Source organism: Acinetobacter sp. YH12106 (assembly GCF_013418995.1).
Lineage (GTDB): Bacteria > Pseudomonadota > Gammaproteobacteria > Pseudomonadales > Moraxellaceae > Acinetobacter > Acinetobacter pseudolwoffii.
This window is the reverse complement of record NZ_VPAV01000002.1, coordinates 288,357-340,709: the sequence shown is the minus strand read 5'-3', so window position 1 is coordinate 340,709 and position 52,353 is coordinate 288,357. Positions and strand designations below refer to the sequence as shown.

Sequence of the window (52,353 nt, the reverse complement as noted above, 5' to 3'; positions counted from 1 at the left end):
TAACTGGTGCGATCGCGCTTAAAGAAGGCGTGGAAATGGTTATGCCTGGTGACAACGTTGAGATGTCAGTAGAGCTAATCCACCCAATCGCAATGGACCCAGGTCTACGTTTTGCGATCCGTGAAGGCGGTCGTACAGTGGGTGCTGGTGTAGTTGCTAAAGTAACTGCATAATCATAGAATAAGATAAACGGGTTGGGGTTTCGGCTCCAACTTGTTATTTTGCAGGTCAGTAGTTCAATTGGTAGAGCGTCGGTCTCCAAAACCGAATGTTGGGGGTTCGAGTCCCTCCTGACCTGCCAAGTTTTGAAAAAGACGCTTGATGTCGGCAAAATTGGTCATATAATAAGTCGCGAAACCTACGACGAGTACAAAAATGTCGAATGAAAAATCACGCGACGCATTAGGCGAAGCGGCAATTCCTCAAAGAAATAATCCTGCAGTAGATGTAAGTTCTGGTTCTCCATTAGACATGGTTCTATGGGTTATCGCCTTGATTTTATTGGTTGGTGCAATGATGGTAAACCAATATTTACCAGCATACTGGGCCCCTGCGAATGATATTTGGGTGCGTGTTGGGGTGATTTTGGCTTGTATCGTTGCAGCATTCGGTTTATTATACGCCACCCATCAAGGCAAAGGCTTTATTCGTCTGCTGAAAGATGCACGAATCGAGCTCCGTCGAGTGACCTGGCCTACCAAGCAAGAGACTGTGTCCACATCTTGGCAAGTTCTTGTTGTAGTCGTAATTACCTCCATTGTTTTATGGTGTTTCGATTATATTTTAGGCTGGTTAATCAAGTTTATTATCGGGTAAGAGAGCTATGAAACGTTGGTACATTATTCATGCCTATTCAGGTTATGAAAAACAAGTAATGCGTTCGCTTAATGATCGAATCCAGCGTAGCGCTGTTGCCGATAGCTTTGGTGAAGTCCTGGTTCCTACCGAAGAAGTGGTAGAAATGAAGGATGGCAAGAAACGTAAATCAGAGCGCAAGTTCTTTCCTGGCTATGTTCTAGTCGAAATGGAAATGAACGATGATACTTGGCACATTGTTAAAGAATGTCCGAAAGTTTTAGGCTTTATTGGTGGTACGGCGGAAAAACCGGCACCAATTACGCAAAAAGAAGCCGATGCGATTCTTGCGCGTGTACGCAATACTGGTGAAGCACCTCGTCCTAAGACGATGTTTGAACCAGGCGAAGAATTACTCGTAGTTGACGGTCCATTCACAGACTTTAAAGGTGTGGTGGAAGAAGTTCAGTACGAAAAGTCACGTTTAACGCTGACCATTAATGTATTTAACCGTCCAACTCAAGTTGAACTGGAATTTCGTCAAGTCGAAAAATCAGTTTAATTGGTTTGGGTTGAAAACGCCTGATTTGCGTGCAAATCAGGCATTGTTGTTGTAACGGTATCGTTACTTGAAATCATTGGGGAGCCTTCACCGGCGTTTGCACCCAGAGGTAATTTGAAATGGCTAAGAAGATTGACGGCTATATCAAGCTGCAAGTTCCAGCTGGTAAAGCGAATCCATCTCCACCGATTGGTCCTGCACTAGGTCAACGTGGTGTGAACATCATGGCATTCTGTAAAGAATTCAATGCTGCGACACAAAAAGTTGAAGCTGGTCTACCAATTCCAGTCGTGATCACTGTGTACAACGACAAGTCGTTCACATTCATCATGAAAACTCCACCTGCTGCTGTTCTTCTTAAGAAAGCTGCTGGTATCCAGAAGGGTTCAGCTGTACCTAACAAAACTAAAGTTGGTAAGTTGACTCGTGCTCAAATCGAAGAAATCGCGACTACTAAAGAACCAGATTTGACTGGTGCTGATTTAGACGCACGTGTACGTACCATTGCTGGTTCTGCGCGTTCTATGGGCTTGGAAGTGGAGCTTTAAGACATGGCTAAATTAACTAAACGTCAAAAAGCGATCGTAGCTGCTGTAGAAGCGCACAAAGTTTACACGCTAGAAGAAGCTGTTGCAGTTTTAGAGAGCCTTCCAGCTCCTAAATTCAAAGAATCTTTGGATATCGCGGTAAACCTAGGTGTTGATCCTCGTAAATCTGACCAAGTTGTTCGTGGCGCGACTACACTTCCTGCAGGTACGGGTAAAACTGTACGTGTAGCTGTATTCGCTCAAGGCGCTGCTGCTGAAGCTGCTAAAGCTGAAGGCGCAGACGTTGTTGGTTTCGATGATCTTGCTGAAAGCATCCAAGCGGGTAACCTTGACTTTGACGTTGTAATTGCTGCTCCAGATGCAATGCGCGTTGTAGGTAAACTTGGTACGATCCTTGGTCCACGTGGCTTAATGCCAAACCCTAAAGTGGGTACGGTAACTCCTGACGTAGCAACTGCAGTTAAAAATGCAAAAGCTGGTCAAGCACGTTATCGCGTAGACAAAGCGGGTATTATCCACGCTGCAATCGGTCAAGTAGGTTTCACTGCTGAAGCTGTTCGTTCAAACGTTGAAGCACTCGTTGCTGACTTGAAACGTTTGAAACCTGCGACTTCTAAAGGCGTATACATTCAAAAGATCACTTTGAGCTCAACTATGGGTCCTGGTTTGATCGTTGATGTAGCAAACGTTTCTAAATAAGTCTCGACTTATACAGAATTTTAAAGCCCTGAGTAAGTTTTAAAGCACTGCTTTAAAACTTACGCAAGAAACGCTCCGTCGTATTTTGCAAACTTAGGCAAACTTTGAATTGATAAATGAAAATTTATCAGCGTCAAAGACCGCGGGCGAGGGGAGTTTTATGCTTCGCTCTTAATCGTCCAGCCTGCGTAGACGCGGTGGTGTGATTTGTTCATCCTCCGCGTGTTAGTCCAGTGATGGATTAACGAATTGGGAGTGTACTTCGCGTAAGTACATAAATCACCGTTAGGAGGTTTTACAATGGCTCTTCTTATCGAAGGCAAAAAACAGATCGTAGCTGAAGTAACTGAAGTTGCTTCTACTGCATTTGCTGCTGTTGTTGCTGACTATCAAGGTTTAACTGTTGAGCAATTAACTGCTCTTCGCGTTGAAGCTCGTAAACTAGGTGTTCACACACGTATCGTGCGTAACACTTTGGCTAAACGCGCTCTTCAAGATACTCAATTCAATATCTTGAACGACAACCTTGTTGGCCCAACAATCTTAGCTTTCTCGACTTCTGAAGACGACATGGGTGCTGCTGCACGTTTGTTCGAAGAATTCGCTAAAACTAATAAAGCATTTGAACTTAAAGCTGCTGCATTTGATGGCAAACTTTATCAAGGCGAAGAAGTTAGCGTTATCGCGAATCTTCCGAACCAAGAAAAAGCGCTTACTATGCTTGCAAACGTTCTTCAAGCTCCTATTTCGAAATTGGGCCGCTTACTTACAGCGCTTCAAGAGAAAAACGAGTCAGAAGCTGCTTAAGCTCAAACTTACACACACATCATTCAATACCCATTTGGAGTTAATCTCATGGCTTTAACAAACGAAGAAATCCTAAACGCAGTTGCTGAAAAAACTGTTCTTGAACTTGTTGAACTTATTTCTGCTTTCGAAGAGAAATTCAACGTTTCTGCTGCTGCTGTAGCTGTTGCTGCTGGTCCTGCTGCTGCTGCTGCTGAAGAGCAATCTGAATTCAATGTTGAATTGACTTCTTTTGGCGCAAACAAAGTTGCTGTAATTAAAGCAGTTCGTGAAGCAACTGGCCTTGGCTTGAAAGAAGCTAAAGACATGGTTGAAAGCGCTCCTACAGTTCTTAAAGAAGGCGTTTCTAAAGAAGAAGGCGAAGAACTTAAGAAGAAACTTGAAGAAGCTGGTGCTACAGTTACTCTTAAGTAATAGCTTAAGGGAGCCGGTTTTTTTATAATCAGCTCCAAAAATTGGCTGATGGCTCTTGGGTCATCAGCCTTTTTGCGTTACAATAATCGGCTCGATTTTTGTTTGCATGATATAAAAATCATACAAATTAAAAATAAACATAATGAACAAACGTTTACCAATATTTTTCAGTAAAAAAATATTGATAAGCGTTTTAATACCACTAAAAATTGCAGCATTTGTAAAGAGTGGTGGCCATATCGGCCAGCGTAATTCCTTCTGAGCCCGTTCTGCAGGCGGGCTTGGTTTACACTTTCCGAGGACTCCAGATGGCATACTCATATACCGAAAAGAAACGGATCCGTAAGAATTTTGGTAAATTGCCTAGCGTTATGGATGCTCCGTACCTGCTCGCGATTCAAGTCGACTCGTACAGAACGTTCTTACAAGATGGCAAATCACCAAAAAACCGCGAAGATATCGGTCTCCAAGCCGCATTTCGTTCAGTTTTTCCTATAGAAAGTTATTCTGGCAATGCTGCTTTAGAATTTGTTGAGTATAGTCTTGGTAAGCCTGAGTTTGATGTACGCGAATGTATTCTTCGTGGCTCAACTTATGCAGCACCAATGCGTGTAAAAATTCGTTTGATCCTGAAAGATCGTGAAACGAAGTCAATTAAAGACGTACGTGAACAAGAAGTCTATATGGGCGAAATGCCATTGATGACGGATAACGGTACCTTTGTAATTAATGGTACCGAGCGTGTAATCGTATCTCAATTACACCGTTCACCAGGCGTATTCTTTGACCACGATAAAGGTAAGACTCACTCAAGTGGTAAAGTCCTTTATTCAGCGCGTATCATTCCTTACCGTGGTTCATGGTTAGATTTTGAATTCGATGCCAAAGACCTGGTCTATGTACGTATTGACCGTCGTCGTAAATTACTTGCGACTGTGGTGCTGCGTGCGCTGGGTTATAGCAACGAAAACATTCTCAACATGTTCTACGAGAAAGTCCCTGTATATCTTGACATGGGTAGCTATCAAATTGACTTGGTGCCGGAACGTCTGCGCGGCGAAATGGCACAATTTGACATCTTGGATAAAGATGGCAAGGCAATCGTTGAACAAGGTAAACGTATTAACGCGCGTCATGTACGTCAGATGGAAGCTTCAGGTCTTGAAAAACTTGCAGTGCCTGATGAGTATTTGTATGAGCGTATCACGGCTGAAGACATCGCATTAAAAGATGGCGACGTGATTGCTGCAAATACCGTATTGAGCCATGAAGTCATGGTGAAAATTGCAGAAGGCGGCGTGAAGCAGTTTAATGTTCTGTTCACCAATGATATCGACCGTGGTTCATTCGTTGCAGATTCTCTACGTGCAGATACTACGACCACTCGTGAAGAAGCATTAGTAGAAATCTACAAAGTCATGCGTCCGGGCGAGCCACCAACCAAAGAAGCAGCTGAGAACCTGTTCAATAACCTGTTCTTCTCTTCTGAGCGTTATGACTTGTCTCCAGTCGGTCGTATGAAGTTCAACCGTCGTTTGGGTCGCCCTTATGAAGTGGGTACAGACCAGAAGTCGCGTGAAGTTGAAGGTATTCTCTCGAACGAAGATATCACTGATGTATTGAAAACATTAGTTGAAATCCGTAACGGTAAAGGTGAAGTCGACGATATCGATCACTTGGGTAACCGTCGTGTTCGTTCTGTGGGCGAAATGACAGAAAACCAATTCCGTGTCGGTCTGGTTCGTGTAGAACGTGCTGTTAAAGAACGTTTATCTCAAGCTGAAACAGATAACCTGTCTCCGCAAGATCTAATCAATGCGAAGCCTGTTGCTGCTGCAATCAAAGAATTCTTTGGTTCAAGCCAGTTGTCTCAGTTCATGGATCAAAACAACCCGTTGTCTGAAATCACGCACAAGCGTCGTGTATCAGCACTTGGTCCCGGTGGTTTGACGCGTGAACGTGCGGGCTTTGAAGTACGTGACGTACATCAAACGCATTACGGTCGTGTATGTCCAATTGAAACGCCGGAAGGTCCAAACATTGGTTTGATCAACTCGCTTTCTGTATATGCTAAAGCGAACAACTTCGGTTTCCTGGAAACGCCTTACCGTAAAGTAGTTGATGGCCGTGTAACCATGGACATTGAATACCTGTCTGCGATTGAAGAAGTGGGTACTGTGATTGCACAGGCCGATTCTGCAGTAGATGCTGATGGTAATTTATTAGAAGAAGTTGTATCTGTACGTCACCAAGGTGACTTCGTACGCATGCCGCCGGAAAAAGTAACGCATATGGATGTATCTGCTCAGCAGGTTGTATCTGTGGCTGCGTCACTGATTCCGTTCCTTGAACACGATGATGCCAACCGTGCATTGATGGGTTCAAACATGCAACGTCAGGCTGTTCCTACGTTAATCGCTGACAAACCACTCGTAGGTACGGGTATGGAAGCGAACGTAGCACATGACTCTGGTGTATGTGTGATCGCTCAGCGTGGTGGTCGTATCGAGTTTGTTGATGCATCTCGTGTAGTCATTCGTGTGAACGAAGAAGAGATGATCGCAGGTGAGGCAGGTGTAGATATCTATAACCTGATCAAATACACCCGTTCAAACCAAAACACCTGTATCAACCAGAAAGTTCTGGTGAACCTGGGTGATAAAGTGGGTCGTGGTGACGTATTAGCTGATGGTCCATCGACTGATGGCGGTGAGCTAGCGCTTGGTCAAAACATGCGCGTCGCATTCATGACCTGGAACGGTTACAACTACGAAGACTCGATCTTACTTTCAGAGCGTGTACTTCAAGAAGACCGTTTAACCTCGATTCATATCCAGGAATTGTCATGTGTCGCACGTGATACTAAGCTTGGTGCTGAAGAAATCACGGCCGATATCCCGAATGTGGGTGAAGCAGCGCTTTCTAAACTTGATGAATCAGGTATTGTTTACATCGGTGCTGAAGTAACAGCAGGTGATATTCTTGTTGGTAAAGTGACGCCTAAAGGTGAAACGCAGCTAACGCCGGAAGAAAAATTGCTTCGTGCAATCTTCGGTGAAAAAGCAGCTGACGTTAAAGATTCATCTTTACGCGTTCCATCAGGTACTAAAGGTACAGTCATTGACGTTCAAGTGTTTACACGTGACGGTCTTGAAAAAGACGAACGTGCTCAAGCAATTGAAAAAGCGCAATTGGATGCATACCGTAAAGACTTGAAAGAAGAATTCAAAATCTTCGAAGAAGCTGCACGTGAACGTGTAATCCGTCTACTGAATGGCCAAGAGTCGAATGGTGGCGGTACAACTAAACGTGGCGACAAACTGTCTGAAGACGTGTTGTCTGGTTTAGAGCTTGTTGATCTTCTTGAAATTCAACCAGTTGATGAAGCAATTGCTGAACGTCTAACGCAAATTCAAGTGTTCTTGAAAGAGAAGAGCTTCGAAATTGACGAGAAATTTGCTGAGAAAAAACGCAAACTTTCTACAGGCGATGAACTGACGACTGGCGTATTGAAAGTAGTTAAAGTTTATCTTGCTGTAAAACGTCGCATCCAGCCGGGTGATAAGATGGCGGGTCGTCACGGTAACAAAGGTGTTGTATCAAACATCTTGCCGGTAGAAGACATGCCACATGATGCCAACGGTGTACCTGTTGATATCGTATTGAACCCGCTTGGCGTACCATCGCGTATGAATGTGGGTCAGATTCTTGAAACTCACTTGGGTATGGCGGCGAAAGGTCTTGGCGATCAAATCGACAAGATGATGAAAGAGCAACGTACTGTACTTGAGCTTCGTGATTTCCTGGACAAGATTTATAACAAAGTTGGTGGCGAGCAAGAAGATCTTGACAGCTTGACTGATGAAGAAATCTTGAAACTTTCTGGTAACTTGCGTGCTGGTGTGCCTTTGGCAACACCTGTATTCGATGGTGCTGAAGAAGGTCAGATCAAAGAATTGTTACAACTTGCAGGTCTATCAAGTACTGGTCAGACAGTATTATATGATGGTCGTACTGGTGAGCGTTTCGACCGTCCAGTAACTGTAGGTTATATGTACATGCTGAAACTGAACCACTTAGTTGATGACAAGATGCATGCGCGTTCAACTGGTTCTTATTCTCTAGTCACGCAACAGCCGCTGGGTGGTAAAGCACAATTCGGTGGTCAGCGTTTCGGTGAGATGGAAGTCTGGGCACTAGAAGCTTACGGTGCAGCATATACGCTACAAGAAATGCTGACTGTGAAATCGGATGACGTTGAAGGTCGTACCCGTATCTACAAGAATATTGTAGATGGTAACCATTATATGGACCCGGGTATGCCTGAATCGTTCAACGTATTGACCAAAGAGATCCGTTCTTTAGGTATCAACATTGAACTGAAAAATGGTGACTAATTAGTTCCATTGAATCTCCCTTACGAAGCAGTGCTTCTCACCTCTTTAAAAAAGAGGGGGAAGTCCCCCTTTGTAAAGGGGGATTTAGGGGGATTCTTGGGATTCCCAGTTTCAGTTAAAAAACAATATTTGTGACCCAGTCGAGAAGTGAAAATCTCCTCGACACACGGAGAAAAAAATTGAAAGACTTGCTCGATATCATGCGCAAAAAGACGGATTCAGACGGTCATGCTCCTGTAGAGTTTGACCGCATCCGTATTGGTCTTGCGTCACCAGAAATGATTAAGTCATGGTCTCACGGTGAAGTTAAAAAGCCAGAAACCATTAACTATCGTACGTTCAAACCTGAACGTGATGGTTTATTCTGTGCCAAAATCTTTGGTCCAGTAAAAGATTACGAATGCTTGTGTGGTAAATACAAGCGTATGAAATACAAAGGCGTCATTTGTGAAAAATGTGGCGTTGAAGTAACAACTGCGAAAGTTCGTCGTGAACGTATGGGTCACATCGAGCTAGCTTCTCCAGTTGCGCACATCTGGTTCTTGAAATCATTACCGAGCCGTATCGGTCTTCTTTTAGACATGACGCTACGTGATATCGAACGCGTATTGTATTTCGAATCTTATGTGGTTACCGATCCCGGTATGACCCCATTTGAGAAATACCAGCTTCTAAACGATGAAGAATACTTCAATGCGTTGGAAGAGCATGGTGATGAATTCACAGCGAAAATGGGTGCAGAAGCGGTTCAAGACTTGTTGAAAGACATCGATCTTGAAGCTGAAATTGCGCGTCTTCGTGAAGAAATTCCTGTGACAACTTCAGAAACCAAGCTGAAAAAAGCCTCTAAGCGTTTGAAGTTGATGGAAGCATTCAACGATTCGAACAACAAGCCAGAATGGATGGTGTTGACTGTACTTCCAGTTCTGCCACCAGACCTTCGTCCGTTGGTACCACTTGAAGGTGGTCGTTTCGCGACTTCTGACTTGAACGATCTTTACCGTCGTGTGATTAACCGTAACAACCGTTTGAAGCGTCTTCTTGACCTTGCAGCGCCAGACATCATCGTACGTAACGAAAAACGTATGTTGCAAGAGTCTGTCGATGCATTGTTAGACAACGGTCGTCGTGGTCGTGCAATTACCGGTTCAAACAAGCGTCCGCTTAAATCTTTGGCAGATATGATCAAAGGTAAGCAAGGTCGTTTCCGTCAGAACTTATTGGGTAAACGTGTCGATTACTCAGGTCGTTCGGTCATTACCGTTGGTCCAAACCTGCGTTTGCACCAATGTGGTCTTCCGAAGAAAATGGCACTTGAACTGTTCAAGCCATTCATTTTCGCGAAACTACAAGCATCTGGTCAAGCAACCACCATTAAAGCTGCGAAGAAAATGGTTGAGCGCGAGACGCCAGAAGTTTGGGACGTTCTTGCTCACGTGATCCGTCAACATCCAGTGATGTTGAACCGTGCGCCAACACTTCACCGTCTAGGTCTTCAAGCATTTGAACCGATCCTGATTGAAGGTAAGGCGATCCGTCTACACCCGCTCGTGTGTGCTGCGTTTAATGCCGACTTCGATGGTGACCAAATGGCGGTACACGTACCATTAACACTTGAAGCGCAGTTAGAAGCGCGTGCGTTAATGATGTCGACCAACAACATCTTGTCTCCAGCGAACGGTGAGCCAATCATCGTGCCGTCTCAGGACGTTGTCTTGGGCTTGTATTACATCACGCGTGATGCAATCAATGCCAAAGGTGAGGGCATGGTGTTCGCGGATACTCACGAAGTAAACCGTGCACTGGCAACAGGTCAGGTTGATCTACACGCTCGCGTTAAAGCACGTGTACACCAGACTGTCATCGATGAAGATGGCAACCGTGAACATCAAACCATTATTGTAGATACCACACCTGGTCGCTGCCTACTTTGGGAAGTTGTGCCTGAAGGTATGGATTTCCAGCAAATTAACGTTGAGATGACCAAGAAAAACATCTCTAAGTTAATTAACTCTTGCTACCGTAAATTGGGTCTGAAAGATACTGTTATCTTCGCTGACCAATTGATGTACCTAGGCTTCCGTCAGGCGACGCGTTCAGGTGTATCTGTCGGTATGGAAGACATGGTTATTCCACCGCAAAAACAAGTCATTATTGGTAAAGCGGAAGCTGAAGTTCGTGAAATCGAACAACAGTTCGAACAAGGTTTCGTAACTGCCGGCGAACGTTATAACAAAGTGGTCGATATTTGGGCGCGTACCAATGACCAGGTTGCTAAAGCGATGATGGACAACTTGTCTTTCACGACTGTTAAAAACAAACAGGGTGAAGACGAGAAGCAAAAATCATTCAACTCGATCTACATGATGTCTGACTCGGGTGCCCGTGGTTCGGCAGCTCAGATTCGTCAGTTGGCGGGTATGCGTGGTTTGATGGCGAAGCCGGATGGCTCGATCATTGAAACGCCTATTAAAGCGAACTTCCGTGAAGGTTTGACTGTACTACAGTACTTCATCTCGACACACGGTGCGCGTAAAGGTTTGGCCGATACAGCACTGAAAACTGCGAACTCTGGTTACTTGACGCGTCGTCTGGTAGACGTTGCGCAAGACTTGGTGATTACCGAGCCAGATTGTGGCACCTTCGACGGTCTAGTAATGACACCATTCATTCAAGGTGGCGATGTCATCGAGAACTTGGGTGCACGAGTATTGGGTCGTGTGGTTGCTGAAGATGTGAAACGTGTCGGTACAGACGAAGTTCTGCTTCCACGTAATACTTTAATTGACGAGAAACTGGCAACGTTTATCGAAAGCCAAGGTGTCGACGAAATTAAAGTACGTTCGGTTGTAAACTGTGCGTCTACTTTCGGTGTATGTGCGAAATGTTACGGCCGTGACTTAGCGCGTGGTCATCAGGTGAACCCGGGTGAGTCTGTTGGTGTCATGGCAGCTCAATCGATTGGTGAACCAGGTACACAGTTAACTATGCGTACCTTCCACGTGGGTGGTGCTGCAAGCCGAACGTCTGCTGCAAACAGCGTACAAGTTCGTAACCAGGGTACAGTGCGTTTCCACAACGTGAAAACAGTACAACATGCCAAAGGTCACTTGGTATCGACTTCACGTTCAGGTGAAATCGGTATCGCGGATGATTTAGGTCGTGAGCGTGAGCGCTATAAACTGCCTTACGGTGCGTCTATCTTGCTAAAAGATGGCGAAGCTGTAGAAGCAGGCGGTATCGTGGCGACTTGGGATCCGCATACACATCCATTGGTAACAGAAGTTGCAGGTAAAGTGCGTTTCAGCCAGATCGCTGATGGCGTGACCGTGACTTCGAAAACTGATGATGCAACAGGTATGTCAACCATCGAAATCTTGCCAGTGACTTCACGTCCTGCGTCAGGTAAAGATTTGCGTCCTGCTGTAGTGTTAGACACAGTTGAAGGCACTGAACAGTTCTACTTCTTGCCACAAAACACCATTCTTTCTGTCCGTGATGGCGAAACGATTGGTGTCGGTGACGTTATTGGTCGTGTACCACAAGAATCTTCACGTACCCGTGATATTACCGGTGGTCTACCGCGTGTAGCTGACTTGTTCGAAGCACGTAAGCCGAAAGAGCATGCAATCCTTGCAGAAGTATCGGGCGTTGTGAGCTTCGGTAAAGAAACCAAAGGTAAGAACCGTCTGGTGATTACACCGGATGATGGCTCTGAGATTTACGAAGAGCTGATTCCGAAATGGCGTACCATTAACGTGTTCGAAGGCGAACATGTGAACCGTGGTGAAACCATTTCTGACGGCCCACAGAACCCGCATGACATTTTACGTCTGAAAGGTGAAGTGGCGCTGACCAACTACATCGTGAACGAAGTTCAGGACGTATACCGTCTGCAAGGTGTAAAAATCAACGACAAGCACATTGAAGTCATCGTACGTCAAATGCTGCGTAAAGTGGATATCACTGATGGTGGCGATACCAGCTTCATCAAAGGCGAACAAGTGGATTACATCCGTGTTGTACAGGAAAACCAAGCAGTTCTTGCACAAAACAAGTTCCCTGCGAAGTTTGAACGTCTGTTGATGGGTATTACCAAAGCGTCGCTTTCGACTGACTCGTTCATCTCTGCTGCATCGTTCCAGGAAACCACACGTGTGTTAACTGAAGCGGCTGTAACAGGTAAAGAAGATGACTTACGCGGTCTGAAAGAAAACGTGGTTGTAGGTCGTCTGATCCCAGCGGGTACAGGTTTGGCTTACCATCTCGAGCGTCGTCGTCAAGAAGCAGAAGCTGCAGAATTTGAACTGCACAATGACTTCTCTGATGTTGATCAAGCTTTAAGTCAGGCATTTAACGAAGAATTCTAATTCAAGTTAAAGCTAAAAAAGAGACGCCTTCGGGCGTCTTTTTTTGTCTTAAATACATAAAAATTAAAAGCTAATTAAAGGCTAAACAGCGGAATAATCCATTGATACTTACAAAACTCAGCAGGAATACCGAGAGAAGTAACACGCTCCATGTTTTAGTTTTATAAAATGAAGATAAGCTAAATTAAAGTATGAAAAGGAAGGCCAAAGTCATGAAAAAATTAATGGGTGTGATGGCAGTTGCAACTCTCTCCACCTTTATGCTGGCAGGTTGTGAAAGTATGTCTGCCAATGAGCAGCGTATCGGTGCTGCCGCCTTAGGTGGTGCAGTCGGTGGTGGTGTAGGTAATAGTGTCGGGGGTGGTCTTGGTTCTGCAGTCGGTGGTGGTGCAGGCGCAGCCGTGGGAAGTAAGTCCCAAGGTGGCTCAAACCGTAATGCGACCTATAGTGGTGTCGGCGGTGCTGTAGGCTCAGCTGTAGGTAAAAGCATATTCGGTGGGAATGCTGGTGCTGCGATTGGTGGTGCAATCGGTGGTGGCGCAGGTGCTGCGATCGAACAGGATAACCGCCGTCGTTAAGTCTGCACTGACTTTAAATCGATTCAGATCTAAAAGCGCCCATGTGGCGCTTTTACCTTATCCAGTTTTTTGAATTTTTCCTTTGCTTTGTTTGCGCCGGATATAAACCGTTTTTTGTACTTCGGCAATTCGAACGCCAGCCTCATCATAGATATTGAGCTGGTAATGGCGATATACCGGTGCATAGTCAGCAGCCAGGTCAATAATAGTACTGACTTCTTCAGCAGAGATGCGCACATCAGCAAAAACGGTGCCGCGACCCGGTGCTAAAAACTGGATACTCGCGCCCTTATCCCAGACGATATATTTCGGCCCTAAATGATGCATCAGTAAGAGCATATAAAATGGATCGACCATTGAATATAAGCTGCCACCAAAATGGACGCCGACAATATTCTGGTTTTTACGGGTCAGTGGCATTTTGACCCGAATGTGATAATGATTAAAATCAATTTTATCAATTTCGATGCCTGCACCACGATAGGGGGCATAGCGGTTCAGAATAAATTTTGAAACCAAAGGCAGTTTTTGAATTTTCTGGAATAGGCTCATGCTGACATTCTTTTTTCTTGTGTAGTTATGCATACTAGAGCAACAAAAATGCGCTGGCATTGATAAATTATTCCGATTTATAAACTATGCGGTCAATAACAACAACAGGATCAAAACATGGAAATGCAATGGGTCGATACCACGGATCAGCAGCGTCTTTGCGTTAAAACTTACGGACAGCCCACACGGCCGGCATTGGTACTGGTTCATGGCTACCCCGATCATCAAGCGGTTTGGGAGCCAGTCATTGCTTATTTGAGTCAGGATTATTTTGTTGTGAGCTACGATGTGCGCGGCGCAGGTGAGTCCAGTATTCCTCAAAAAATCTCGGATTACCGCTTGGCACGCTTAAGTCAGGATCTGGAAGAGGTAGTGAGCAAGGTATTGCCGAATCGTGGTTTTCATCTGGCAGCGCATGACTGGGGTTCAATTCAGTCTTGGGAATCTGTCACAGATTTAAGATTCAAAGGCCGAATTCTGTCTTATAGTACGCTGTCTGGCCCTTGTCTGGATCATGCTGCTTTCTGGATGCGCGAGCAGTTCAATCAAGACAAAGCAAAATTTTTAAAGCAAATGAGCAAGTCCTGGTATATCGCGGTATTTCAGTTGCCTTTACTAGCCCCCTTGACCTGGAATTTTTTTAATCCGCAGCGCTGGGCCAAGATTGTCCGGCAATTAGAAAGACGGGACGATCTGCCGCTGAACCCGAAGATCGTCAAAGATGGCAAGTATGGGGTAAACCTGTATCGGGCCAATTTTTTACCGCGTTTGGCCCGACCACGGCAGCGCTTTGCCATCTGTCCGGTACAAGCGATTGTACTGAAATATGACCAGTTTGTCGGGCCTGATCTGGTCGATGAGATGGCAAAATGGGTCGATAATTTCTCTAAAGTGGAACTGGATGCCAATCACTGGGCAATTCTGAGCCAGCCAGAACAAGTGGCTCAATTAATTGATCACTTTATTCAGCGTCAATCTGCTGAAGTCGTTTAATCAGCCTCAGCACTGAACATGACTGCTGAAAGGAAAAGTGGCGGAATTTTTATCCGAATTTTCTGATAAAATAGCCGCTTTCTCTCTATTCCGATTCATTATGTTCGCAATTCTTGCTGCTATTGGAGTCATGTTCGGACTCTCATTGGCACGTGTACCTGTGGTTTTTGCCCTGGTCATTGGTGCTGTTACGGGTGGTTTACTGGCAGGTCTTGGCCTTCAGGGAACCTTGGACGCGTTTAACAATGGCTTGGGCGGCGGTGCCAAAATTGCCTTGGCTTACGGTATTTTAGGTGCATTTGCTTTGGCGTTGGCACGTTCAGGTTTGCCGGATTTGTTGGCGTATAAAATGATCAACACCTTAAAAGGTGAGGCTGATTTTAAAGCACAAAACCGGGTGAAATATCTGATCTTTTTTACAGTAGCCATTGCTGCGGTATTTTCCCAGAACGTGATTCCGGTACATATCGCCTTTATTCCAGTCCTGATTCCACCATTATTGACTGTATTTAACCATTTAAAGCTCGACCGTCGTTTGATTGCCTGTTTGCTGACCTTTGGTCTGGTAGGCACCTATATGCTGATTCCGGTCGGTTTTGGTGCCATCTTCCTGAATGACATTCTGGGTCATAACATCAATACTTTTGGTAAGCCATATGGATTTGAAATTAGCTATGACCAGATTCCATCTGCGATGGCAATTCCAGTATTCGGTATGTTTGTGGGCTTATTGGTGGCGATCTTTATTAGCTATCGCAAACCACGTCAATATCAAGATATTCATGTCCAGGAACAGCAAAGTATTTCCGCTGAATTGGGTGTGGCTGAGCAGGTTAAACCGCAGATTGCCAAATTTACCATCTGGATGGCCGGCCTTGCAGTTATTGCCACATTGGCGGTACAGCTTTATTCAGACTCGATGATTCTGGCCGGTCTGGTCGGTGTCGCAATCCTGAGTTGTGCCGGGATCTTTAAATGGAAAGAAGCGGATGATGTGATCATTACCGGTATGCGCATGATGGCGCTAGTTGGCTTTATCATGATTGCCGCGCAAGGTTTTGCTGCCGTGATTGAGGCAACAGGACAGGTTCCTGCGCTGGTTGAAGCGTCGGTTGACTGGATTGGTAATAGCCAGGCACTTGCAGCCTTTTTAATGTTGTTGATTGGTCTGCTGATTACTCTGGGTATCGGTTCATCCTTCTCTACCATTCCGATTCTGGCGATTATTTATGTACCGCTCTGCATTCAATTTGGTTTTAGTCCTGCAGCAACTATTGCGATCATCGGGACTGCGGCTGCTTTGGGCGATGCCGGTTCTCCAGCATCAGATTCAACTTTAGGTCCAACATCCGGTCTGAATATGGATGGCCAGCATGACCATATGAAGGACAGTGTGGTTCCAACCTTCATTCATTTTAATATTCCGCTTATCATTTTTGGCTGGATTGCAGCCATGGTTCTGTAAGTTCTTTTTAATCTGCTCTGATATAAATCGGAGCAGATTTGCCTAGATTTAAAATAAATTATAAGATGTATTTAAAATATATATTTAAATAAAAAATTAATATAAACCTGATTATTTTACTCTGAATATTATTATTTTAATCTGATTAATTTACTGGGTATTTAAAACCAACCAATATGGTCGATTTAAAATAAATATATAATAATTACATGTACTTAAATAATAAATAAAAATTAGTTTTAAAACCTCTATTGCATATTAATTTAAGCCATGTTTATTATTAATTAAGAAATATTTTCTTAATAATTATTCTTCCCTTGGGGGTATTTTAAAATGTTAAAGCAAGTAGCTCTAATTGCATTAATGGGTCTTTCAGCATCTGCGATGGCAGGGCAATGGCAAGTGAAAGTGGGGGCTTCTGTATTAGCGCCTACTCAGGAAACTGACCTGATTCCTGGTGTAGTTGAAGATGCTAAAGCAAGTAGCGAACTCAATTTTACTCCTTCAGTCGAATATTTCTTCAATGACAATATTTCAGCCGAATTATTATTGGCTACCCCATTTAAACATGATGTTGAGATGGCGGGTGATGTGAAAATTGCATCATTAAAACATCTACCACCAACGATTACAGCCAAATATAATTTTAAAAATTCAAGCCGCTTTACTCCCTATATCGGTGTAGGTGCTACAGTATTCATTCCATGGGATGAAGAATTTAGCCAAACTGCAAAAGACGCATTAGGTGTAGCAAAGCTTGATGCAGATGTTGCTTATGGGGTAGCTGGCCAAGTCGGCTTTAACTTCCAGCCAGCGGATGCAAAAAACTGGGGTGTCTTTGTTGATGCACGTTATGCTGACTTAGCTACAGATCTGGAAGCAAAGACTGCTGATGGGACAAAAATTAATTTAGGTGAATTTGGAATCGATCCGTGGGTGTACACGATCGGCTATAGCTATAAATTCTAAGCTTTCATATTTCTGGATTGATTTTCCAAAGGCCTCATCTTGTATGAGGCTTTTTTTTCAAAATAACAACGATTTATAACCTATTGAAATTGAGCAGATTGGCAATGTTCAAATATATTAAAACGAATAAAGTAAATATTAATTGAATACGACTTAATAATTGAATAATAAGGAAGATCAGCATGAGATTTTTAATGAAGAGTATTGTGATCTTCTGCGGCCTGTTGGTCGCACCTGCCTATGCCGCAAGTTTTGATTGTCAGAAAGCTGAAACCGTGACCGAAAAAGCCATTTGTGAACATCGTCTGCTTAATGATGCCGATGTCAAAATGAGTACCAGCTATCATATCTTACGGCGTATGGTTCCCATGGGCACGCGTTCAGTGATACAGCGCGATCAGGTCAAATGGTTGCAGTTTCGCGACCAGTGTCTGGAATCGGTCTCTTGCCTGAACCAAGTCTATAATATGCGTCAACAGCAACTGGACTTGCAGTTTCAGCGCATTTATAAGCTTGGGCCTTATTAAGTCTGACAGTCGGTCTGGCAAAGATTAAAACCCTGCCAGATCAAGTGCTCAAAAATATCTTGTGAAAAAATATACCACTGACTATTGAAAATTGAGGAACTCACTCCATTCATATAGGCAACAGTATTGACCTGTATTTAAAATAAAAGGAGTGATTAATGAGCGAGTCTAACGCACAAAAACATAGTTTCCAGGCTGAAGTGGCTCAGTTACTACATCTCGTGACCCATTCGCTTTATTCAAACCCTGAAATTTTTCTGCGCGAACTGATTTCGAATGCCTCGGATGCTTGTGACAAATTGCGTTTTGAAGGGATCAATCATCCCGAATTTTATGAAAATGATCCGGATTTACGTGTTCGTGTCAGCCTTGATGCAGAGAATAAAACCATTACCATTTCAGATAACGGAATTGGTCTAAGCGAACAGGAAGCTATTGATAATTTAGGCACCATTGCCAAATCGGGCACCAAAGACTTTATGTCTAAACTGACCGGTGACCAGAAGGCCGATGCCCAGCTGATTGGCCAGTTTGGGGTCGGTTTCTATTCCGGTTTTATTGTGGCAGACAAGATCACGGTAGAATCACGTCGTGCCGGTGCAGATGCATCTGAAGGCGTACGCTGGATCAGTGGTGGTACTGGTGAATTTGAAGTTGAACAAATTCAAAAAGCAGGTCGTGGTACCGATATTATTCTGCATCTGCGTGACGATGCGCTGGACTATTTGCAAAGCCATAAAGTCAAACAGATCATCAATAAATACTCAGACCACATCAGCCTGCCAATCCAGATGCAAAAAGAAGTCTGGCAGGAAGAAGAAGCAGCTGAAGGGGAAACACCGAAAGGTGGCCAGTATGTCAAGACTGATGAGTGGGAAGCGATTAACTCGGCCAGCGCACTCTGGACACGGAGCAAGTCTGAAATTACTGAAGAACAATATGTCGAGTTCTACAAAAACTTAAGCCATGATTTCACGGCGCCATTGGCCTGGGCGCATAACCGGGTGGAAGGCAGCACTGAATATACCCAGTTATTGTATATTCCAAGCAAAGCCCCACATGACATTTTCACCCGCGAATCCAAAGCTGGTATCAAGCTGTATGTGAAACGCGTCTTTATTATGGATGATGCGGATAATCTGATTCCGAATTACCTGCGTTTTGTACAAGGCGTGGTAGACAGTGCGGATTTACCACTGAACGTCAGCCGTGAGTTGCTGCAAGAAAGCCGCGATGTGAAAACCATTCGTGACGGGAATGCCCGCCGTATCCTGACGATTCTGGATCATCTGGCCAAATCTGAAGATGAAAAAGATCAGGAAAAATTCAAGACTTTCCATCAGGAATTTGCTTCAGTCTTGAAAGAAGGCCTAGGCGAAGATTTTGCCAACCGTGAACGTATTTTGAAACTGCTGCGTTATGCAACCTCGAACAATGATGAAGTCAGCACGTCATTGGCAGACTATAAAGCACGCATGAAAGACGGTCAGAAAGCCATCTATTATGTGACTGCAGACAGCCTGAATGCTGCAAAGAATTCACCGCAGTTAGAACTGTTCAAGAAAAAAGGCATTGAAGTTCTGCTCATGACCGAACGCGTAGATGAATGGGCGATGAACTTTGTGAATGAGTTCGATGGCACGCCGTTGCAAAACGTGTCTAAGGGTGCAGTTGATTTGGGCGATCTTCAGGATGCTGAAGAGAAAAAAGCACTTGAAGAAGCCGCAGCCCAGTTTAAACCGGTGGTCGAGAAGCTGACTGATTCACTCAAAGACAAGACCAAAGAAGTGCGCGTGACTACGCGTCTGGTCGATTCACCGGCCTGTCTGGTGACTGGAGAAGGGGAACTATCTCCACAATTAATCCGTATGCTGAAAGATGCAGGTCAGCCTGTACCGGATATGAAGCCGATTCTGGAAATCAACCCGGAACATCCTTTGGTGAAAAAACTGGATGGCTCAGCGCAGTTTGACGATCTGGCCAATGTGATCTTTGATCAGGCGGTGATTGCAGAAGGTGGATTACCAGAAAATCCTGCTGAGTATGTGAAGCGTATCAATAGCTTGTTGCTTGCTTAACACATGATGCTCTAAGCTAAAAAATCCCTCTACGGAGTAATGCCAGTCAGTTAAGGAATTGACTGGCATTTTCTTTTTCAAATTCATGATTATATCTGATAGATAGAAAAGTCATCCGCAACTGTTTGAGGCATGAGGTGTATTGCACCACAAGATTTAAAAATGATTGTTTCTGCGACAAATTTACTAATCGATGGTGGCTGACGAGTTTTGCGGTGAGGAGTGTTGCTCCGCAAGATGCCTTCCTTGCGAAGCTTCGCTTCTCATTTGGGCGAAACCAAAGTAACAAATAATTTACAAGAATTTGATTTATGACATTAATACTCCGCCGTGAATGACTAAAAAATTAAAGAGTCTATTTCTAAACTCTTTAACTGGTCAGCATTACCTCTACGGAGGGATTTTTTAGCTTTGCACCGCGCTTGAGTTTAAAACAATGCCTCTAAACGCACCAAAGCACCAACATAGTGATCACGATCTTCGCGATGATCATTCAGATAGTTGAGGTCGGTCTGGACAAAAAACCATTCACGTAAAAAAGGCTGTCTCCAAGACACATATGGTCCCCAGCGATTCAGACGTAGATCTTTGTCATTTAGATAACCGCCAGTATAAATACCATAGCTAAAACGGTTGTCCTGAAAAAACTGATGTTGCCTAAAGGTATAGTTGTCCCAGGTCAGATCATCATCTTGATCATCTGCATAGGTCAGACTGAGCTGATTGGAAAAAAATGCCTGATTGGGACGGGCATGGATCAGTTCCAGATTGGTACGCAAATAGTTTTCACTTTGAATCCCGTAGCGATAAATCTGTTCGGCATGAAAAAAGTAGTCATTTTCCAGTGTCCAATCTTTACTGGCTTTGACGCGCAGGTAAATATCATCTCCGGAGCGTAAACCTAGATCCAGATCGGTTTCAAAAGGAATCCGGTCTGACCATTCCGACCAACGTAAGGCGAATGAGCTGTTATCCTGGCGTGCGCGCTTGGTATCGAGACGCTTATCTCCAGATGTTGCCGGATTTTCATTGGTAATCGCGACATTACTGTCTAATTCATTGTCCAGACTGTCATCACCGAAGACCAGACTCAGCTTTTGTTCTAAGGTGGGAAGTTTGATTCTGCCACGGATACGGGGCTTAATCTCATAGCCCTCATATTCATCCCAGCGATTATCCAAAATGACACGCAGTGTGGCGGCAGCCGGCTGATCCGGATCAGTTTCACCAAACCAGTTATCAATTTTATGCGCAGTACGATCTGCCCATTCTCGGATGCCTTTCTGTTTCTGATCGGCCCATGAATGATTTTCCGTTTCTAACGTTGGCGGGACGATGGCGGTATTCGACTGCTCTGGAAGAATGGTTGGTGTTGCATCAATCAAACGCGGAATTTGATCCAGAAGTCCTGAACGTGCCGGCTCAACACTCTCCGATTTTTTTTCTTGGTCTGAAGAAGCATCTTTTACTGAATTTGCCCAAGACATGCTACTGCTGATTCCCACGCCAAGAGAGAGCAGGAATATCTGAGTAATTCGATTTATTTGCATGAGATATTTATTACTCTTGTATTCTTTTATTCAGCTGTAGTTTTCTTAAATATAGCGATAAAAAGCAAGTTAAAGCTACAAAATAACAGCAATTATTCAATGATTTGAGTCTGAATTGCCTGATAAAGCTCCATGACCTGAATGGGTTGCGACATCATTAAAATAATCGTGTGAATTTTTTGCCAGTTTAGCTGTTGATCACGTTGCAGCAAGATAGATGGATAGGCCAGTTCATCCTCTGCGAGAGACAGGCGTTTTTCACCATGAATCATGCGTATTCGCTGATGTTCTTGCAATAAGAGTATCGGTGTAGAGAAATCCGCAAGGGCTTCCTCAAATGAGATAAATTTTTGTTTCTGAATCGAATCTGCCGGAATATAAGGATAATAATCGGGTTGTGTCCAGACTATTTCTGCTTGTTGCAAATAGGCTTTTGACAACAGATGCAATTGCGTGAAACCTGTACTTAATTGAGGCCACGACAGCGATTTAATCGCAGCAGCCTGATACTGATGCTGACTCAACCAATGCTCAATACAATAGTGCGCCTGTAATTGACTTGATGCACCCAAAAGCATCAGATATTTAATAAACTGGCCTTGCCGATTCAGCTGCTCCACCAAATAAACTTGGCGTGCCTGCCAGTGATCTTCTGCGGCATAGTACAGCACAATATCCAGATAGGCTGGATGCCCGACATCAGGTTCCAATTCTAAAGCACAAAGCCGCTGGAGATTGGTATCTTCCGGAGTCAAAGGCTGAACCTGCGCAATCACGTCTCCCAGTTGAATCTCGGTGGGAAAATCGATCACTTCTGGGACAATAATTTTTTCCTGCACAATCGCAGTTTCAGTGGGTAATGGATGATCTAGATACTCAGACGTGGCCTGTATCTGAATGTGTGGTTCATCTGAATGATTTAAGCTTAATGAGTTGATTTTTGCTTTTTGTCGGCCACGATGATATCGAGTCGTTGCCGCCGCTTTTAAGCTGGCTTCTGCTTCATTCAGGGATAAGGCCGGTACAGTCAATGGAGGAGCCGCTTGCAGACCGGTTGTCAATTGTTGCTGTGACAGCCAGATAGAACATTGTTGTAACTCATTCCATTCACTGTTTAGTGCAGGATGCTTCGGTGCCGGAATTAGCCAGACCTGCCAGCCACGCTCAGGATGATGTAGAATTGCCCAGCCTATATCTGGCTGGGTATACAGTGCCTTTTCCAGAGCTGGAATTTCAGTGAAATAACCACAAAAACTTAGATGATAGGGGGTACTGGCGGAAAATTGATAGGCAGCAAGTTCAGGCTGGGTCTGGGCTTTAAACGCTAAAATCTGATTTTTAAAAATAGGTTCATCACAAAGATTAAAGATATCACGAATTCTTTTTTTGAAACGGGCCACGTCGTACAGAGGTAGAGCCTGATGCTCCAGTTGCTGGATCAATTCATGTAATTCCTTGACTAAGTGTGCTTTTTTTAAAGCGTTCATTTTATATCTCTAGATATGTTTTAGCGCTTTATCCAAAGTTTGGGCCAGCACCATATTCAGCGCCAACTCGATTAATTTGTATTCAGCAGAATGAGGATCTGTATGGCGTTTTGCCATTTCAATCAGAAAATCAATAGAAATGGACTGAGGTGAAATTTTGCCCTGCACCAATGCCTGAAGTCTGTTCATAACAATGCTTTTGTATTATCAGTATTTTTATATTGCTACAATTATATGCGTAGATCACATGAAATAGTGATTTATTTTAACTGTTTTATATTTATAAACTAGTAAATTTAATGACAAAAAAGCGATCAATATCAATGGAAAATAACAAAATATGAAATGATCGATAATTTTTAAAATACAGATTTTCTTCAGAGAGCAGCTAAATTAAATCGATATAAAAAACAGGCTGAATCAATCAGCCTGTTTGCATAAAAACTTGTTGGGTATTAAGCAGTTTTTTCAGTTGCCGGCGTTGCAGTTTCTGTATTTACAGTTTCAGCAGGTGCTTTGCTTGCCGGAAAGTCTGGCAGATAAACCACTTGTGCCATTTGCGCTGATGCTTGAACAGAAAAAGCCATAACAGTTGCTGCGAAAGCAAATTTAAGAGCATTCATGGGACGACCTTTAATATCAGGGTGTTCAACAACTTGAACAGAGGGGAGAGTATTTAAACTTGATTCGGGTGAAATCATAGCAAATAAGGCTGAATAGAAAATGATAGATTCGGCAAAAGCAGCACCTAAAAATTAGAAAAATTATTCTACAAAACAATATATTAGTGTATTTACTCTAGTCTGGGTTTCGGCTGTTTACGGGGCTTTTATGGTTGTTAGTCACAATGGAAATTTGAATATCATGAACTGCCAAAATAAGGTCAACAGATTTTCATCTGCTCAGATGAAAGCTTTGTTCAATCCATGTAAGTTTTTGCTGTCGCTTGTTTACGCGCTGCTGCAATCCTGTGGGAATGAACTAAGATGGATTTTCATTCATGTTTACAATGAGAGTTTCATTATGGCAATTGCAAAAGTGGTGGAAGTTAATTCAAGCAGTACGAAAAGCTTTGAAGATGCGATTCAAACCGGTATTCAAAAAGTCACAGAAACCATCAAAAATGTACAAGGTGCCTGGATCAATGAACAGAAGGTGGTCATCAAAGAAAATAAAATCACGGAATATCGTGTAAATTTAAAAATTAGTTTTCTGGTCGACTAAGTCAATGAGTGTAAATGACAGGCAAAAAACATCCCCATCTGAAATGGGGATGTTTTTATAAATTTTCTGAGTTCGATTGCCTAGGCGTATTGCAACTCTCTGTTGAGTATTATTCAGCCGGATTTTCTGCTACAGTCTCCAGCGCTTTCTCAAAAACCTGCAAGAACACTTCTTTAGGCTGCGCGCCTGCCAAGGCCACACGTTGATCAAAAACAAAGAAAGGTACACCAGTCACTTTGAGCTGATCCTGTGCCACTTCCTGATCAAATTTGACAAAATCAGAAAATTCATCAGAGTCCAGTAAGTCATCGACCTCGACCGGATTCAGGCCAATACGTGCTGCGACATCTTCCAGTGTTTCACGCTCTCCAATGGCCAAGCCTTGCGTCATATAGCTATAGAAGAAAGCTTCCTGTGCATCAGTACCCAAACCTTTGCTTTGCGCCAGATGAATAATACGATGCGCATTGAAAGTATTGCCTGAGTTGGCACCTTCCCAGTTAAATTCAATGCCTTCAGCTTTGGCCATCTCGGCAATATTACGCTGCATTTCTTCGACTTCAGCTACGCTACGACCATATTTTTGTGCCAGACGCTCAGAATTGGACACTTCCTGGCGCATTGGTGCTTCAGGGTCGAGCTGGTAACTGTGCCAATGCACTTCAAGCTCAATGCCTGCTTCTTGTGCAGCTGCTTCTAAACGTTTTTTACCAATATAGCAGAAGGGGCAAACCACATCTGACCAGATATCTACGCGCATGTCATGTCTCTAATTTACTCTTGTGTTTAAGTATGAGGGTGAAGAATCAGAATTTAAAGTCCTTGAGCATCAGAAGGGGATTTCTACAGCATATTGGCAGCATGAAGATTGGACGAGAATATGAATGATAGCCTGATGATTTCGTCCAAAGAGTCTGCTTATGGCTATTCAAGAAAGATAAAAATCCCATAAAAAAACGCCCCGTAGGGCGTTTTTCGAATGCAGTCAATTATGCAGTTTTTACTGCAGCTTCAACAGCCAGCATGTGACCATTTTCTTCGAAGTTTGAATGCCAAGACAGCGCTTCACGAAGCAGATGAGGCGTATGGCCGCCTTTTGCAGAAGCACGGTCAAAGTAATCATTCAGGGCATCACGATACATTGGGTGTGCACAGTGATCAATCACTGCACGGGCACGCTCACGTGGCGCTAAACCACGAAGATCTGCCAAACCTTGTTCAGTTACTAGAATGTCTACATCGTGTTCCGCATGGTCGATATGTGAAGCAAAAGGCACTACAGAAGAGATGTCGCCACCTTTCGCAATAGATTTGGTCACGAAGATCGCCAGGTGCGCATTACGTGCGAAGTCACCTGAACCACCAATACCGTTCATCATTTTGGTACCGCAGACGTGAGTCGAGTTCACGTTACCGTAAATATCAAACTCAAGTGCCGTGTTGATACCGATAATACCTAAACGACGTACCAGTTCAGGATGGTTCGAAATTTCCTGTGGACGTAATACCAGTTTGTCTTTGTATTGTTCCAGGTTGTTAAATACTTTCTCGCCATATTTAGCAGACAGGGTAATCGAAGAACCTGAAGCAAACTTCATTTTGCCTGCATCAATCAATTCAAAGGTACAGTCTTGTAGTACTTCTGAGTACATGATCAAGTCTTCGAAGTTCGAATCTTTCAGACCGGTCAATACTGCGTTGGCAATTGAGCCAATCCCCGCCTGTAATGGACCTAAGTTTTTCGGTAGACGCTCTTCAGCCACTTCTTTTTCAAAGAAAGCGATCAAATGATTGGCGATGCTTTGCGTCTCATCATCTGGTGCAGTCACTGTAGATGGTGAGTCGTGCAAGTCATTGTTGAATACGATACCGACAATTTTAGATGGATCAATATTGATCGCATGTGTCCCGATACGCTCATCCACTTGAGTCAAAGGAATCGCTTGACGCGTTGGACGGTATGACGGGATATAGATATCGTGTAAGCCTTCAAATGCCGGGCTTAAGTTGGTATTGATTTCTACAATTACTTTTTCAGCAAAGATTGCAAAGCTTGCAGAGTTACCTACAGATGTGGTTGGAATGATGCCGCCATCTTCAGTGATTGCAACCGCTTCAATGATCGCAACATCTGGTTTTTTCAGCTGTTGGTTACGCATTTGTTCAACAGTTTCAGACAAATGCTGGTCGATGAACATCACTTCGCCGTTGTTGATCGCCTTACGTAAAGTGTTGTCGACCTGGAACGGTAAACGACGTGCCAGTACGCCAGCTTCAGTCAGTTGTTTGTCTAGATCGTTTCCTAGTGATGCACCAGTAATTAACGTGATCTTTAATGGATTTGCTTTTGCTTGTTGAACTAAAGCTAAAGGAACCGCCTTCGCTTCACCCGCGCGAGTAAAGCCACTCATACCCACAGTCATGCCATCTTTGATGAATTCAGCCGCTTGTTCTGGACTGATGACTTTGTTGTGTAGGGAGGCTAAACGGATACGATCTAAAGACATTTTAACTCTCATTAATTCTTAAACTATGAGACGGATTGTACCGCTCAAAAAATGTATTGTGCATAGGTGTTAGGCTAAGGTCTAATTTTTTAGCTAAATGTAGGTATAATAAAAAATGATGATTTTTAAGTGATTGAATTAATGAAATATAAAATGAATTGTATAGAAAAACTACAAAATCATTTGCTCACTGACTGATCGTTTCTTAAAAGCGATCAGTCAGTGTTTGGCGGATTTTATCAAGTGTGGTGGCTGGGGGAGGCGTCTCTGGGTTAAGCTGATTCAAGGGGAGTGAGATGATGGCTTCAAGTCCGCCTTCAGGGCGATTATGAATGCGTAATTGACCTTGGTGAATATCGACAATCCGTTTCACAATGGCCAGTCCCAAGCCACTGCCTTGGACGGTTCGTGCTGAATTTCCCCGTACAAAAGGCTGCATCAGCGCTTCAATCTGGTCTTCCGGAATGCCTTCGCCATGATCTGCAACACAAATTAACAGCTGGTTTTCCTCGACATGTGCAGAGATTTCAATCGGTTCTGAACCATAGCGTTTTGAGTTATTGATCAGGTTGCCAATCAGTCTTTTTAGCGACATGCTGCGCGCCTGAATCAACGGTATTTCTTGCGGACTGAAACGAATGTCGAGCGGTTTAAACTGCTTGACCAGTTCCTGAAGCAATACATTGACATTGGTGTCCTGTGGTTCTTCATCGGAACCATCGCGCATATAGGAAATGAACTGATCCAGAATCGCGTCCATATCTTCCACATCATAAATCAGACCTTCTTTGAGAAAGTCTTCATCGGGCATCATTTCGGCACTGAGACGAATCCGCGTTAAAGGCGTGCGCAAGTCATGTGAAATACCGGCCAGCATGATGCGGCGTTCCCGCTCGGTCTGGTCCAAGGTATAAATCATCTGGTTAAAGGCATGATTGACCTGACGGATTTCCAGTGGGCCATGATTGGTGTCCAGATAAGGTGCTGAACCAATGCGGCTATAACTGTTGGCGGCATTCTGCAAGCGGCGTAAAGGACGGTTGAGCTGACGCACCAAGGTCAGGATAATAATGCCGACAATAATCGGCGTGCCCAGTAACCAGCCCAGAATCAGCTCATTACTATAATTGGCATAGGTTTTTAAAGGCTCTTGCACCCAGTGACCATTCATTTCAGGGGTCTGGATCCAGATGCGCGGGCTTGGTTTAAACTGGAAATAGACCGTAGCCTCTTCAATACGTAGTTCTTTGGCCAGCTTGGTTTCGATCTGCCGGGTAAAAAATTCTGCAATCACTTTTTCCCGGACAGTGGGATACTCTGCCGGATTGGTCACATATTCAATACCAACGCGGTTTTTTAACCAGGTATCAATATCGACTTCCTGCTGTTTATGATACAGGCGCAGATCGGGATTATTGAGAATTTCCAGTTCCATGGCCAGATAGCGCGCATGTTGCTGGATTTCAGGTAAAAATAAGGTACGCCAGAAGAACCACAAAGACATGAACAGGCTGAAACAGACCACAAAGACCACCAGAACTGTGGTACGCATGGCGGCAGAACGCGGTTTGATCTTGTCCAGAAAGCGTTCCCCACGGGTGCGTTTTTTTTCTGAGTAGGTAACAAAATCGGTAAATTTTTGTGGGTCGATGGGGTCGAGTTTCACACTGCGTCCTTTTGCTCAAAAGGGGAGGCTTCCCCCGTAGTTGGATACACGTTAAGGTCATCCGCAACTGTTTGAGGCAGGACTCAAGATGGTCAATGATGTTTCTGCGAGAGAATTGCTTGAATGACGGAGGTTGTCGAGTTTTGCGGATGACAATGGTTTTGCTTACTTTTGTCGAAACAAAAGTAAGGCGAACCGCAGGTTAAACCCTATAAATGAGCTTAAACCATCAGACTCCGTCATGAATCAAGGTATTAATTTACTCCGCACCATCTGGAACAAACACATAACCCACACCCCAAACGGTCTGGATATAACGCGCACGCGCCGGATTTTCTTCAACCAGACGGCGTAAACGTGACACCTGAACATCAATCGAACGTTCCATGGCACCCCATTCACGACCACGCGCCAGATTCATCAGCTTGTCACGGGTGAGTGGTTCGCGTGGATGCTGAACCAGAGCTTTCAATACCGCAAACTCACCTGTGGTTAAAGTCACGACTTGACCTTCACGGGTCAATGTACGGGTTGATAAATCCAGTGACCAGGGGCCAAATGAGACCACTTCCATTTGCTGGCTCGGTGCGCCCGGTACTTCACGCACTTGACGACGCAATACCGCACGAATACGCGCCAGCAATTCATTCGGATTAAACGGTTTAGGCAGGTAATCGTCCGCACCGGCTTCAAGCCCTGCAATACGGTCAGAATCACTGCCGCGCGCGGTCAGCATAATAATGGGCGTATCGATATTGGATTGGCGTAAACGACGACAGATACTTAAACCGTCTTCAACCGGAAGCATAAAGTCGAGCACGATCAGAGAAAACAGTTCCCGCTGTAAAAGTCGATCCATCTGCGTGGCATCGTGTGCAGTTTTCACCACAAAGCCTTTATCTTCGAGGAAACGTTGCAATAGGGTACGCAGACGAACATCATCATCAACAACCAAGATGCGTTCGACTCGGTCTGTTTCGGTATGTACGGCATCGGCTTTTTCAGCAGGTACAACTAAACTCATGAGATGCTCCTTTATTCTTTATTGTCGTCATAAACAAAAAATGAAATATGCTTTGAGTATACGATTCATTGATATTAATTGACTATGCTCTAAAGCACCAAATATTGCAGTTAAAATCAAGACATAGATACCAAATATATACATCTAAATGGACAAAAAATATGATTTGGAGCAACATAAAAAGCAAAGTTCATGCAAACTATATTCAGAAAAGCTGAAAACTGTCGCACTTCATAATATAAAGTTGAGACAAATTAATAAAAACAATGGTGGATTTTATAGGCCCGGTCTTTATAATCATGCCATTTAGTACTTATCCTTGTGGGATCAAACACGATGACTGACTTAGTTCAGCAGTTGGCAAAAGAACTTGCCGTACGTCCAAACCAAGTTGAAGCTGCCATCAAGCTTATTGATGAAGGTGCCAGTGTTCCTTTTATTGCACGTTACCGTAAAGAAGTAACGCAAGGCTTAGACGATACGCAATTACGTCAACTCGATACGCGTCTATCATACTTGCGTGATTTGTATGAGCGCCGTGACAAGGTGATTGAATCACTCAAAGAACAAGATAAATTGTCTGATGATTTGTTGGCGCGTGTGAATGCAGCTGAAACCAAAAATGCATTAGAAGAAATTTACGCGCCGTACCGTCCAAAACGTACCAGTAAATCATTTAAGGCCAAGGAAGCCGGTTTAGGCCCAATCGCCGAGAAAATTTTTGCTGAAGCGGTAGATCCAAGCGACGCATTGGCCGGTTTTAGCCATGACGATTATCCAGATACTGAAAGCCAGCTTGATGCGATCCAGCATATCCTGATTGATGACTGGGCACAAAATATCGCGCTGACCACTGAACTGAAAGCCACTTTTGCCAAAACTGCAGTGCTGAAAAGTTTGGTTGCTTCTGAAGAAAAGAAAGAAGTCGGTAAAAAATTCCGTGATTATTTCGATTTCTCTGAAAACCTGAACAAAGTGCCTTCACATCGTTTATTGGCGATGCTGCGTGGCCGTCAAGAAAACGTCCTGGGCCTGAAAGTGGATGGCGAAGATGCTGCACCATTGGCACGCATTGAGACTGAATACAATTTAGACACGATTCAGCCGCAAGCACGTCAGGACTTCTTGAAGCAAACTGCAAAACTGTTCTGGCTTGGCAAAGTGCGTCCAAGCATTGAACATTCATTGCTGACTGAAAAACGTCTGGCTGCTGAAACAGAAGCCATGAACGTATTTGCTGAAAACTTGCGTCATTTACTGCTTTCTGCTCCTGCAGGCGCGCGCACCACTCTGGGCGTTGACCCGGGTATCCGTACCGGTGTGAAACTGGCTGTGGTGAATGCATCGGGTGATGTGCTGGCACACAGCACGATTTATCCATTTGCACCCAAAGATGATAAAGCAGGTTCATTGGCTGAACTGGCACGTTTATGCCGCGAGTTCAATGTTGACCTGATTGCAGTGGGTAATGGAACGGCAAGCCGTGAAACTGAAGCTTTAGTGGCTGAAATGATGGCGGCGAATAGCGATCTTAAACTGACCCGTGTATCTGTGTCTGAAGCAGGTGCGTCGGTGTATTCAGCATCAGAACTGGCTTCTCAAGAACTGCCAGAGCTGGATGTGTCGATTCGTGGTGCAGTGTCAATTGCACGCCGTTTACAGGATCCATTGGCTGAACTGGTAAAAATCGATCCGAAATCGATAGGTGTGGGTCAGTATCAACATGATGTGAATCAGACTGGTCTGGCGAAAACCCTTGAAGCAGTGGTAGAGGACTGTGTGAACTCGGTGGGTGTCGATGTCAACACAGCATCTGCGGCAATTCTGGGTTATATCGCAGGTCTGAATAAATCGATTGCACAGCAAATTGTGGAATTCCGTAAGGAAAATGGCCGTTTTGATAATCGCCAGTCCTTGAAGAAAGTGCCACGTTTAGGCGAGCGTACTTTTGAGCAGGCAGCAGGCTTCTTGCGTATTCAAGATGGTTCTGAGCCATTAGATGCATCTGCAGTGCATCCAGAATCTTATGCACTTGTATCTAAAATTGTTGAAGCGAAAGCGACGACAGTGAAAGATATCATTGGCAATACTGAAATCATTCGTCAGGTCAATGCTGAAGAATTTGCAGATGAGAAGTTCGGTCTGCCAACTATCAAAGATGTTTTAAGCGAACTGGAAAAACCGGGTCGTGACCCGCGTCCAGAGTTCCGTACCGCGAAGTTCCGTGATGACATTACTGAAGTTGCGCAATTGTCTGAAGGCATGCAGCTTGAAGGTGTGGTGACCAATGTCACTAACTTCGGTGCATTTGTCGATGTCGGTGTGCATCAAGACGGTTTGGTACATATTTCTGAACTTGCCAATGAATTTGTCGCGGATCCGCATAAAGTGGTGAAACCGGGTCAAATCGTGCAAGTGCGGGTCTTGAATGTGGATGCTGAACGTAATCGTGTGAACTTATCGATGCGTCCTGAAGGTTCTGAAGCGCCGGCAAAAGCACCACGTCAGCCACGTCGTGAAAACAATGAACAGCGCGGTGAGCGTAAGCCTCAAGGCAAACGTCCACAGCAAGCGCGTCCGCAAGGTGAGCGTCCTCAGGGCAAGAAACCGCAAGCGGCTAAACCCCAAGAGCAAAAAATTGGTGGTTTGGGTGCATTGCTACTTCAAGCAGGCATTAAAGGTTCAAAGTAATCTTTAATTGCTAAAAGAAAACCTCCCATCGGGAGGTTTTTTTATATCTGATTTTTATGAATTGATCATCGGTACAATCCAGCTGGTAATAATCAGCAAAATACCCAGATGCCCCATTTTTCGTGTCACATAAACCAGTTTCGACGGTGGCTGTTCCAGTCGTTTGGCATATTCTTCCATGCTAATGCCTGCTTTGGTTTTACTGCTAAATAAAAACACGCCCAAGTCAATACAGATCAGAATCGTACCAATATCAGCGACCAGCTCCATCAGGACAAAATCTTGGTTATACAGCGACATGCTCACGCTATAAGTCAGATAGACGGCAAAGGCCAGACACAGGTATTGCAGGACCACTAAAAACTTCTGCATAAATCTCAACAGTTCACAAAATGAAGGCAATTATACAAATAATCGGGCACTCTCGGTCAATTACAAGCCTTTCATGACCTCAGCAAAATTTTGCTTCTCGACCAGTTCCAAAAATTCATCGCCTAAACGCTGACTTTCAGCAATACAGGCTTTCCAGAATTTGATCCGCTCCGCCTGATCTAAGCCCTTCAAGGTGAAATCCTTACGGTCAGGTAAACGGCCTAAAGGCAGACTTTGCAAATAGTCCTGCGATGGTGAAAGCAGCAAGGTGCGGGATTGATTCTCCGGATTGGCAGTACGTTTAAATAACTTGTCAAACCAGCCCGGAGTAATGCTGTCAGTAAAATGCGGATACAGCACAATGCCTTTGCTCTGGAAGGGCAGGTCAATATGATAGTCAATCAGACCGCCATCCCGATAATAACCCTGCGGTGCATCCGGAATGTTGCGCATTGCCGCCATGACCCCCGGAATAGACGCCGATGCCATTAGCCAGGACAACACACTTTGCTTGGTCAGGGCGTGATAATGCGTGGTAAAACCGTCTTCGGCAATTTTAAACTGCTCACCACTGACAGGCTGACTAATCACACGCTGCATAAAATGACGGCTGTGTTTGCGCGCAACAGCAGTGGTGCCAATAATACCTGCAACTGAAGCCAGTAAAGGCAGTGCCTTGTCACTCTGGAAAATGTGCTGGGCTTTAATTGAAATCACAGCGAGATGATAATCCGGATGATTGACCAGATCATTTTCCTTGCCTTGTACCAGATCGAGTAGCATGCCACGGCAAACCTCACTGACCTCCTGGCGGGTCATTTTCTTGTGAAAGAAGAGATTGGTATAGAGTTCTGCCAGACGCTCAGTACCTGTTTTGGCCCCCCAGGCAGTGACACTGGCAAAGCGCCAGCTACCGATGGATGAGCCTACCAGCGTACGCCGTTGTGGCGCACGGGAGAAAAACTCGCCAAAAATCGCCTGATCCAGACCCTGAATGCCGATGCCTTTTGGGCCACCCGCAGCACCGGGGACAATATCGACCTGTTCGGGTTGCAGACCTTCTTTCAGAATCAGCTCACGTGCCAGATGACCGGCACGAATGGTCAGCGCAGGCGCACGTTTTTGTAAAATCTGTAGCATGGTCTAACCCAGAGCAGCCAAATGTGTGCTTATTTTAAGCGATGCGGGTTTAGACCCAATGGCGAGAATGACCCAAAGGTGACTTTGCAGTCACCCTGATCTTTCAGAGATAAAAAAAGCCTGAACTTGCTCAGGCCTTGATTGACTCAACTTGCTTATTTTGCGATGCGCCATACAGCCAGCACGCTGGCCAGCACAATCAGAATTACCGACACAAACCACGGCGAGATAATTGCAATCGACAGCAGAATGGCCATGATGCTGCCAAATATCCAGCTACGTTTTTGCTGATGCTCCATTTGCAGGCGCATGCTTTGCAGTTCATTGAGCTGTTTGGCATGCCAGGCTGACTGGTTTTTCAGACCGTTCAGGCTATCAATCATCAAGGTTGGTAGATCCTGTGCCCCTAATAGCAAATCCGGAATTTTTTGTCCCAGTTCTTTCAGGTTTTTCTGCGGATTCATTTGTGCCTTGATCCAGTCCGTCAGGATCGGTTTGGCCAGACTCCAGATATCCAGTTCCGGATACAGGTCGGTTCCCAAGCCTTCGACATGGACTAATGTTTTTAGTAACAACATTAATTGAGGTGGAATTTCCAGATGGAAACGACGGGCAATGTCCATCACTTCAATCAGAATACCGGCGAAATCCAGTTCATGCATTGGTTTAGAGACCATCGGCCCGACACTGCGGCGCATTTCACGAGCCAAAGCATCCTGATCGGTACCCGGTGGAATCCAGCCAGCTTGATGCACCACCTGAATCAGTTGCATGAAGTCGCTGTTCATGACAGCCAGCAGCATGCGTGCTACGGTCATCTGGTCATGCTTAGACAGCTCGCCCATAATCGCGCAGTCCAGCGCAATAAAACGCGGATTACTCGGATTGATGGTTTCGACAAAAACATTGCCCGGATGCATGTCGGCATGGAAAAAGTTATCGCGAAAGACCTGGGTAAAGAAAATAGTCAGGCCTTTACGTGCCAGATCAGCACGATCCATGCCGAGTTGGTCAAAGGTCGCGATATCTGAAATTGGCACTCCGGTAATGCGCTCGGCCACCAGCACATCTTTGCTGTCCATATACACTTCCGGCACGTACATCATGCTAGAGCCGGTAAAGTGATGGCGCATACGGCGGGTATTGTCCGCTTCCAGGGTCAGGTCCAGTTCATTCAAAATGATCTGACGATAATCCTGAATAATTTCAGACAAATGTAAAGCACGTGCAGCTTCGAGACGTTTTTCCAAAAAGTCCCCCAGCCATTGCAGAATTTCAAAATCCTGCAAAATCTGCTGGCGAATATTCGGACGGGTCACCTTGACCACCACTTCACGACCATCGTGCAGGGCTGCGGTATGCACCTGTGCAATCGAGGCTGCTGCGAGTGGTTGCACATCAAAACGGGCAAACAGGGTATTTACATCGGCTTTCAGCGATTCCTGAATGCGCATCCGCGCCACGTCATTGTCAAAGGGCTTGACCTGATCTTGCAGCAAAACCAGTTGCTGTAACAGTTCAGGTGCAATCAGGTCGCGACGAGTGGAGAGCAGCTGGCCCATTTTGATGGCCAGCGGTCCCATTTCCTCTAGCGCCAGTTTCAGCTTGAGTGGATTCTTACGTTCACGACTGGACCAGGCGGCCGGATGCATACGGATCAAAGACAGAATATGCCGGGCCTTTTCTGGTAATTCTTCCGCAGGAAACAACGTATCGAGTCGATAGTGCGCGGCGATGCGCCAAAGTTCGAGTAAACGTGAAACATGCGGAATCATAAAGCGGCGTACCTAGTCTTGAGTGGAATTGTTTGAGGTATCGATCTGGGCCTGAAGCTGCTGGATTTTCGCTTCAACCCGATCTAAATTTTGATTCAGGATACGGGTGTCCTGATTCAGGTCATCCATTTGCCAGCGTGGGGCAAACAGACCACTGTCTTCTTTTAAGGCATCTTCGGCAAAGAATAGCTGACTTTGCAGGGTACGTTTCAGCTGTTTAGGTAATAGCTGTAATTTACCAATTTCATGTGCCAGTGCCGGGCCAATCCAGGGACTTAAGTGCGCCGCCAGATCCAGCTCTGCCTGTTGCATGATGCGCTGGATTTCCTGCAATAACTTGTAGTCACCTTGCAGTGGAATATTGCCGACTTCATCGGACAGCAGCAGCTTGAGTAATTCCACCACATTGCTGACCTGTAAGGTTGCAGTCGCTTCGGTGACTGTAGATGAGCCAGCATCAAATGGACGCTGTTCAAAGATTGAAGATGCTTCACTATGACCAGTCGCGGTCGGCTCCAGACGAAGCTTGTCTTTATCAAAAAACACATCGACCGAAAGCTGCGGCGAAGCAATCACCACCCGCAGCATTTTACCAGACAAAGCATTTAGCTGGATGCGGGTAATCGCATCCAGATCAATCACATGGTGAATCACGCGTTCAACAGCACCGAGTGCCAGAATTGACCACATAGGGAGTGAACCTTAAAGTTTAAAACCGCGGTGAACTGCAACAATCCCGCCAGTCAGGTTGTGATAGTCACAATTCTGGAAGCCGGCATTTTCCATCATGCCTTTTAAGGTGCGCTGGTCTGGATGCATACGAATCGATTCAGCCAGATATTTATAGCTTTCAGAATCATTGGCAATGATTTTACCCATGATTGGCAAGGCTGTGAATGAGTACAGATCGTAAAGCTTAGAGAATGGCTCAAACACCGGTTTAGAGAATTCCAGCACCAGTAAACGACCACCTGGCTTGAGTACGCGATACATCGATGCAAGTGCGGCATCTTTATCAGTCACGTTACGCAGACCGAAAGAAATCGTCAAAAGATCAAAACTGTTGTCTGCAAATGGTTCTAAGGTTTCAGCATTGGCCAGTACGAAATCGACATTGGTACAGCCGGCATCGATCAGACGGTCACGACCGACATTCAGCATCGATTCGTTAATATCAGACAGCACCACATGACCGGTCGGGCCCACTTCACGGCTAAACACTTTGGCCAGGTCACCGGTACCGCCGGCAATATCCAGCACCTGCTGGCCACGGCGTACACCGGACATATTGATTGCAAAACGTTTCCACAGACGGTGAATCCCGAAAGACATCAGGTCATTCATGATGTCGTATTTGCTGGCCACCGAATGGAACACTTCAGCCACTTTCTGGGCCTTTTCTTCGCTGTTTACGGTTTGATAACCAAAATGTGTGGTTGAACCCACGTTGCCGGTATTGGCACCGCGTGGCAGGTTATATTTCGGCACCGAGCCTGTGACTGGCGTATCAGTCAGGCGTTGTTCGAGGGATTGTTGCTGACCTTGCGGCGTACCTTGTGGAAGAGGTTCAGTTAAGAATGGGCTCACTTTGTCTGTCTGTTGTGCCGACTCAGGGGTAGGGGTAGGCGTTGTATTTTCATTCGACATTGGAGTCACTCCTAACATATCAATCGGGTTAATCTTGCATTGTCTGCATCATGACAGATTCTAAAGGCTTATTCAGCAATCATGATGCAATTGTTATGAATAATATACAGAAAAATGTGCGCTTGGCAGAAATACTGCACTACTATTTATTGAAATGGCAACGCATCGCCAGAGTGCACTTTATCAATAATCTGGCGTTCGGTTGCGGTAAATTCACGGACAAATTTTTCTGCCGATTTCAGCGGCTTCATGGCCAGGAAACCATCCTGCATAAACGCATACATCACCTGAAAGTTATATTTATTGGCCGCGCCTTTACACATCTTGAAGGCCGCATAGACCACAAAGGAGCGCATGTATTTATCCAGACTCATACCGAGCTGATCCAGCAAGGCCAGTTGTTTTAACCGTGCCTGACCCTGATCCAGTTTGAGATAGGTCAGGCGCATCATCTCATCGGTCAGTGTTTCATGCGGATGATAATCCTGTAATAACTGAATCGCGACCTGCTCATCCAGCTGTACCGCCAGAATCGCCAGTTCTACACCCAATGTCCCGGTTTTGATGGCATTTTCAGGAATCACTTTTTCTGCTTTATGGGCATATTTCATCAGCCGGGCAATCTGTGCTGCCAGTGCATCAAATTCGGCACCACCATAGAGACGGTTCAGGAAATATTCGGCCATCAACTGATTGGGTTTTTCCGCAAAATGCGCGCGATGAGTTTGCTGCATGCGAACTTTCTGCCAGGCCTGTACATCCTGTAAACGGCTCAGAATATCCGGTTGGGTATGATAGCTCAGCTGATAATAATGCGCTAACAGATCATCGAGAACGGCAAGTTTGGACATGAGATTTCAATTATAGTTTGAGAATGCAAGAATCTTAGAGGCTGGCGCACAATCCTGCTATGACAAATTGAACAGAGATCGGGCATTTGTCTGTCAATGTGTTGTTTAAATAGCCAATTTAATCGTGTGAAAAACGTTGCCAGAGCTATTTTTGCGCCAAAACTCATCGTTATACTGCAAACAGAATAAAACATCAGGGTTGAAGATACGCATGGAACAACCACAATTTCAGTTAATGGATGAAGATCAGTTATCGGTCGAGCTGATTGATGCTCAATATGATTTAAAAAAAACACGTGGTCAGAAAAATGCCAAAAGCCTGTTGATTCTGGTCAACGGGATTGAGCTGGCCGGTAAGGGTGAAGCGGTCAAGCAGCTGCGTGAATGGGTCGATCCGCGCTATTTGCGCGTGAAAGCGGATGCACCGCAAGTGGCCGGGCCTAAACAGACTTTGTGGCAGCCTTATGCGCGGTTTATTCCGGCCGAAGGACAGATCATGGTCTTGTTTGGCAACTGGTACAGCGACCTGCTGAGCAGCGCCATGCAAGCTTCAAATCCGATCACTAATACACAGTTCAATCATTATCTGCAAGAGATGCAGGCCTTTGAACAGGACCTGAAAAATAATCATGTCGATGTGGTCAAGGTCTGGTTTGACCTGTCCTGGAAAGCCCTGCAAAAACGGCTGGATGCCATGGATCCGAGTGAAGCGCACTGGCATCAGCTGCATGGTCTGGACTGGCGCAACAGAAAACAGTACGACACCTTGCAGCGCTTGCGTCAGCATTTTACCGAAGACTGGTTCATTATTGAGGGTGAGGATGAGCAGCAGCGTGACCAGCAATTTGCCCAGCATATTCTGGGTGCTCTCAAGCATTGCCCCAATCATCCGGCCAGAGCCAGTGGACGATGGAAACAGGCCAAGATTCCCGAACTGTTAAAACATCCTGCCGAAACTCGAGCCAAGGCAGAGGATTACAAGCCGGAGCTGAAAAAATTAACAGCTAAGGTGGCCAAGGCGATGCGGTCCGATCCGCGGAATGTGGTGATTCTGTTTGAGGGCATGGATGCGGCTGGAAAGGGCGGTGCGATCAAGCGCATTGTGAAAAAACTGGATCCGCGTGAATATGAAATTCATACCATTGCCGCACCAGAAAAATATGAGCTGAGCCGTCCCTATTTATGGCGCTTCTGGACCAAACTGCAAAGCGATGATGATATCTGTATTTTTGATCGTTCCTGGTATGGGCGGGTACTGGTAGAGCGGATAGAAGGTTTTGCCAGTGCCGCAGAATGGCAACGTGCGTATGCGGAAATTAACCGTTTTGAGCAAAGTCTGGTCAAGCATCAAACCGTGGTGATCAAGCTGTGGCTGGCCATTTCCAAAGATGAACAGGCTGCACGTTTCAAGGCACGCGAAGATACACCGCATAAGCGTTTTAAAATTACTGAAGATGACTGGCGTAACCGGGAACGTTGGGATGATTATCTGAAAGCAGCAGCCGACATGTTTGAACGTAGCTCGACCGATTATGCACCTTGGCATATCATTGCGACCGATGATAAAAATACCGCACGGGTCGAGGTGTTAAAGGCCATTTTAAAACAGCTTCAGGCAGAATAATCTGCCTGAAGTAGCACGGGCTCAGCTGTTTAAAATATTGAGCTCAAATGTGCTTAACCTTGAGCGACCTGTTTTTGCTGGATATTTTTAGCCGCACGGTAGCATTCCTCGACATGGGCTTCGGCAATTTTTTTCATGACAAAATAGCCCAGACTGGCGGCAATCAATTGACCACCCAGGGGAATGAATTTTGTCACTTGCTTTGTGATCACTTTCGCTGCAACATTGTTCAAAGATTTTTTGACAGCAGTTCGCGCGACCACCAGACCAGAAAATTCTACGCCGCGTTTACGCAGCTCATTCCAGTGCACCTGACGGGTTTTGGGATCATAGACACTGATCTGATCAGGCGCCAGTCCGAAGCGGGCATTGATCTCGGGAATCAATTGCGACAAGATGCCGATGTCAATGACGACATCCATAAACGGCACTGGAATAATGGCGGCACCCGCAGAATAGTAGGCACGTTTTTTGGTGAGTTCCAGGCACTCGGCACGAATTTGTTCCAAATCTAAGCTTGGATCGATACGTTCAGGAATTTTATCTAATTTCATGGGCACTACCTAAGCTCTATGTTATTTTTTTCTATGAAAGCATCATTAAGATGCTTTTTTCAAAGAAATTTTTCGACTGAAGTGTGATTTTAAAGTGTCATACAGCGCTCGAGATGTATAGTAACTAATCTTTATCATTTTGTAGTAAAACTAGTTCAGCAGTTCAGGGGAAACGATGGCAATCCATGTTATTCAGAGTCAACGCATTGATGTGCTTTTGGATAGTATGCTGCGTATTGTCAATCAAACTGCCCGGCATCCGTTTGAAGTGTTACAGCCCCGGCATTTTATTGTGCCGTCTCCGGCCGTAGAAAGCTGGTTGACTCAAAAAATTGCCGAGAAGAAAGGCATCAGTGCCAATAGCCAGTTCCATCACCGGATTCGTGCCTTTCAGTGGACGTCTTATCAGTGGGTGCTGAATGCGCCTAAAGAAGTCGAACAGGTTCGAGAAGCCAATATTCCGCGTATTATCATCAAATGGCGCGTGTTTCAGGCACTGCGCAAATGTATTCTGCCAGAACAGATTCCCTTAGACGTCGATCATCCGCTGTATTCAATTGTAAAGCGGATTTACGACAGTGCCGACCGGCTGGAGCAGGGCACGGAAAAACAGCTGAAAAAACAGAGCATGCTGTACTGGGTGGCCGAGCAGGTATCGCGCCTGTTCAGCCATTATATGGATTATCGCGGTTATTGTGCACGTAACTGTCCACCGCAAAGCTGCAGCTGCCCGACCAACTGGCTAGAGGCCTGGGGACAGGATATTGTGCTGGATATCGAGCAGATGATCTATAGTCCCAAAGATGAAAATGGCCATGAAATACAGGTGGCCGATTTCGTCAAAATTCAGGCGCGTGAACTGGAAGCCTGGCAACGCTGGTTGTGGCAGCATGTATTTCAGGAGGATTATGCCAAAATTCTGGAAATTGAGCGCCTGTATTGGGAACGGCTGGAGAATCCGGAAACCCGAAGCGAAGCCCTGAAACGCTTGCCGGCCCAGATAGTGGTGTTTAGCCTGCTGGAACTGCCACCGAGCCAGCTGGATTTTTTACGCCGTCTAGGGCAATACATAGATATTTATATCTTTCACTTTAACCCCTCGCAGGAATACTGGGCCGACAGTGTCGATCCGGACTGGAAAGCCAAATTTGATCTGCAACGGGAAGAGCGCTTTATTCAGCGCTTTGAAAAAACTCGCCAACGTAAACCGAATGATGCTGAACTGAAAGAATTTCGAATCAATCAGCTCAATTTTAATGCCGAAGATCGTGAATCGCGGCATCCGCTGTTGACCCGCTTTGGCAAGCAGGCGCGGGATCATTTCTCTTTACTCTCCAAACTGTCTTCTGGAGAAGAAGGTCTCTGGGCCGATGTTTTTGTCGATGACTATCAGGACAAGCTGCTGGCAAAAATCCAGTCAGATATTTTATATTTACTCGAACCTGAACAGCATCAATATGCTTTAAATCCGGCCGATGATTCGGTGCAGATTCATGTCTGTCATTCCTCGTTGCGTCAGCTGGAAGTACTCAAAGAACAGGTTATTCACTGGCTGGCACAAGGTACGGAACAGCAGCCACGGCAACCGAGCGACATTCTGGTGCTGAGTCCGAATCTGAAAGAACTGGAACCGGCGATTCGCAGTGTCTTTGCCCCGCCGCCACGTGAGCGTGAGATCGGCAGCCAACGGTTGCAAAAAGATAACCTGTATTTACCGATCCAAATTGCCGGGGTGTCGCGTCTGGATGTTAGCAATGCCTGGCGCGCGGTACTGGGCCGGATCCAGTGGGTACGTCGCCGTTTCAGTATTGAGGACTTTGCCGACTGGCTCAGCCTGAATGCCACCCAGCAACGTTATGCTCTGGACTATAGTCAGGTAGAACGGATGTTGCAGTTGCTGACGGAGGCTGGCTTCAAGCGCGGTCTGGATCAACAGCATTTACAGCAAAGCCTGAGCGCAGGCGATGATGATTACCGTTTTAGTTTTAAATTCGCGCTAGACCGTCTGGCTTTGGGCCTGGCCATTCCTGAACATACAATGTTTGAGGATACCTTGAGTTATGCCAAGGTTTTGAGCAGTGATTTTCCACTGATTTCGACCCTGATCCAGATTTATCAGGATCTGGTGCAGCGCCGTGACTGGCTGACTTTGCATGAGACCGGACAGCGCACACCGGTGAAAACCTGGCTGGAATATCTGCGCGCCGATCTGAATGAATTTCGTGATGCCGGGGTGGAATCGCTCAAAACTGTGGCCGAGATTATCGACAAGCAGATGCGGATGCTGACCCTGGCCGATTATCATGAGCAGGATGATTCACATGCCAGTCAGGAGCTGGTGGCACTGAGTTTGCCTTTGCCTTATGTGCTGGAAGAAATTCAGAATACGCTAGAAATGCAGCTGGATCAGGCCGAACCAACCGGACAGATCACTTTTAGCCAGATTGGCCAGATCCGGCCACTCCCTTATCAGCTGGTGGTGATGCTGAATCTGGATAGCGGTAAGTTTCCGAGCCGGAATCAGCAGGTGCCGTTTGATCTGATGCGCAGCCTGAAGCCGCAACTCGGCGATCGTTCGCGTCTGGATGATGAGCAGGGTGCTTTTCTGGATGCCTTACTATTGGCGCAGGATAATTTATGGCTGTTTTATAATGGCTTTGATCTGGACGATGGCGAGGCCCGAGATCCATCCACTGCCTTGCAGGAACTGATTCAGCATATCGCATTCATCTGTCAGTCGGAACAGCCGGATGCCGAAGTCGATCCTGTGGTGGAAATCAATGGTCTGTCAGTCGCCCAACATATCCAGCAGCTTTATCATGTACATCCCTTGCAGCCTTTTGATCCAGCCGGATTTGCAGATGCGCAAACACCGCGTTATCGGGATCAGTGGTTTGCGGTGGCAGAATATATCCGAAGTGCCGAAGGCAAGCGCAGCAGCTGGATCAATGCGCATTATCCGGCAGTTGAACAAAAAGAACTGCGGGTGCTGAAAGGCGATGAGTGGATTCGGGATATGATTTTCCCGGCACGTTTATTTCTGAAAAGTGTCGGAATTTCCACAATTCGCTATGCAGATTTGCCGAGTTCCCGTGAGCCCTTGTTATTAAACAAGCTGGAACAATATCAGGTGCGGGATTTTCTATTACAACAAGATCAGCAGATTGAGCCGAGCTTGATGCTAGACCGTTTGCCAGTAGGCAAAACCCAGCAAGCCACCTGGCTCAGCAGTCAGCAGGAACAGCAGTTGTTGCAAGAACGTTTGCTACAGCTCGGCAAAGAACTGACGCCGGTGACCCAGCAATCCCTGCAATTTAGTCCTGAACTGATCATTCATATCAGCGTACCACAAGCCTCGCACAGCAGTTACTGGTTAAGTCTGCAATCTTCTTCGGCCTCGGAAAAACGCCGTGCCCAGATCTGGCTGGAATATCTGTTATGGCTGGCTTACTTAAATGATGATGCACGCTCACCAGAACTGGAACGTATTGTGATTTTCAGTAATAAGACCCTGAAATTTTCCGGCTTGAGTTCAACTAAAGCGCGAGAATATTTACAGTTCTGGTTCAAAGCCTGGGAAATTGGTCAACAGCAGCCGCTGGTGTTGCCAGCGGAATTGTTGATGAAAAAAGAGTGGCAGTGGGCCGAAAATGAACAGGGCAAAATGACCATTGTGGAAATGCCGGAACTGCTAAAAGCCTGGAATAATAGCTATGAAAGTGCCAAGCCTTTGGCTTCGGATGAATCCAGCCTGTTGCATCAGGACTGGCAGTTTATTTTGCAGGATCAGGACCCGGATCTGGCCTTGCAGCGCTGCTGTCATGATTTCGCCCATGCTCTGTATGCGCCGATTCACCAACATCTGGAATGGGTGAAATAGCAATATGACCGTGTTAAAGCAGCAGATGCAAAAAGCCATTTCTACCAATCCGATTCAGGACATGACGTTCCGGGGCTTACACTGGATTGAGGCCTCGGCAGGCACCGGCAAGACCTATACTTTATCCAGTTTGATGGTGCGGATTTTTCTGGATCAGTATTATCCGCATCAGGTGATTGCAACCACCTTCACCCGCAAGGCAACGGCCGAACTGAAAAACCGGGTACGGCTGCGGGTCGAAGAAACTTTGGCCTATATCCAGCGTCATCAGCAGCTCAATTCTGTGGAAATTGCAGCGAAGATTCAGAGCGAAACTGATCCTTTATTTCAGCAGGTATTGAAAGATTATGGCACACGGATGGACTATGCCCGTCGCCGCTTGCGTCTGATACTGAACCAGCTGGATGAACTGTTTGTCGGGACGCTGGACAGCTTTAGCCAGAAACTGTTACGTGAATTTGCTTTTGAAAGTGGCAAGATTGAACGTGCTGAACTGACCGAAGATCAGGATTTATATATCCAGCAACTGATTCATGATGTGCTGCGTGACTGGATTCAGCAGCAGCCACAATATATGGTCAATCATTTGTATGTGCAGAATCTGCTGAAACCGGTCGAGCATTATACCGGGCTGGTTCGGGATGCTCTGAATTTTAGCAAGCAGCAATTCCAGAAGGTCGAGCCGGCTGAATGTGATCTAGGTAAATTAGAAGCCTGTATTACCCAATTATTGAATATTCATGAGCATGATCTCGAAGTCATGCGGCGCTATTGTCAGGAAAGTCCAAAGTATTTTCACAAGAGTTTTTTGACCAAGTTAACCGACGTTTGTGAAAACTTTATGACCTGGAGCGCAGCCCTAAAAACTCAGGGTGGCATGAGTTTCTTTGATGCGGAATTGCAACCGATTTTACTGAATCTGTGCCATTTACGCCGTAAAAAAACTGATTTCCAGCCGACCACTCAGGTTTTTAGCAAGAGCTGTCCGGAAGCGGAGCAGCAGCTGATTTTGCAACACAGCCTGATTGTGGCAATTGATGCACTGTGTGAGGTCAAACAGGATCTGGATGAGCAGTTGAAGCAGCTCACGACCTATCTGGAATTTCATATTATTCAAAGTGTGCAAACTCGTTTGCCGCAAACCCTGCAACAGCAGGGTGAAACGACTTTTTCCCAGCAAATCCGCACACTGGCAGAAGCACTGCAAGGACAACAAGGCCAGCGCTTTGCCCAGTTTGTACAGGCACGTTATCCGCTGATTCTGGTGGATGAATTTCAGGACACCAATCAGGATCAGGATGACCTGCTGGCCAAGATCTGGCGGGATGCCAGCCGGGTTCAATCCGGCTGCATGATTATGGTCGGCGATCCGAAACAGGCGATTTATGGTTTCCGTGGTGGCGACATGCTGACCTATAACAAGGCACATGCTGACGTGCGGCAGAAGCAGGGCCGCGAATATACCCTGATGCAGAACCATCGTTCGGTCAAAGCGCTGGTCGAAGTGGTCGATGCTTTATTTCAATGCCAGATGGATTTTGGTGAACAGGTGCAGTACACCCTGATTCAGGCCGGTAGTCGGCCACATCCGGATCTCATCGATAGCGCTGTCTGCAATCCGCAGCCCTTACGCTGGATTCAGTTGGGTGAGTCGGATGTAGAAGCCGATCAGGTGGCCTGGAAAATCCGTGCACTCCTCAATCAGTCTGCTCAACAGCAGTTATATTTTCAGCAGCAGAACAGTATTCAAAGCCTGAAAGCCGATGATATTGCAGTGCTGGGGTTTGGACATTTTTCCCTTGAGCAGGTCAAGCAGCGCCTACAGCGTATGGGTATTCCTTGTTATAAAGAGTCCAAACAAAGTGTTTTTGCCAGTGCTATTGCGCAGGATGTCGCGGCCGTCTTGACTGCAATCATGGATCCTTTTAATGAATCCAAGGTCAAACGTGCCTTACTGACCCGCCTGCTGGGCTTCAACCTGAAAAAACTGATTGAGTTACAGGCGCAGAGTGAAGGGCTCAGTCGCTATATTGCCGATCTGGATGCAATTCGGGAAATGTGGTTCGAAAAAGGTTTTCTCACGGCATGGAATTATGCCTTAAACCTGTTTCAGGTCTGGACTCATCTGGTGGCCAGTCAAAGTCTGGATAATGAACGGGTGGTTGTGAATTTGCGTCATCTGACTGAAATTCTGAGCCAGCAAAGTGAATATTATCAGGGTGCCCAAAAACTCTATCACTGGTATTTGCGTCAGTTACAGTCCCCTTCAGGCAAAGACAATGAAAAAGAACGCAAGCTGTCTGGTGATCATGGGGTACAGCTGATGACCATCCATGCCTCTAAAGGGCTGGAATTTAAAGTGGTATTTTTATTGGGCGCAGATGCTGCTTTTGATGTAAATAAAGGCAACTTGAACTTTTCATTAAGTGGCACACTGTCTGAAAGTATTTTAGAACAATCCCGGGTGATTGCAGTCAATCATAAGCATTTGCACGAGCAGGCGATTTTACAGAATGCAGCGCGTAATGCAGCGGAAAATCACCGGCTTTGGTATGTGGCGCTGACCCGTGCCAGTCATCGGGTGTATGCCATGTTGCAAGACCACGCTTCACAATCCGATTCGGGCTTGGCGTTCTGGCGTGGCCAGGGCGATGCCATCTTCGAACATGCTTTAACTCTGGTCGAGCAGCCGCTGTCTCAGGAACCGGCACGTCTGGTCGAGCAGTCACACCATCATAAGATCGACATGCTGGCGCAACCTTTGCCAGAGCGACAGTTCTATCCACGCACCAAAACCAGTTTTACCGCATTGTCGCAACACCAGTCACATGCGCCAGTTTTGCAGGATGATCTGGTCAATGCACAGGAACACCCGGATAGTGCAGCGGATGAAATCAATCTGAATGCTTTAGCAGATCAGCCGGCTGTCACACCGCTAGACTGGATCAAGCTGAATTTCCCCAAAGGTACGGTGGCCGGGACTTTCTTGCACAGTATTTTTGAACATATCAATTTTCAGGATAGCAGTTACTGGAATCTGGAAATTCGCCGTCGTTTTAAAAATACTGCACCGCAAATCTGGCAAGAACTGAAAGAAAAATTTGAACAGGCCTTCCAGTTGCGTACTGTGCTGGAGCAGACCTTTGCGCCGCATTATCAGGCCGCAGCGGTGAATCTGCGTAGCCTTTTTCAAGCCGCAGCGCAGGCAAATTTCAAAGCAGATGAGTTGCAACAGAGTATGCAACGCGTTTTGTCCAGCCTGAACTATAAATTGCTGAGCGGCATTCGCCTGCATGATCAGAGCCAAGCTTATCGTCAACAATGGCGACAGTTATTTCAATCGGCACAGCAAGACCGATCAGCCTTGGTGGTTTTTTTAAGCCAGTTTGAGCGTTATTTCACCGAGCTGGATGATGACAGCTTTATCCTGTTTTTTGAACAGGAAATGGCCCAGATTGCACACCTTGCAAGTCCTGAACAGCTCAATGTCGAAAGCATATTCCAGACTGCTTTAGATGGATTGCTTGATGAAATTAGGGAAGATATTTTACTCAATCTGATGCATGACTGGGTGCATGATATTCTGGTCACTCCGATTCAGGCAGATTTTGTTTTGGCACAACTGGGTGATCAACAGTATCTGTCAGAGTTCCCTTTCTATCTGTCACTCACCGATGCGCCTTTGCAGATCCGACAAATTCATCAGCTCTTTGTTGAACATGACATTGTCATGAGCGATTTTAATGAAGCCAAATCGGCACGTTATCTGACCGGTTCCATCGATCTGGTGTATTTCGATGGCCAGCGCTACCATATTGCCGATTATAAAAGTAACTTTCTCGGCCCAGATCAACAGCATTATACCGCTGAGGCGATTCAGCAGAATATGAGCCAGTCCAGTTACTGGTTGCAGGCAGCCTTGTATCTGGTGGCCCTGCATCGTTATCTGAACGCAAATATGCAGGCGTATTCAATGCAGCAGCATCTGGGCGGCGCAAGCTATTTATATTTACGCGGTATGCACGGGCAGATGGAACAAGGTGTATATCACTGGCAACCAGACATCGAATTCGTTGAAAAACTGGATCAGATTTTGGGCTATTTTGAGCAGAAAAAAACAGCATAATTTTGCTGCCTGATAAAATATATAGAGATTAAACAGAAAATTATCCTGTGGATAACTTTGAGGATAACTGTGTGGAAAATGAGCAGAATCACGTGTCGCAACAAAACGCCAGTTTGATGGCCTGGATTGACTATTTATGTCAGCCTCCATTTAGCTCGGCTACATTTGATCCGGCAGCAAAATTACTGATTCAGCAATTGCTTGAGGCGATGCAGGCCGGCGATAGCTGCATTGAAGCGCTTCCTCAACAAATGGCATTATTGCATAATCTGGTGCGTGATCATGCTCAGCAAGGCACGGGTATTGCCCCCTTGGTGTTTGAAGATCAGCATTTATATCTGTACCGCTACTGGCAGCTGGAACAGGCAGTGGCAACGCATATAGCACGAATCAAGACCCAGTCTATTGCAGCCCTGGAGTTAACAGCACGTGACCGCAGTCTGCTCTCAGATCCACAGCAGCAAAAAGCCCTGCAAATGGTGGCAGAGCAAGCCTTCAGTATTATTACTGGCGGGCCGGGAACCGGTAAAACTTATACGCTGGCGCATATTATTGCAGTTTTATATGATGCGCTGCCGAATATCCGGATTGCCATGGCCGCGCCGACCGGAAAGGCTGCACAGCGGATGAAAGAAGCGCTGCAAAAAGCCTTACAGACTGAAGTTTTGCAGCAGTTTGAAATAGCTGCACTACAACAGTTACAACCCGTGACCCTGCATCGTTTATTGGGATTGGGCACGCGCGGACAGCCACGTTTTCATGCCAAACAGCCTTTGCCCTATGACGTAATTGTGGTCGATGAAGCCTCGATGCTGGATTTAAGTCTGTCACAGATGTTGCTGGCCGCTGTACCATCTCAGGCACGTCTGATTTTACTTGGCGATGCAGACCAGTTGGCTTCTGTGGATGTCGGCACCGTTCTGGCAGATCTGCAACAGGTTGCGACTTTGCAGGATAATCGGGTCAACTTAATTACCACACGACGTTTTAAAGCAGGGGCCAAGATTGGGGCAATGGCTGATTTTATTCAGCGGCATCATGAAGCTGCCAATGTCCTGCAAAAATTTGAGCAGCAGATTGTCACTGCCAGTGAATTACAAGCCATCACCTTGGATCGGGTTGAGATTGACCAGCTCCAGTTGCAATATTTAGCGCCTAGTGCTGAACAGACGGCCACTACATTGAATCAATATTATGACCAGTTGATGTATGGTTATCAGGCCTATACACAGGCTGTCAAAAATAAGCAAGGCTTAGATAATTTCGAGCAATATGTACAACAGGTGGTGAGATCATTTGATGATTACCGTATTTTAACTGCGATTCGTTCTGGCGATCTGGGCTTATTCAAAATCAATCTACAGATTGAACAACGCTTTTTAGCCGCTCAAGGTCAACTGAAGCAGGGTGACTGGTATGTCGGGCGGCCGGTCATGATGACCTATAACGATTATCAACTGGGTTTGTCCAATGGTGATATTGGCATCTGTTTTTTACGTGAGCAGTCTGGTCAGTGCCAGTTTGAAGTCTATTTTCCGAGTCTGGAAAAATGGGTCTTGGCCACCCGTTTGCCAAAGAGTATAGAAACCGCTTTTGCACTGACCATTCACAAATCTCAAGGTTCAGAATTTGCACATACCGCAGTGGTGCTGGATCAATATGCGCAAAATCTATTAAGTAAAGAGTTGATTTATACTGCAATTACCCGTGCTAAAAAAGTGGTCAGTTTATTGGTAGATTGTGACGCTTTTACACAAGCCTTATGCGTACGAACCACACGTAAAAGTGGTTTAAGTCAAAAAATACTTGAACAATCTACTAGTTTATTGGCAAAAAATAATCAGATCTTGTAGGTAAAAGCTTACACGGATTCAAGAAATTGCCGCATAGAGCTTTTAATCAGTTTTTGAGAAGATTGGTCATACAAAATAACTCAACACGGAAAGTTGAGCATAATCGTATAATTATAAAAAGAATGTCAGTAGACAGCGAACTTACAGTGAGGTAAGTAAAAAGAGGAAACTTACAGCCGCTAAGCCTTGTAGTTTTGGGAGAGACTACAAGGCTTTTTTATATTTAATTAATTTATATTTCAAAATACTAGATATTTACCTTAATTCTAAAGTTGGATATTGTTGTGGAATGGCTGGATTTAAGCGAATTAGGTTAAATAAAGTGGTATTAATGTAATATTATGCAACTTTTAGGCTAGTTATTGTACGAAATAGCTTACAGCAAGATACGCTAAATGCCTCTACTTGTCTTTGTAGAATATGGCAAAATCTACCACACAAGGAAGGTGATTTTTCAACAGGATGTTTGAAAATAATAACAAGCGTAAAACGCTATAAAAAACACAATAAATAATAATGATAAGAGAAAGAACTACAGCGCCAAAAAGCCCGACTAAACTCGGGCTTTTTTTTATCCATTTTTTATTCAGACAGACGACGGTACATTAAAACAATAGAAAAAGCGTTCTAATTGCTTAGGTCGATTTCTCTATTTAAGTGGTCTAGACGATCTCGCTTAAAACAGTACAGATCTTGAATAACTCAGGATCAATGGACAACAGCTTCGCTTTAAATAAATCACCGATTGAAAACATTTAAAAGTGCTGATCTATTTTTGCAATTTGGCGCATTTTCCCTTAAAATATACAACTTGCTGTAGTGATGCACGGCAGTCAAAGTTTTGAATTCTCATTACATTGATTTTTATCAAAATATATAAGCATCTCGGAGAAATCGAATGGCTTTAACTAACGCAGATCGCGCAGAGATCATTGCTAAATTCGCACGCGCTGAAAACGACACTGGTTCACCAGAAGTTCAAGTAGCTCTTTTGACTGCTCAAATCAATGACTTACAAGGTCACTTCAAAGAGCACAAACACGACCACCATAGCCGTCGCGGTCTAATCCGTATGGTTAACCAACGTCGTAAGCTGCTTGACTACCTAAATGGTAAAGACCACGGTCGTTATGTAGCATTGATCGGTGCTTTAGGTTTACGTCGTTAATTCGATTTAAACTTTATTTTCGGGTTATTGCATGCTTTGTGCTTTATTGCTGAAAACTAAAGTCGGTTTAGCTTTTGGCTAGGCCAGTGGAAGGGGCGAATGTTTCGCTCCTTCTTTGTGTTTAAAAATAGTATTTAATCTGGTGAGGTCGGCTTCTAAGCTTTGTCATTTGTTCGTCTATATGGTCGTGAATGCCAAACCTTAGGGGTCTCCACTAGAATAATTGTTCACAAGAACTAGGAAAAAATAAAACATGTCGATGTTTAATATTATTCGTAAAGAATTCCAATTCGGTCAACACAACGTGATTCTTGAAACAGGTCGCGTTGCACGTCAAGCAAACACTGTTGTGATCACCATGGGCGGCGTACAGGTTCTTGTTGCTGTTGTAGCGCAACCTAAAGCAAAAGCCGGTCAAGACTTCTTCCCATTGACTGTTAACTACCAAGAAAAGCAATATGCTGCAGGTCGTATCCCGGGTGGTTATGGTAAGCGTGAAGGCCGTCAGTCTGAAGCTGAAACTTTAATTTCACGTCTGATCGACCGTCCAATTCGTCCATTGTTCCCAGAAGGTTACTTCAACGAAATTCAAGTGACTGCAACAGTAATTTCATCTGACAAAACCATGGATGCTGACATTGCTGCAATGCTGGGTACTTCTGCTGCATTGTCGATTGCAGGTACGCCTTTCCGTGGTCCAATCGGCGGCGCTCGCGTTGGTTTGATCAACGGTGAATACATCCTGAACCCGAACCACGAACAGTTAAAAGAGTCTGATCTTGATCTGGTTGTTGCAGGTACTGAAGCTGCAGTATTGATGGTTGAATCTGAAGCGAAAGAACTTTCAGAAGACCAAATGCTGGGCGCTGTATTGTTCGGTCATGACGAAATGCAAATCGCGATTCAAGCGATCAAAGAATTTGCTGCAGCAGCTGGCGCAGTGGAGTCAACTTGGGTTGCTCCAAGCAAAAATGAAGCGCTTCTTGGTCAATTAAAAGATGCATTCGAAGCGAAAATCTCTGAAGCCTACACAATTGCTGTGAAACAAGATCGTTATGCAGCACTTGATGCACTTCACGCAGAAGCGGTTGCTCAGTTCGTTCCTGAAGAAGATGAAACAGGTATTGCTGACGAAGTAAACGAACTCTTCGAAGATCTTAAATACCGCACGGTTCGTGACAACATCTTGTCTGGTAAGCCACGTATTGATGGTCGTGATACCAAAACTGTTCGTGCAATCGATGTACAAGTGGGCGTGTTAGGCCGTGCACACGGTTCTGCATTGTTCACACGTGGTGAAACTCAGGCGTTGGTCACAACAACTTTGGGTAACACGCGTGATGCGTTGATGGTTGATACCCTTGCAGGTACTAAAACTGACAACTTCATGCTTCACTACAACTTCCCTGCATACTCTGTAGGCGAAACGGGTCGTGAATCTGGTCCTAAGCGTCGTGAAA

The 52,353-nt window shown here is 45.3% G+C and carries 39 protein-coding genes, 1 tRNA gene and 1 pseudogene (1 of these 41 cut by a window edge); 24 read left to right on the top strand and 17 right to left on the bottom strand.

What is annotated here, in order from left to right; all coding sequences use genetic code 11:
* The 8 genes and pseudogenes from FTU45_RS03945 to rplL form a co-directional block, all read left to right on the top strand.
* Window positions 1–173, top strand: a pseudogene (locus tag FTU45_RS03945) (elongation factor Tu); the annotation flags it as partial.
* Window positions 174–225: 52 nt separating this feature from the next.
* Window positions 226–301 (top strand) — tRNA-Trp (locus FTU45_RS03940).
* Between the two features lie 74 nt (window positions 302–375).
* Window positions 376–816, top strand: a complete 441-nt coding sequence (gene secE / locus FTU45_RS03935) for a preprotein translocase subunit SecE (protein ID WP_005095267.1) — start codon at window positions 376–378, stop codon at window positions 814–816.
* A gap of 7 nt (window positions 817–823) precedes the next feature.
* Window positions 824–1,357 (top strand): transcription termination/antitermination protein NusG, encoded by a 534-nt coding sequence (gene nusG / locus FTU45_RS03930; protein WP_004278615.1) that lies wholly within the window; start codon window positions 824–826, stop codon window positions 1,355–1,357.
* A 119-nt stretch (window positions 1,358–1,476) separates the two neighbouring features.
* Window positions 1,477–1,905, top strand: coding sequence for a 50S ribosomal protein L11 (gene rplK, locus FTU45_RS03925; protein WP_004278614.1), 429 nt, complete (start codon window positions 1,477–1,479; stop codon window positions 1,903–1,905).
* Window positions 1,906–1,908: 3 nt separating this feature from the next.
* Window positions 1,909–2,604, top strand: a complete 696-nt coding sequence (rplA, locus tag FTU45_RS03920; protein ID WP_005095271.1) for a 50S ribosomal protein L1 — start codon at window positions 1,909–1,911, stop codon at window positions 2,602–2,604.
* A 300-nt stretch (window positions 2,605–2,904) separates the two neighbouring features.
* Complete coding sequence (gene rplJ, locus FTU45_RS03915) at window positions 2,905–3,411, top strand: 50S ribosomal protein L10 (RefSeq protein ID WP_005095272.1); 507 nt, start codon at window positions 2,905–2,907, stop codon at window positions 3,409–3,411.
* Between the two features lie 48 nt (window positions 3,412–3,459).
* Window positions 3,460–3,825 (top strand): 50S ribosomal protein L7/L12, encoded by a 366-nt coding sequence (rplL, locus tag FTU45_RS03910; protein WP_005095274.1) that lies wholly within the window; start codon window positions 3,460–3,462, stop codon window positions 3,823–3,825.
* Between the two features lie 63 nt (window positions 3,826–3,888).
* On the opposite strand, the gene FTU45_RS03905 is transcribed toward rplL, so the two are convergent.
* Entirely contained in the window at window positions 3,889–4,140 is a 252-nt protein-coding gene (locus FTU45_RS03905; protein ID WP_034608820.1) for a hypothetical protein, read from the bottom strand.
* Here FTU45_RS03905 and rpoB point away from each other — a divergent pair.
* From rpoB to FTU45_RS03890, 3 genes are all read left to right on the top strand, one after another.
* Window positions 4,134–8,222 (top strand): DNA-directed RNA polymerase subunit beta, encoded by a 4,089-nt coding sequence (gene rpoB / locus FTU45_RS03900; protein WP_005095277.1) that lies wholly within the window; start codon window positions 4,134–4,136, stop codon window positions 8,220–8,222. The genes FTU45_RS03905 and rpoB overlap by 7 nt on opposite strands.
* 179 nt (window positions 8,223–8,401) lie before the next feature.
* Complete coding sequence (gene rpoC, locus FTU45_RS03895) at window positions 8,402–12,592, top strand: DNA-directed RNA polymerase subunit beta' (RefSeq protein ID WP_005173031.1); 4,191 nt, start codon at window positions 8,402–8,404, stop codon at window positions 12,590–12,592.
* Window positions 12,593–12,804: 212 nt separating this feature from the next.
* A complete protein-coding gene (locus FTU45_RS03890) occupies window positions 12,805–13,170 on the top strand; it encodes a hypothetical protein (protein WP_005095281.1) in 366 nt (121 codons plus the stop codon).
* A 57-nt stretch (window positions 13,171–13,227) separates the two neighbouring features.
* On the opposite strand, the gene FTU45_RS03885 is transcribed toward FTU45_RS03890, so the two are convergent.
* Window positions 13,228–13,722, bottom strand: a complete 495-nt coding sequence (locus FTU45_RS03885) for a DUF4442 domain-containing protein (RefSeq protein ID WP_205668332.1) — start codon at window positions 13,720–13,722, stop codon at window positions 13,228–13,230.
* A 117-nt stretch (window positions 13,723–13,839) separates the two neighbouring features.
* On the opposite strand from FTU45_RS03885, the gene FTU45_RS03880 reads away from it, so the two are divergent.
* The 5 genes from FTU45_RS03880 to htpG all read left to right on the top strand — a co-directional run bounded on the left by FTU45_RS03880 (window position 13,840) and on the right by htpG (window position 19,754).
* Entirely contained in the window at window positions 13,840–14,715 is an 876-nt protein-coding gene (locus FTU45_RS03880; RefSeq protein WP_180075959.1) for an alpha/beta fold hydrolase, read from the top strand.
* Between the two features lie 100 nt (window positions 14,716–14,815).
* Window positions 14,816–16,180: a Na+/H+ antiporter family protein gene (locus FTU45_RS03875; RefSeq protein WP_074383933.1), complete on the top strand. Its 1,365-nt coding sequence runs from the start codon at window positions 14,816–14,818 to the stop codon at window positions 16,178–16,180.
* A gap of 333 nt (window positions 16,181–16,513) precedes the next feature.
* Window positions 16,514–17,149, top strand: a complete 636-nt coding sequence (locus FTU45_RS03870; RefSeq protein ID WP_180075958.1) for an OmpW family protein — start codon at window positions 16,514–16,516, stop codon at window positions 17,147–17,149.
* A 182-nt stretch (window positions 17,150–17,331) separates the two neighbouring features.
* A complete protein-coding gene (locus tag FTU45_RS03865) occupies window positions 17,332–17,676 on the top strand; it encodes a lysozyme inhibitor LprI family protein (RefSeq protein WP_005095291.1) in 345 nt (114 codons plus the stop codon).
* A gap of 158 nt (window positions 17,677–17,834) precedes the next feature.
* Window positions 17,835–19,754, top strand: a complete 1,920-nt coding sequence (htpG, locus tag FTU45_RS03860) for a molecular chaperone HtpG (protein ID WP_100329325.1) — start codon at window positions 17,835–17,837, stop codon at window positions 19,752–19,754.
* A gap of 428 nt (window positions 19,755–20,182) precedes the next feature.
* On the opposite strand, the gene FTU45_RS03855 is transcribed toward htpG, so the two are convergent.
* From FTU45_RS03855 to FTU45_RS03840, 4 genes are all read right to left on the bottom strand, one after another.
* Window positions 20,183–21,304 carry a hypothetical protein gene (locus FTU45_RS03855; protein ID WP_180075957.1) on the bottom strand — a complete coding sequence of 374 codons (1,122 nt, stop codon included), beginning with the start codon at window positions 21,302–21,304 and terminating at the stop codon, window positions 20,183–20,185.
* Between the two features lie 92 nt (window positions 21,305–21,396).
* Window positions 21,397–22,791 carry a hypothetical protein gene (locus FTU45_RS03850; RefSeq protein WP_180000157.1) on the bottom strand — a complete coding sequence of 465 codons (1,395 nt, stop codon included), beginning with the start codon at window positions 22,789–22,791 and terminating at the stop codon, window positions 21,397–21,399.
* Window positions 22,792–22,800: 9 nt separating this feature from the next.
* Window positions 22,801–22,980 (bottom strand): hypothetical protein, encoded by a 180-nt coding sequence (locus FTU45_RS03845; RefSeq protein WP_180075956.1) that lies wholly within the window; start codon window positions 22,978–22,980, stop codon window positions 22,801–22,803.
* A 266-nt stretch (window positions 22,981–23,246) separates the two neighbouring features.
* Window positions 23,247–23,414 (bottom strand): hypothetical protein, encoded by a 168-nt coding sequence (locus tag FTU45_RS03840; RefSeq protein ID WP_171063334.1) that lies wholly within the window; start codon window positions 23,412–23,414, stop codon window positions 23,247–23,249.
* 400 nt (window positions 23,415–23,814) lie between these two features.
* On the opposite strand from FTU45_RS03840, the gene FTU45_RS03835 reads away from it, so the two are divergent.
* Window positions 23,815–24,015 (top strand): dodecin family protein, encoded by a 201-nt coding sequence (locus FTU45_RS03835; protein ID WP_005095303.1) that lies wholly within the window; start codon window positions 23,815–23,817, stop codon window positions 24,013–24,015.
* A gap of 109 nt (window positions 24,016–24,124) precedes the next feature.
* Here FTU45_RS03835 and FTU45_RS03830 read toward each other — a convergent pair whose 3' ends face one another.
* The 4 genes from FTU45_RS03830 to ompR all read right to left on the bottom strand — a co-directional run bounded on the left by FTU45_RS03830 (window position 24,125) and on the right by ompR (window position 29,212).
* Window positions 24,125–24,775: a DsbA family oxidoreductase gene (locus FTU45_RS03830; protein ID WP_005172996.1), complete on the bottom strand. Its 651-nt coding sequence runs from the start codon at window positions 24,773–24,775 to the stop codon at window positions 24,125–24,127.
* A gap of 229 nt (window positions 24,776–25,004) precedes the next feature.
* A complete protein-coding gene (locus tag FTU45_RS03825; RefSeq protein ID WP_159138680.1) occupies window positions 25,005–26,522 on the bottom strand; it encodes an acetyl-CoA hydrolase/transferase family protein in 1,518 nt (505 codons plus the stop codon).
* A 205-nt stretch (window positions 26,523–26,727) separates the two neighbouring features.
* On the bottom strand, window positions 26,728–28,188 hold the full coding sequence (locus tag FTU45_RS03820; protein ID WP_100329320.1) for an ATP-binding protein: 1,461 nt from the start codon (window positions 28,186–28,188) through the stop codon (window positions 26,728–26,730).
* 259 nt (window positions 28,189–28,447) lie between these two features.
* Complete coding sequence (gene ompR, locus FTU45_RS03815) at window positions 28,448–29,212, bottom strand: two-component system response regulator OmpR (protein ID WP_004278590.1); 765 nt, start codon at window positions 29,210–29,212, stop codon at window positions 28,448–28,450.
* A 336-nt stretch (window positions 29,213–29,548) separates the two neighbouring features.
* On the opposite strand from ompR, the gene FTU45_RS03810 reads away from it, so the two are divergent.
* A complete protein-coding gene (locus FTU45_RS03810) occupies window positions 29,549–31,903 on the top strand; it encodes a Tex family protein (RefSeq protein ID WP_180075955.1) in 2,355 nt (784 codons plus the stop codon).
* A 54-nt stretch (window positions 31,904–31,957) separates the two neighbouring features.
* Here the strand turns inward: FTU45_RS03810 and FTU45_RS03805 are convergent, their stop codons facing one another.
* From FTU45_RS03805 to FTU45_RS03780, 6 genes are all read right to left on the bottom strand, one after another.
* Complete coding sequence (locus FTU45_RS03805) at window positions 31,958–32,275, bottom strand: hypothetical protein (RefSeq protein ID WP_074383938.1); 318 nt, start codon at window positions 32,273–32,275, stop codon at window positions 31,958–31,960.
* A 60-nt stretch (window positions 32,276–32,335) separates the two neighbouring features.
* Window positions 32,336–33,415: a patatin-like phospholipase family protein gene (locus FTU45_RS03800; protein WP_180075954.1), complete on the bottom strand. Its 1,080-nt coding sequence runs from the start codon at window positions 33,413–33,415 to the stop codon at window positions 32,336–32,338.
* Between the two features lie 155 nt (window positions 33,416–33,570).
* Window positions 33,571–35,190: an AarF/ABC1/UbiB kinase family protein gene (locus tag FTU45_RS03795; RefSeq protein WP_180075953.1), complete on the bottom strand. Its 1,620-nt coding sequence runs from the start codon at window positions 35,188–35,190 to the stop codon at window positions 33,571–33,573.
* Window positions 35,191–35,202: 12 nt separating this feature from the next.
* Window positions 35,203–35,880, bottom strand: coding sequence for an SCP2 domain-containing protein (locus FTU45_RS03790; protein ID WP_005172978.1), 678 nt, complete (start codon window positions 35,878–35,880; stop codon window positions 35,203–35,205).
* A gap of 12 nt (window positions 35,881–35,892) precedes the next feature.
* Complete coding sequence (ubiE, locus tag FTU45_RS03785) at window positions 35,893–36,837, bottom strand: bifunctional demethylmenaquinone methyltransferase/2-methoxy-6-polyprenyl-1,4-benzoquinol methylase UbiE (protein WP_005095322.1); 945 nt, start codon at window positions 36,835–36,837, stop codon at window positions 35,893–35,895.
* Between the two features lie 146 nt (window positions 36,838–36,983).
* Window positions 36,984–37,688 carry a hypothetical protein gene (locus FTU45_RS03780; protein ID WP_180075952.1) on the bottom strand — a complete coding sequence of 235 codons (705 nt, stop codon included), beginning with the start codon at window positions 37,686–37,688 and terminating at the stop codon, window positions 36,984–36,986.
* A 205-nt stretch (window positions 37,689–37,893) separates the two neighbouring features.
* Between FTU45_RS03780 and FTU45_RS03775 the strand changes: the two genes are divergently transcribed.
* Entirely contained in the window at window positions 37,894–39,312 is a 1,419-nt protein-coding gene (locus FTU45_RS03775; protein WP_180075962.1) for a phosphate--AMP phosphotransferase, read from the top strand.
* A 53-nt stretch (window positions 39,313–39,365) separates the two neighbouring features.
* Here the strand turns inward: FTU45_RS03775 and FTU45_RS03770 are convergent, their stop codons facing one another.
* A complete protein-coding gene (locus tag FTU45_RS03770; RefSeq protein ID WP_005095328.1) occupies window positions 39,366–39,866 on the bottom strand; it encodes a hypothetical protein in 501 nt (166 codons plus the stop codon).
* A 175-nt stretch (window positions 39,867–40,041) separates the two neighbouring features.
* Here FTU45_RS03770 and FTU45_RS03765 point away from each other — a divergent pair, with 175 nt between their 5' ends.
* The 5 genes from FTU45_RS03765 to pnp all read left to right on the top strand — a co-directional run.
* Complete coding sequence (locus tag FTU45_RS03765) at window positions 40,042–43,746, top strand: exodeoxyribonuclease V subunit gamma (RefSeq protein WP_180075951.1); 3,705 nt, start codon at window positions 40,042–40,044, stop codon at window positions 43,744–43,746.
* Between the two features lie 4 nt (window positions 43,747–43,750).
* Window positions 43,751–47,872 carry a UvrD-helicase domain-containing protein gene (locus FTU45_RS03760; protein ID WP_180075950.1) on the top strand — a complete coding sequence of 1,374 codons (4,122 nt, stop codon included), beginning with the start codon at window positions 43,751–43,753 and terminating at the stop codon, window positions 47,870–47,872.
* Between the two features lie 71 nt (window positions 47,873–47,943).
* Window positions 47,944–49,725 (top strand): exodeoxyribonuclease V subunit alpha, encoded by a 1,782-nt coding sequence (gene recD / locus FTU45_RS03755; RefSeq protein ID WP_180075949.1) that lies wholly within the window; start codon window positions 47,944–47,946, stop codon window positions 49,723–49,725.
* Window positions 49,726–50,623: 898 nt separating this feature from the next.
* Window positions 50,624–50,893, top strand: a complete 270-nt coding sequence (gene rpsO / locus FTU45_RS03750; protein ID WP_004637724.1) for a 30S ribosomal protein S15 — start codon at window positions 50,624–50,626, stop codon at window positions 50,891–50,893.
* Window positions 50,894–51,152: 259 nt separating this feature from the next.
* A protein-coding gene (pnp, locus tag FTU45_RS03745; protein WP_171063368.1) for a polyribonucleotide nucleotidyltransferase crosses the window boundary here: on the top strand, window positions 51,153–52,353 show its 5' portion. Its footprint extends 887 nt past the window's final position; the window shows 1,201 of its 2,088 coding nt (coding positions 1–1,201); the start codon lies at window positions 51,153–51,155; the stop codon falls past the right edge of the window.

Coding starts and splice junctions, on each gene's coding strand:
- rplJ (WP_005095272.1), top strand. CDS start 2,905: ATGGCTCTTCTTATCGAAGGCAAAAAACAGATCGTAGCTGAAGTAACT.
- rplK (WP_004278614.1), top strand. CDS start 1,477: ATGGCTAAGAAGATTGACGGCTATATCAAGCTGCAAGTTCCAGCTGGT.
- htpG (WP_100329325.1), top strand. CDS start 17,835: ATGAGCGAGTCTAACGCACAAAAACATAGTTTCCAGGCTGAAGTGGCT.
- FTU45_RS03890 (WP_005095281.1), top strand. CDS start 12,805: ATGAAAAAATTAATGGGTGTGATGGCAGTTGCAACTCTCTCCACCTTT.
- FTU45_RS03885 (WP_205668332.1), bottom strand. CDS start 13,722: ATGAGCCTATTCCAGAAAATTCAAAAACTGCCTTTGGTTTCAAAATTT.
- FTU45_RS03790 (WP_005172978.1), bottom strand. CDS start 35,880: ATGTGGTCAATTCTGGCACTCGGTGCTGTTGAACGCGTGATTCACCAT.
- rplA (WP_005095271.1), top strand. CDS start 1,909: ATGGCTAAATTAACTAAACGTCAAAAAGCGATCGTAGCTGCTGTAGAA.
- FTU45_RS03845 (WP_180075956.1), bottom strand. CDS start 22,980: ATGAACAGACTTCAGGCATTGGTGCAGGGCAAAATTTCACCTCAGTCC.
- FTU45_RS03835 (WP_005095303.1), top strand. CDS start 23,815: ATGGCAATTGCAAAAGTGGTGGAAGTTAATTCAAGCAGTACGAAAAGC.
- FTU45_RS03865 (WP_005095291.1), top strand. CDS start 17,332: ATGAGATTTTTAATGAAGAGTATTGTGATCTTCTGCGGCCTGTTGGTC.
- FTU45_RS03805 (WP_074383938.1), bottom strand. CDS start 32,275: ATGCAGAAGTTTTTAGTGGTCCTGCAATACCTGTGTCTGGCCTTTGCC.
- FTU45_RS03855 (WP_180075957.1), bottom strand. CDS start 21,304: ATGCAAATAAATCGAATTACTCAGATATTCCTGCTCTCTCTTGGCGTG.
- FTU45_RS03780 (WP_180075952.1), bottom strand. CDS start 37,688: ATGTCCAAACTTGCCGTTCTCGATGATCTGTTAGCGCATTATTATCAG.
- FTU45_RS03870 (WP_180075958.1), top strand. CDS start 16,514: ATGTTAAAGCAAGTAGCTCTAATTGCATTAATGGGTCTTTCAGCATCT.
- ompR (WP_004278590.1), bottom strand. CDS start 29,212: ATGAGTTTAGTTGTACCTGCTGAAAAAGCCGATGCCGTACATACCGAA.
- FTU45_RS03795 (WP_180075953.1), bottom strand. CDS start 35,190: ATGATTCCGCATGTTTCACGTTTACTCGAACTTTGGCGCATCGCCGCG.
- FTU45_RS03760 (WP_180075950.1), top strand. CDS start 43,751: ATGACCGTGTTAAAGCAGCAGATGCAAAAAGCCATTTCTACCAATCCG.
- FTU45_RS03840 (WP_171063334.1), bottom strand. CDS start 23,414: ATGAATGCTCTTAAATTTGCTTTCGCAGCAACTGTTATGGCTTTTTCT.
- ubiE (WP_005095322.1), bottom strand. CDS start 36,837: ATGTCGAATGAAAATACAACGCCTACCCCTACCCCTGAGTCGGCACAA.
- FTU45_RS03830 (WP_005172996.1), bottom strand. CDS start 24,775: ATGCGCGTAGATATCTGGTCAGATGTGGTTTGCCCCTTCTGCTATATT.
- FTU45_RS03765 (WP_180075951.1), top strand. CDS start 40,042: ATGGCAATCCATGTTATTCAGAGTCAACGCATTGATGTGCTTTTGGAT.
- FTU45_RS03810 (WP_180075955.1), top strand. CDS start 29,549: ATGACTGACTTAGTTCAGCAGTTGGCAAAAGAACTTGCCGTACGTCCA.
- FTU45_RS03905 (WP_034608820.1), bottom strand. CDS start 4,140: ATGCCATCTGGAGTCCTCGGAAAGTGTAAACCAAGCCCGCCTGCAGAA.
- nusG (WP_004278615.1), top strand. CDS start 824: ATGAAACGTTGGTACATTATTCATGCCTATTCAGGTTATGAAAAACAA.
- FTU45_RS03850 (WP_180000157.1), bottom strand. CDS start 22,791: ATGAACGCTTTAAAAAAAGCACACTTAGTCAAGGAATTACATGAATTG.
- rpoB (WP_005095277.1), top strand. CDS start 4,134: ATGGCATACTCATATACCGAAAAGAAACGGATCCGTAAGAATTTTGGT.
- FTU45_RS03875 (WP_074383933.1), top strand. CDS start 14,816: ATGTTCGCAATTCTTGCTGCTATTGGAGTCATGTTCGGACTCTCATTG.
- rpsO (WP_004637724.1), top strand. CDS start 50,624: ATGGCTTTAACTAACGCAGATCGCGCAGAGATCATTGCTAAATTCGCA.
- FTU45_RS03800 (WP_180075954.1), bottom strand. CDS start 33,415: ATGCTACAGATTTTACAAAAACGTGCGCCTGCGCTGACCATTCGTGCC.
- secE (WP_005095267.1), top strand. CDS start 376: ATGTCGAATGAAAAATCACGCGACGCATTAGGCGAAGCGGCAATTCCT.
- FTU45_RS03770 (WP_005095328.1), bottom strand. CDS start 39,866: ATGAAATTAGATAAAATTCCTGAACGTATCGATCCAAGCTTAGATTTG.
- FTU45_RS03880 (WP_180075959.1), top strand. CDS start 13,840: ATGGAAATGCAATGGGTCGATACCACGGATCAGCAGCGTCTTTGCGTT.
- rplL (WP_005095274.1), top strand. CDS start 3,460: ATGGCTTTAACAAACGAAGAAATCCTAAACGCAGTTGCTGAAAAAACT.
- FTU45_RS03825 (WP_159138680.1), bottom strand. CDS start 26,522: ATGTCTTTAGATCGTATCCGTTTAGCCTCCCTACACAACAAAGTCATC.